This is a genomic window from Leptospira neocaledonica (assembly GCF_002812205.1).
GTDB classification, from domain to species: domain Bacteria; phylum Spirochaetota; class Leptospiria; order Leptospirales; family Leptospiraceae; genus Leptospira_B; species Leptospira_B neocaledonica.
Genome location: NZ_NPEA01000001.1, coordinates 288,358 through 344,546, shown reverse-complemented (window position 1 = coordinate 344,546; position 56,189 = coordinate 288,358). Strand labels below are relative to the sequence as shown.

Genomic DNA, 56,189 nt, shown 5'->3' with positions numbered 1-56,189 from the left:
CAAATCCTAGAACTCGAATCCTCTCTCTTAGAACCACTTTCTCCCAACCCGAATCGAAATTCACTTTCCAAACTTTGGCAAACCTATGGGGAGAAGGTCCGTTCCGAAGAACAATTCCAAGTCCTTCTCCAAAAATCCTGGATTCCTACCTTGCGAGCCATAATCGACGAGGTGTATTCTGAAAAAGGAAAAGAATCCGCAGAAGAATATTTGAGAGTTTTGAATACTGCTCTTCCATTATTGGAAGAACAAGTGCAGATCCGTTCCTCTGAAAAATTATCCGGACTATACGAAAGCCTCGTCTCTAAATACCATTCAAACGGAGAAGCTCCGGAAAGTTTATCTTCTCTTATGATATTTCATTTGGCTTCTCTTCTGGAAAAAGGCACAATTCTGCTTGGAATGAGAAAACGAAAATATGTAAGGGATATTCTTCCCATTTTCAAAAAACAACTGCCGGAAATTCCAAGGTCAGAATGGGGAGAAAATGGAATTCGATCCTGAAATACTCGCCATATTAGAAAAAGTGAAACAAGGAGATTCGGATTCCAGTTTCGGTTACGCTTGGGAAGAAGGAAGAAAACTTTATCTAAAAGGAAGATACTTCGAATTGCATGAGGTATTTGAGTTTCAATGGAAGAAGGAAACCGGAGGAAGAAGGTTACTTTTGCATGGATGGATCCAACTCGCCATTTCCTTGAATAAAGTTTTTGTAAAACCGAATATACGCGGATCCAAAATGCAAGCCGAGAAATCAAAGGAGAAGTTTCTAAAACTCTCTGAAACTGGAGAACTTTCCGCGTTTGGAAAAGACCAAACCATCGATATCATTCACTACTTAGAAAAACTTTTAAGCTTATTTGAAAGTGAAGAAAGTTGGGACCTCGAACGAATTAAAGAACTTTCTTTACCTGAAATGCAAGAAAACGCCAAGGAATTGTTTTCAAGTTCTGTTTTTCCCCGAGAATGACCCTATGGAAGTTTCCGATCCTCAATACAAAAACCAAGAAAGTGGATTTTTCGAATCCGGCGGGTATAAACTTCATTATACAAAAAGAGATAATGGAAAGGGTAGAGCGCTTCTTCTACTTCACGGATTTATGGATTCTTCCCAAACCTTTTTGTTCCAGGAAGAATATTTATCCAAACATTTCGATCTTTATCGTTTCGATTATAGAGGGCATGGGGATTCCGAATGGTTGAGAGAAGGTTTCTACCACTTTATGCTTCCGTTGGTGGATACAAAAACATTCATCCAAAAATTTCTTCCTGAAAAATTTCATATACTTGGTCATTCTATGGGCGGAGGACTTGGTTCCAGGATCGCAGGACTATATCCGGAAAGAGTTCAAAGTCTTATTTGTTTAGAGGGATTCAGTTCTCTCCAAGATCCGGAAAAGGAAAGAAGAAGGTTCCTTGGTTGGTTGGAAAATTGGGAAATAAGTCTCGCAGGAAAAGACAGAAAACGCCAAAAAAATTTTAAATCAGTGGAAGATGCAGCTTCAAGACTTGCCCCCATCTATCCAAGACTTTCTAAAGAAAGACTTTTAAAGATCACCAAAACATTAACAAGACCTGCAGAAGAGGGTGGTTATATGTGGAAGAGCGATCCTTCTTATAAAAATGGTCCTCCGGTATTTTTAAGTCCCCAATTCACCAGACATCTTTGGCAAACAATCTCTTGTAATGTTCTGGTTGTCTATGGCCAAAAAACTCACCTTGCTTTAGATGATAGCAAAGAAGTGTTCTCACATATTAGAAATTTAAAATATATTGAAATAGAAGAAGCGGGCCATAATATGCATCATGATCGTCCGGAACTTCTCGAAACCATACTCGATGAATTCTACGTAACAAATTTGAAGTAAACGAGTTTTGCGTACGAGCAGGTGTCGGATAACGTATTTACTACTCACGCATGTTTAGTACAAAAAATTCTGAGACATAAAAAATTTTCCTGATATTTTTCAAAAAGAACTTGTACTTTTATAGTACCGGAATAGTTTTCCTCCAACGTTTTGTAGTTAGGGGCGAACATGGTAAGCAGCAAATTTAAAGAGCAAATGGAAAGATACGTAAACTACCGAGGCATAGACATCATTCTTCATTTAAAAGATGGTTCTATCATCGAATTGGATAAAAACAGAAGACTCGTAGGCGAAGAGATCGTATATTTTCCTCAAAAAGCGAATCCAAGTAAAATTTCTCTCACCATGATCCAAAAGGCGGATCTGTTCGTCGCCTAACCAAAGACGACGAATCCCTTCCATATGATCAAAACGACACCGGGAAACCCCGGTGTTTGTTTATCAGACCTTAAGCCAAGGTCTGAATTAATTCTTCGATCTCTTTGATTTTGTCGAAATCCTTTTCGGTATAATTTAAGAACACATCGTATTCCACTTCTGAAACACGATCGCACTTGATTACCTTCATTGGAATATCGATGGAACCAGAGAGGCTGATTGTTCCCACTTGGATAGCCAGGTTAGTTCCAGGTTCCCAAGGAATTTCGGTTCTATGCACGATTCCTACGAGCACATTTTCTGCAATCCTCAGCTTAGAACTTTCTAACACCTGAAAGCCTACGTTAAGTGTGGAGGGGATTCTATTGTATTTCATGGCGGTATCCTCCCGGTCTTTATGAAAGAGCTTAGATTAAGTCGCTTACGTTCCGATTAAGATCCTTTTACGATCTTGAAAAAATCGGTAGAAAGAGGCTATTTTCCTATTTAAAGCAATTTCTATACCAGTAACCTTATATTGGGCCCCGGACATAAAGAAAATCGTGCAATGCACTAAAATATTAGGTCTCTTTCCAGTATAGCGAACATATATATAAATTTAACGGAGAAGGGCTCAAATCTTTGGGATATTGAGGGCTAAAATCTTGTGATTTTGTCGAAGCTACTACATGGCAGATTTCGAGGAAACTTACAATATTCTAATATATTGCTAATTTATTAAGCGAATTGGATCTTAAGCGGAGATTCCGATCTTCTGAAATTAAAACAGTTTCAGAAAATCGAAATCATTTCTCCGAGGCAATATAAACTGAAGTTTTTGGTCTGAGTATTAGTAAAGAATTCTGGTCTTGATAGAACCGGGATGTCTTTCTATTCTTTCTTTCAACTCATCTCCTACGCTCATATTGATTACCATGGAGAGATAACCAATTTCAGCGCTAGTTCCTAGATGTTGGGAGCTAATGTTTGCTCCGATCTCAGAAACCATACTGTTGATATCTTTCAAGAATCCTGGCTGATTTTTATGAACATTCAGAATTCTGTACATTCCCTGAGGGATCGGGTTCAATTCTAAATTCGGGAAATTGACAGCAAAAGTAGTGGAGCCGTTGTTTACGAACTTCAAAAGTTTAGAAGCAACTTCCGTCCCGATATTCTTCTGAGCTTCTTCCGTAGAACCACCTATATGAGGAGTCAATATTACGTTTTGCAAATTTTGCAAAGGAGTGATGAATGGATCGCTATTTGATTCAGGCTCTTGTGGAAAAACATCTACTCCGGCGCCCGCGATATGTCCTGCCTTAATCGCCTCGGCCAAAGCTTCCAGATCCACAACTTTTCCTCTGGAAAGATTGATGATATAGGCTCCTTTTTTCGTGGCCTTGATTTCCTTTGCACCGTATAAATTTGTCGTTTCAGGAAGTTCCGGCACGTGGAAGGTAACAAAATCAGAATTAGAAAGCAGTTCTTCGTAAGAATTGAGCGGAGTCGCATTTCCCAAAGGAAGAACGGTTTGTGTATCGTAATAGACCACTTTTAGGCCCATTGCTTCTGCAAGCACGGAGACTTGGCTTCCGATATGGCCGTAACCTACGATTCCCAGAGTTTTTCCCCGAACCTCAAAACAGTTTTTAGAAATTTTATTCCAGATGCCTGCATGAGTATTTCGGATATGGTCCGGAACCCTTCTGGCTAACATTACAATTTCTGCAATTACAAGTTCCGCGACGGAACGAGTATTAGAATAAGGTGCATTGAATACCGGGATCCCTTTTTTCTCCGCTTCCGCCAGATCTACTTGGTTTGTTCCGATACAGAAACAACCCACGGTCATGAGGCGTTTCGCTTTGGCTAAAACGGGTGCAGTCAGATTGGTTTTACTTCGGATCCCCAGAACATGAATGTTCTCGATTTCTTTCGAAAGTTCGTCTTCGCCCAGGGCCTGGGGGAGAAGGCGGACATTAAAACCGTCTTTTTGAAAGAGTTGGAATGCGTCTTGGTGTACATTCTCTAAGAGGAGGACGTTTATCTTTTCTTTCGGGTAGGAAATCATAGTTCTATAGCCATGGAACGTATCCTTGGCTTCTCTGAAAACGGATTTTTTACTTCACCTTTGGGAGATCGTGAGAAGAATGGAATGGAAATCACAAAGGTGAGCGCAATCCAATGATCCGTTCCAATTTTTCATTTTTACAAGTTTCAATCTTGGCCGTTTTTTTTGCCGTTTTCCTGAATTCCTGCTCGGCTAGGGTCCAAGTCCTTCCGGAACCGGTGGTGGAACAGACTCTTTTCAGAAGCGGTCCAATATGCCCCGGAGCAATCTTTTGTAGCCTTGGCAAACCAGGGTCTCTGAATTTTAAAGGAATCCTAGTGAATAAAACAGGGGAGAAGCCAATCTTCTTAGAATATTATATGAGCTCCTTTGAGGAAAGTTTTCCGATCGGGATCTCTATGAAGTTAGATCAAACCTGGCATAACCTCAGAAAAACTTCTACGGATTACGGAGATACTGTTCGTGTAGTTTCTATTCTTCCGGTAGATGTAGCTGACAAATTACTTTCCGCGAAGGAAATTCAGGTCAGCTTTTCTTCCAGAGATAATACCAGCACTTATACGTTAAGTTCTTCCAATTCAGATAGTTTGAAATCTTTACTCAAAGATCTAAAAGAAAAATTGGATTCTCAAGCAAGACTAACGATCACAAATCACTAAAATTATGCCCGAGTAATTTCTCGGGCAGATAATCAATTCGACCCGGAGTCTTGATCATACCGGGTTCCCAAAATGAAACTTATTATTCCGGTCTCATCAGAGGGAATAAGATGGTGTCTCGGATAGAATGAGAATTTGTGAGTAACATCACCAAACGATCTATCCCGATCCCGAGACCTCCCGTAGGTGGCATTCCATATTCAAGTGCTCGGATATAATCCTCGTCCATCATGAATGCCTCATCGTCTCCCGCTTCTCTTTGTTTTACCTGATCTTCGAATCTTTCTTTTTGATCGAACGGATCATTTAACTCGGAAAATGCATTTCCGATTTCTCTTCCTACTATATAAGGCTCGAATCTTTCCACATAACCTGGGTTTTCAGGATTCGATTTTGCTAATGGAGAAAGTTCCTTAGGATAATCCGTAACAAATACCGGTTGGATCAGATTCGGCTCCGCTTTTTCGGAAAATACCTCGTCCGCTACTTTCCAGATAGAAGTACATTTGCTTGCGTCCACTTTTACGGAGCTTGCTTTTTCTTTTGCTTCTTCTAGAGTTTTTACCTGAGAAAAATCGATCCCTGAATATTCTTTGATAATATCCACATACTTTACCCTTCTCCAAGGAGGGCTAAGATCTACTAGATCGTTTCCGTATTTGAGTTTGAGAGTTCCGCAGATTTTTTGAGCAACAGTGGTGATCAGTTTTTCAGTCAGCTCCAACATTTTTCCCATATCACCGTAAGCCATATAAGCTTCCATCATGGTGAATTCAGGATTGTGTTTAGTGGAAATTCCTTCGTTTCTAAAGTTACGGTTCAATTCGAAAACTCTATCTAGCCCGCCTACGATCAGTCGTTTCAGATATAATTCGGGAGCGATCCTTAAGAATAACTGCATATCTAATGTATTATGATGAGTAACGAATGGTCTCGCCGCCGCACCACCAGCGATCGGTTGCATCATAGGAGTTTCCACTTCCAAAAATCCTTCAGAAGTCAGGAAATTACGGATCTCGGATACGATTTTACTGCGAGTGATAAACGTATCTCTGACATGATCGTTTACTACCAAGTCCACATAACGCATTCTGTATCTTTGTTCCACATCAGCGAAAGCATCGTAAATTACTCCGTCCTTTTCTTTTACAACAGGAAGAGGGCGGACACATTTTGCGAGTAGTGTAACCGAAGTAAGATGAAGAGTAGTTTCTCCCTTTTGAGTTTGGAAAAGATAACCTTCTATCCCGATCAGGTCTCCTAAGTCTAAACTTTTGAAAAGAGTGTAGTTCTCTTCTCCCAGATCATCTCTGGTTGCATAAAGTTGGATAACTCCGGACTTGTCTTTTAAGTGAGCGAAACTTGCTTTTCCCATTACACGTTTGGAATGCAAACGTCCACCTAATAGAAACTTTTTCTCTGGGCCTGTAGGAGTTTTAGCAAACATCTCTATCAAAGATGCTGAATCGGAATCAGGGAAGAATCGGATCGGGTAGGGGTCAATACCCTTCTCCTTTAGGTTTTTGATCTTCTCGATTCTTTGTTGGATAAGTTCGTTTGTTTCTTTTAAGTCTTGGGACATTCTAATTTCCTAATAATATCAAATATAAATGTTTCGAGAGTCTTCCTAAGATGGACTCTAGGCTTTTTGGTTTTGTAAACCAATCCCAGGATCCGATCCCTTCGCTTACTTTGGAGACTGCGATATAGATTCCCGCAGGTTCCAAAACGTTTCTATATAATTTTAACAAGGTTGCTGAATCGTATTCTTTTCCCATCAAAAGAAAAGTTTTCCACTGACGATCCAATGCTATCTTTAAGAGTGTTTTTGGGAATTCCTGAGGACCTGCTTCTACCGTATAAACTAAAACTTTGGTCTCATCTACTCCTAAGGATGCCAGATAGGTTTGCAAAGAAGCCGTTGGATCTCCTACAATTCCCAAATCAGAATCTTGATTGGGAGGAGAATACAAAATAACGATCACAGGAGCTAGGCCCTTCTTCCATAAACCAGCCGCTTGTTTAAATTTATCCTTTTTACCAGTTTCAATAGCTTCTAATACAATAGCGTCCGATTTTTTGGGATCCGCTTTTGAAACTAAAAGGTAAGGAGAGGAGAAGAATAAGATCAAAAATAGAATCAATAATCCGAAAAAGCCGTAAGAAACAAGTTTGGCTTTATCTAAAAAATCTTTAACGGAGAGAGCACCCGATGCCATAGTTTTACCGAGGGTTGGTTTTTCAAATGGAGGAAAGGGTTGTAGGTAGGACGAATTGCTCGAGAGGGGACTCGAACCCCTACACCGAACCGGCACAAGCACCTCAAGCTTGCGTGTCTACCAATTCCACCACCCGAGCGGTCGCGATTGACAGACTGGGTGACTAGGCTCCTATGTCAAGGAAATTCAAACAAGGAAGGAATCAGACCAATTCGTACTTTTTCTTCTGCTTTTTATCTTCCGGATCCAAGATGAATCGTTCCGGATGGAACACAATATTCCAATATCTTTTGGAATAAGCTATCACACCAATGCTCAAGACCAAAACCAAAACATAACCTGAATATTCCGGATGAAGGAAGAAATGATTCTCAGGTAAAGTTGGACCGATCAAAGGTAAGGTCATATACCAAAGAACGGCAGCAGCAACAAGACCCACTCCAATCTTACCCCACCAATTCGGTTTTCCTTGGATCCCTCTTTTTAAATATAAGAATCCACCCAACCAAACTCCTAAAGTTTCCCTTAAGATATAAATGATAAGTATCCAAAGAGGGAACTGGTAATAATGAACGATTACTGAAAGTCCGCCGATAGTGACGAACTTATCGCAGATAGGATCCAAGTATTTTCCCAAGACCGATTCTTGGGAGAGTAGGCGAGCTAGAAACCCGTCTAGAAAATCTGTAAGTACTGCAAGAATACAGGTACCAATGGCTAAAAATAAATATTCGCTGCTACGAGGAGACTCGATATGTTTGCGAGTGAATTGTATAAAAAAAGGAAGAAGTAAAACTCTGGAGACGGATAAAAAATTAGAAAGAGTAAACACCCTCTCTTCGAGTAGATCCTTTGGTTTTTTTTCGTGAAGCATCTAAGAAAGCCAGCAGTCGGAAAAACTCCGCTATTGGAAAGGCTATGGAAGGGACTTAAAAATTCATCCCTTTTTCAGATAAACGAATTGACCCCCGAGCTCGCTCAGAAATTATGTTCTTCATAAAAGGAGCTGTAGCTCAGCTGGTTAGAGTGCCTGCCTGTCACGCAGGATGTCGCGGGTTCGAGTCCCGTCAGCTCCGAAATTCCCAACAATCAACTAGACTGTGGCTCGAAGCTTTTGCGAGTAAGCAATTGTAGCGACCCATAGGGAGCGTAAACAATTGCGACGCGAGACAGGATGTCGAAGCGAGCGCAAAAGACGCCGTGGAGCCAAGTTTGCCAGGAAGGCAAACTGCATAACGGCGAGTCCCACCCGTACGTGAAATTTCGCCAGAAATTTCCATACTCCAAATTCACACTTACTGAAGACCAACCTCATAAAGCGATCGAAGATCGCGCACTCGGCCCAAAGCCGAGGAAATACTCTTAGTATAAAATTTTATTCAAGAACGAAAAGCCTCATAAAGCGATCGAAGATCGCGCCGAAGCTCAAATAAACTCTTCCGAGTCCTTCTTAATAATAATTTCTCCGATCTCTTCTAAATCACGCAATGCGGTAAGAACGCTGTTCCTTGCGTCTGTGATCTCTTTCAGGGTCACTTTTCCTCGGATATCCATACTTTCTAAAATATCATTGGCTCTATTTTTAGACATTGCCTCGAAGAAATGAACCTTGATCTGGTCGGAAGCTCCTCTGAGTGCGATTGCGATCAGATCGTCGTCTCCTATTCGATTGATGAGTATTCTCATTTCTTTGGAGTTGAGAAGAAGTACATCTTCGAATGTATATAATTTTTCCCGAACCTGAGAGGCGAGTTCCGGAGATTGTTCTTCTAATTCTTTTAGAATTGTTTCTTCCAAAGATTTATCCATATGATTCAAAATATTTGCGAGAGCTTCCGCTCCTCCCGCTTCGCTGAATTCGGATTTATCTCTTTGTTCGTATTTTTTCTTCAGAACTTTTGCAATCTGACGAATTGCGTCCGGATGAGTTTTGGTAGTATTTGCGAGTCTGAGCGCAACTTTACTCTGTAATTCTTTTGGAAGAAACTTCAGAGTTTCTGCCGCTTTTTTAGGATGTAAAAATGCAAGTGTAACTGCGATCGTTTGGGTATGTTCCGGAGCTAAAAGATGAGCGAGTGTTTGCGGTTCCGCATCGTTTAAGAAGGAAAAATCTTCTTCAGTATCCTTTCTATCCAGTTTTCCTAATATGGTTTCGGACTTTTCTTTGCCCAGGGACTTTTGTAGTAATTCTCTGGCGGTTTCGATTCCACCTCTGGATTCAGCAGCAAGGTCTTTTAGGGAACCTTGGAAATCTAAGAGGACTTCTTCTTTTTCGGATTTGCTGATCGTTTTGATCTTTGCCATTTCCTGGACGATCTCTTCTATCAACTTTTCGTCGAGTTGAGCTAATGCCTTGGCAGCTGCTTCCTTGTCCAAGGATAGAAGTAGCATAGCTGCTTTTTTAACTTTTAAGTCTCTGGTTTTAAGATTGGAATCTTGGTCCACTGCTTCTTCGCCCACAAAGAAATCAGGCAAGTAACCGAAGAGGATGTTCCAGTAAATTTCGAAACACTTCCAACCAACCGGCTCCCACCGCGCCGTCTACCACTCTATGATCACAGGAAAGGCAGACTGAAAGAGTTTTTCCGGGGACAACTGCTCCGTTTTTGATAACGGGTTTAGATACCACATTTCCTACTGCAAGGATTGCGGCCTCCGGTTCGTTGATAACCGCTGCAAAACGATTTATTCCGAACATTCCCAAATTGGAAACAGTGAAGGTTCCGTCTGAAAACTCTTCCGGTTTGAGTTTTCGTTCCCTTGCACGGGAAGCAAGCTCTTTTACCGTTCTACCTATTTCTAAAACAGACCTTTTATCTGCGTTCCTTACATAAGGAGTAATCAGGCCGCCTTCGATAGAAACTGCTACTCCCACATCTACTCTTCCATGTTTCAATATATGATCTTCTCTCCAGGAAGAATTTACTTCCGGGACTTTTAGAAGCGCAAGCGCAGAAGCTCTGACAATAAAATCGTTGATGCTAAGTTTGATCTCTTCTCCCGATTCCTTTAGGTCGGAGTTAAAATTTTCTCTCAAATGTACGAGTGCATCCGCGTCAATTTCCATATCCAAATAGAAATGAGGCTGGTGGGTTTTAGAATGAACCAAACGAGAAGCGATCGTTTTTCTCATTCCAGAGATTGGAAGTTTCTCTTCCTGTATATTCCCTCCAGCAAATGGAGATATTCCGCTCGTTGAAAATGCAGAGATCCCGTTTTCAATATCCCGTTTGATAATCCTTCCGTCCGGTCCGCTTCCTCTGATCTTAGAAAGATCGATTCCGGTTTCCTCGGCCAAACGTTTTGCCAAAGGAGAAGCTTTCACCCTTCCTTCCAGCGCTCCAGGAGAAAGTCCTCTGGAAACAGAGCTCTCTTTGGGTGCAGGGGGCTCTTCTTCAGGCTCTTGGGTTGTCGAAGTGACTACATTTTCCTGCTTCTTAGGGGCTACACTTGGAGTCGGCGCGGTGGCCGGAGCTGGCGCTGGGGTAGAAGCTACCGAGGCAGAAGACCTGGATTTGGCTTCTAAAAGTAGGGAACTGATATCTTCCCCCGCTTTTCCTATAATTGCAACTGGGGCACCTACTGGGAGTTTGGCTCCTTCCTGGGCTATAATTTCCAAAAGTACGCCGGAATCGAATGCTTCCATTTCCATGACCGCTTTGTCGGTTTCGACCTCGGCTAATATTTCCCCGATGGCGACAGAGTCACCCTTCTTCTTTAGCCATTTTACCAAAACACCTTCCGACATTGTCGGAGAAAGTTGGGTCATTTCGGAAATTTTTGCCATCTATTTTTCCTATTTATAATATAATAATATTCAAATATTATGAATTACTTAATCATTTCTCTGACTTTTTTGATTATTTTTTCTTCGCTGGGTAATGATGATTTTTCGAGATTGGCCGCATAGGGCATAGGCACATCTTCCTGTGTAATCCTTTCTACCGGAGAATCCAAATAATCGAATGCTTCTTTTTGGATAAGATAGGCCACTTGTGCGCCGAATCCCGCCACATTCCAGCCTTCTTCCACTATGAGCGCTCTATTTGTTTTTCTGACGGAAGCCAATATCCCTTCCTCGTCTAAAGGTCTTATACTCCTTAGATCTAAAACTTCGACCGAAATTCCTTCTTTTGCGAGTTTTTCTGCAGCAGGAAGAACATACATGAGAGCTCTGGACCAACTGATAATTGTGAGTTGTGTACCTTCTCTCTTGATATCCGATTTGCCCATCGGGATCGAGAATTCTCCTTCCGGGACTTCTCCTTTGGAGCCGTATAATACCTCACTCTCTATAAAGATCGTTGGGTTATTATCTCGGATGGAAGTTTTTAGGAGTCCGTAAGCATCTGAAGGAGTATAAGGAGCGAGCACTTTTAAACCGGGAATATGGGCATACCAACTCTCGAAGGATTGTGAGTGCTGTGCGCCAAGTCTTCCGCCGGCACCTCCTGCTCCTCTGAAAACGATCGGGATCGGAAATTGTCCAGCACTCATATAATTCATTTTTGCAGCCGAGTTGATGATCTGATCGATTGCGACAAGTGAGAAGTTCCAGGTCATAAATTCTATGATCGGCCTAAGTCCTACCATAGCGGCTCCTATCCCAACTCCTGCAAAACCGTTCTCAGAAATAGGGGTGTCTATGATCCTTCTTTCTCCAAACTTAGCGAGCATTCCTTGGGAAACTTTATAAGCTCCTTCGTAATGTCCTACCTCTTCTCCCATGAGAAAGATATTTGGATCCTTCTCCATTTCTTCCGTCATGGCACGATTGAGTGCTTCTCTATAAGTGAGTACTGCCATTATACGTTCTCCGCATAAACATGCTTATACAGCCAGCCAAGAGGCGGTTCTTCACTTTTTTCAGCGAAGTCGACTGATTCCTCTACGGTTTTAAGAATGATTTCGTCCATCTTGGTCAATTCTTCTTGTGCCCAGCCTGCCGAAAGTAGATCCTTTTCCGCTTTGATCAGAGGATCTCCTTGTTTATATTTTTCTAATTCTTCTTTGGTCCTGTATTTTGCAGGGTCTGACATAGAATGGCCTCTGAACCTATATGTGGAAATTTCCATGAGAGTAGGGCCTTCTCCTCTTCTTGCTCTTTCCACGGCGACCCGTACATGTTCTCTGACTTTCCGGACCTCGTCACCTTCTATATGGTCTCTTGCGATATCATAGGCCGCTGCTCTTACGGAAACATCTTTGACGGAGAGTGCTCTATATTCGGGAGTTCCCATTGCGTAATGATTGTTTTCGCAGATCATGACTAGAGGAAGTTTCCAAATTGCGGCTAAATTCATTCCTTCATGGAAGGATCCGATGTTTGCTGCGCCTTCTCCAAAAAAACATAATGTAACTGCGCCGTCTCCGCGGTATTTGGATGCGTATGCAATCCCTGCCGCAAGTGAGATATGCCCGCCTACGATTCCGTGTCCGCCCATGAAGTTTTTATTTTTATCGAAAAAGTGCATGGAGCCGCCGTTTCCGTGGACGATCCCAGTTCTTTTTCCGAATAATTCGGCCATGAGAGCCTTTGGTTCCAATCCTCTGGCGAGTGCATGTCCATGATCCCTATAGGTGGAAACTATATAATCTTTTTGTTCTAAAGCGGAGATTGCTCCCACGCCCACGGCTTCTTGACCGATGTATAAATGGCAGAAGCCGCCGATTTTGCCCATGCTATATGCCTTCGCGGAAGCTTCTTCGAAGCGGCGGATCAAAAGCATTTGTCTGTATAATTCTAATAGATCTTCTGTTTCTTTTTTTGTTTTAGGTTGGCTCATAGTACTTTAGGAAATACGAAAACAATCGCAAAATATCTTCTTAGAACTAGGATATGCAAACTGATTTCGGAAATTTTTTGAAAAATGCAAAGAGATGGAGAAGGGGAGCTCCTTTTTCTAAAAAAATGCTTATGGAAATTTCCAATTCGTTCGAACTTTTAGATGAGCCCAAAAAAGGAAAATTTTTTCCAAAAATTCTCCAAATCCTTTTTCCTTCTTTCTTCAAAAATCATCAAAAACCATCAAAATAGAGCTAAAATTAGCGAAAAACTCCATTTTCGTTAAAATTAATCTAGGCCGGGTGCTTCACCGAAGATATATCTGAAGGAAACCCTGAATTTCTAGGTTTATCCCGGATCTCAGCCTTCATTTAAACATATAGAAAAAAGACCAAAACCAAACCAGCACAGATCCCGGCACGGATGCCGGGCTCATGATCTCAGTTTCAAGGAGGAAACAAATGATCATTAACCATAACTTAGCCGCGATTAACTCCCACCGCGTTCTGAAGTTCCAGAACAACGAAGTGGCGAAAAACATGGAGGCACTTTCTTCCGGTATGCGTATCAACCGCGCCGGGGATGATGCATCCGGTCTAGCCGTTTCCGAGAAAATGAGAACTCAGGTGAAAGGACTTCGCCAAGCGGAGAGAAACACTGAGGACGGCATGTCCCTGATCCAAACAACTGAAGGATATCTGCAGGAAACGAATGATATCATCCAGAGGGTCCGTGTACTTGCAATCCAATCTTCCAACGGTATCTACGGCGCAGAAGACCGCCAAATGATCCAAGTAGAAGTTTCTCAGCTCATAGACGAAATTGATCGCATTTCCTCCCAAGCAGAGTTTAATAAGATGGCATTGCTCCAAGGCGATTTCGCTCGTGGATCAAGAACCGCTTCTATGTGGTTCCACATCGGACCGAACCAGCACCAGAGGGAACGTGTCTATATCGCAACTATGACCGCTAAGGCTCTGAATTTGATCAAGTCTGACGGAACACTTTTGACTCTTTCTACTGCTGAACTTTCAAACGAAGCAATCGGCTTTCTTGACGATGCTTTAATGAAAATCAACAAACAAAGAGCAAATCTTGGAGCTTACTATAACCGTTTAGAGCATGCATCTAAAGGCCTAATGGTAGCTTACGAGAACATCCAAGCTTCAGAGTCGAGAATCAGGGACGCGGATATGGCAGAGGAAACTGTATCGTTCACTAAGAACCAAATCTTGGTTCAGTCCGGTACTGCTATGTTAGCACAAGCTAACGTAAGACCTCAGTCTGTCCTCCAGTTACTTAGGTAATTAGGACTTTCCGGCAGCGGGAGCAGTGATGCTCCCGCACCGGGAACTTTTCTGTAGAACTCCGAAGCCGCTCATGCGGCTATCCTTGTCTACGGACCTAATGAAAAGGTACAGGAAAAACGTCGGGTCTAACATTCTTATTTCCCCAATTTTTTTCCGGTTCCTTTTCCAAGGAGGGATTCCGAGGAAACGAAAACCGGGTTAGTAATAACCTAAAGCTTATTGAACTTAGTGTAAGTGTATATCAGTAACGTTATGCTCTTATGTGTTGATTGAAAAACATCCATTCTCCTCGGGAGAAGATGACCTGTCGGGTGGTCCGACCGGGTCCATCCCGGAGCACCGGACAGGTCATGTCCGCTCGGAGGATAGGGAGATCCTCCGGAAACTCTCTACAAGGAGTGTAGGATGATTATCAATCACAACCTGAGTGCGGTGAATTCTCACCGCTCTCTGAAGTTCAACGAGCTAGCTGTGGATAAAACCATGAAAGCTTTGTCTTCCGGCATGCGGATCAATTCTGCCGGTGACGATGCTTCGGGTTTGGCTGTCTCCGAAAAACTCAGAACGCAGATCAACGGACTGAGGCAAGCGGAGAGAAATACGGAAGACGGGATGAGTTTCATCCAGACTGCGGAAGGATTCCTTCAACAGTCTTCGGATATCATCCAAAGGATCCGGGTTTTGGCCATCCAAACCTCGAATGGGATTTACAGCCCCGAAGACAGACAATTGGTTCAGGTGGAAGTTTCCGCCCTTGTCGACGAAGTGGATCGTATTGCCTCTCAAGCAGAGTTCAATAGATTCAAATTGTTCGAAGGAGACTTCGCTAGAGGTTCCAAAAGAGCTTCTATGTGGTTCCATATGGGACCGAACCAGAATCAAAGGGAAAGGTTCTTCATTGGAACTATGACTTCCCGAGCTTTAAAGCTTACCAAGGCAGATGGTAGACCAATTGCGGTCTCTTCTCCTGGGGAAGCGAATGAAGTGATCGGTTTAGCCGATGCTGCGCTCGGAAAGATCATGAAGCAGAGGGCGGATATGGGAGCTTATTTTAATAGGCTGGAACATTCCGCAAAAGGTCTCATGGCAGCGTATGAAAATATGCAGGCTTCCGAGTCCAGAATTCGTGACGCCGATATGGCGGAGGAGATGGTTGCTCTAACTACTAAACAAATACTCGTGCAGAGTGGTACGGCGATGTTAGTGCAAGCAAATCTTAAACCGAATTCGGTCCTCAAACTTCTCCAAATGTAAGTCTTTGGGAAATGGCACCACCGGGAGTGAAAACTTCCGGTGGTTTTTTTATCTCATGCTTCGAGATCCCCTTATGAATTCGTCCTATTTATTTATTCGTCTAAATTCGTTTTTTCTAAACAAGCTATGCAAAAAAAATGCAGGTAATATTTTATATTCGTGTGGAAAATAATCATCTAGTCATGATTGAATGAATTCGCTTGACTCTTTTCGCTGATTTATGGAAATTCTCGAACATCTTTTCCTTTAGGTAGAATGGAATGTTTCGTAGTTTATTAATCTTTGCTACACTATTAGGCTTAACTTGTGCGACCACTAATTCGGGAAAAAAGCCCGGGCCGGAATCATTTACTTTAGATTGTTCGGATACTAAAAGTCCATATTACTTCTCGGTAATGAAAGGAAAGGGAAATTTTTCGATAACAAGGTTTTTGGAATATTCCATACCCTCCAGTGCTCATGAAAACTTTTTAAGCCAAAATCAAAAAATCTGGGATAAGGCACTCTTTGATTACCGAGCCAGAAAATTTTCCGAAGTAAAAGCTTTATTACAACCTTTTCTTTCCAAGTATGATCAGGATTTAAGTCTTCGGGAACTATACGCCAAATCCTGGTATTGGAGTCTGCAAAATAGAGGAAAGGAAGACAAGCTACTTGCATTCTATTTGGATTTATATAAGCGTATTCAGCATGAAATCGATGTGCAGGATGGAATCCGAAAAAAGGGCGAAGTAGTTATAGTCTTGGGTTTTAACGATGTGGAGTGGAAAATTGCTACAATCTATTTAGACAGAGCGGAGTGGCAAGCTGCTGAATCATACTTGGAGTTATCTCTTTTCGGAGGAACCATGACCACGGACGGAAGCCAAGGCCCTCATCCATCCGTGATCGAAAACTATGCTTACCTTACGGAAACTGCTTATTATCTAAAAGATAAGGACAAGAATCGTTTTTATCTTTGTAAAACTCTACAACTTGATCCTAAAAACACTTACGCCTTTCAGTTTTTACTTCGTTAAATCGGAGTTTTTCTTTTATCCATCCCAATTCGACCCTTAGAATAATTTCCACTAAGGGTCGTCTTATTTTTATATTTAAGTATTGACTTAATTAAGTTTATGCTTAAATATATGTCTATGAACGCTTTAGATGCGATTTCAGATCCGACCAGGCGCAAAATTTTAGAACTTCTATTCGAAGGAGAAATGGGTGCAGGTGAGATTGCTGGGCATTTTGATATAAGTAATGCTGCTATCTCCCAACATTTAAAAGTTCTAAGAGAAACAAATTTGATCCAGGTGAGAGCAGACGGTCAAAGAAGGATCCATTCTCTAGATTATAGAGGCTGGAAGGAAATCCAGGATTGGCTAGATAGAGCAAAATCTTTCTGGGAAAGCAGATTGGACGTTTTGGAAAAGGAATTGAGAGCAAATAAGAAGAAGAAGGAAAGAGGATAATCTGATGAATAGATCGGAAAATAAAACGTATGGTACATTTGTTTCATCGAGCGAGGTTCGTTTTGAACGATTATTGCCCGGCCCGATCGAAACCGTTTGGGAATATCTGACTGACTCAGAGAAGCGCGGTATTTGGCTCGCTAAAGGAAACATGGAGCTGAAGGTAGGAGGAAAAGTTGAATTAAACTTTTTACATTCTTCTCTTTCCGATGAAAAAACCTATCCTGATAGATTCAAGGCTATGGAAAACGGTATTAGCGGATCGGAAACAATAACTGCAATTGATGCTCCTCGTCTTTTAAGTTTTACCTGGCATCCTGATTCGGAAGTACGTTTTGAGTTAGAGGAGAAGGGAGAGGATGTTCTTCTTACTATTCGACATTATAAACTGAATGATGAATTCGGTAAACTGATGGTTTCCACCGGTTGGCATACACATTTGGACATATTGGTTTCCAAATTGTACCAAGAATCGGTTCCTAAATTCTGGCAAACTTTTTCAAAACACGAAGAAGAATACACAAAGCTGATCTCTAAACCGAGTAAGGTTTAAAGAACAAATAAAAAAAGCCGACGAATTTCTCGCCGGCTTTTCTTTTAGATCGATTGTTGAATCGATTATTTATTCGGAGTAAACTCCAAAGTAACCACACCTCTTGCAGCAGACTTAACATTCATCTTTTTAGTAGCTAAGAAAGTAAATCCTCTGTCTTTTTTATAGACTAATTCGTCCATAAACAGTGCGTCTTTTCCAGGGTAGGTAACTTCCCATTCTGAACCGCTTACATTGCTAGTTCTAACATTGATGTCTTTCGCAGCAGTTAATTCTGCCAGATCATCTTTGAACTTAGTGGATTCGTCTGCGTCCAGTCCGGTAAACTTAAGGATGATGGTATTGTTCTCAGTGAGATTGAACCATTCTTCCTTAAGTTGTTTGTTTACTTTTTTGGTTACATCTTCTGCCCAACCAGCAAGTGCTTTTTCTCTGGAAACTTTTTGAGTGATGTCTGCTCCGCGAGCGTCTCCGTTTCCGGATGCTACCACTTTTCCGTCTCCCCAAAGTAGGATCACTTTATAAGGTCCTGTAGCCGCAGTATTGAATAGAGGTCTATCCAATTGTTTTCCACCGATTGCAGTTACAGGTGTTTGGTCTTCTGTTTCAACAGATCCTACAACAAGTACTTCTGCTCCGGAAGATTGAGCTTGGATTAAGATCGCAGCTCCTGCATCTAGAGAGTTTACCACATCAGCATTCAAGCCGGAAGGTTTAACAGTTTTAGAAGCAGTTCCTGGATCCACGATCTTGTTTCCTGCTTTTTTCAATCCTTTGATGACCTCAGCTTCTGCAATATTACCATTGCTTAAAGGAGCAACCGGTGCTCCTCCTACTTTAGAAGGAACTAAAACTACAATTCTTGGATTTCCTACATCAGCAAGTAAACCTTCTACAGCAGTGGAAAGTTTAGATTCTTCGATAGTACAACGAACTGTAAGTTTTAAAATTGGTTGAGTATCAATCTTGCCTTGGTCTTCTGCAACGATGTCGTAAGATTTTACGAATGCATCCGTTTTGGAAAGTAGACTAGAGCCCAAACTTTCTCCATCGGAAGCTTGGCTTTTGTTGGAAATTTCTTCACCAACTACTTTACGTACCGCATTAACCTTTGCGTCTTTAATCGCTCTTTGTTTTGCGTTTGCTATATCTCCGTTATAGATCGGAGCTTCTCCGATCACGGTGATCGTATTTCCTTCTCTAGTGAATTCTTCTTTTTTCTTGCGTCGGGATCCGTCACCCGTAGCGCATGCAAAAGTGAAACCTAAAATCAGTGTGAGAGCGGTAATCCGCAGGATGGGCAGCTTTGCCATATCGCTTCCTTTTTCTCCTTGATGTATTGAATTCTGTCTATTTACTGAACAAATAAGGTATCTTACATGCGGTTCAAAGAAAGAAACAAAAAAAACCTAACTTTATTCATTTTTTTTCTGACAATTTCCTCAGGCTCCTGCGTAGAAGCGTCATCCAGAAGTCATATTTCAAAATCCAAAATTATTCCGGCCGAAGTTTCTTTTTACGAACAAGTACTTCCTAGTCTTGCCGGTAAATCCGTTGTGCTCGTTACAAATCCATCTGGAATAGGAAGACATCCTGAGAAGATCTTGAAAGAGTTTAAGGATAAAAAAGTAAAGATCAAACATTTGATCGGACTCGAACACGGTTTTTTAGGATTGGAAGAAGACTTTAGCAAGTCACCAGTCACGATGGACGAGACTTTTCAACTTCCCATTTATCATATTTATAAGGTAAAAAATTCAGAGATCCCTGCAATACTCAAAGGTGCAGATGCAATTGTATTCGATGTAGTTGATATGGGGATGCGTTGTTATACATACTTAAGTGTTCTTAAACGTTTGATGGATAATTTGCCGGATCCAAACACTAAGTTTATTCTTTTGGATCATCCAAACCCTGCATTATATTTAGGTGCAAGGGGAGAAGGTATACAGAAGAAGTTTTTAAACTTCGCGGGAGAATTTCCATCCCTGTTTTTCACGGGTATGACCTTGGGAGAAGCCGCGGCATTTTATAACGGAGAATATCTGGGTGGAAAAGTAAAACTGGATATCATCTCACCTGAAAATCTAAAAAGAGGATTCGATTGGGATAGAGAAGGAATTCCTTGGTCCACACCTTCTCCGAATTTACCAATGTTGGATTCTGCCAGAAATTATTTAGGCTTAGTATTATTAGAAGGAGTGAATGTTTCCGTCGGAAGGGGGACCCAGGCTCCATTCGTATATTTCGGCGCTCCTTGGATGAATGAACCGGAAGATATTATCTCCGAATTGAACGAGGACAGTAAGGGAGATTATTATTACCAAAGTGTATTTTTTAAACCTGTTTTCGGACCTTTTAAGGGAGAAATATGCAGAGGACTTCGTTTAACAGTCGTAAATCGTAAATACGATCCGATCAGAATGGCCTATAATCTTACTTCCATTATGAAAAAGAAATATAAAGATTTCAAATGGAGACAGTATGCGGACGGATCTCATAATATAGATTTCCTTTGGGGAACGGAAAAATTCAGAGAGTCAGTCGATGCAGGTAAGACATACGAAGAATTTAAGGCTTCTTATGCGGAATCCGAATCTTCTACTAACAGATTGATCCAAAAATATCTGATCTACTAATGTTTTATAATAGGATTTCGAAAGAGATATTATGAGAGTCAGATTCGTTATTATATTCTACCTTTGTTTTTTCTTCTCTCTTTTTGCAGAAAACGAAAGTGGAGAATGGAAAGAATACGGTTTAAAAGAAGTTTTGGGCCGTTTGAAATTTTATGCATTCGCTAAAATTGCCCAAAGTGTGCGCACGGGCGCTTCCTTTGATCAAGAATTGTATGTAAAAGAAACTCCTTGTGATCAGAACTTTCCTAGATTAGAGGGAAATTTCCAATGTGCTTTGCTTAGAGTTTCTACCTTAGAAGATACTTTGACAGATGGCTCTGAACCTAAAACTCCGAGTATTGCCTCTGCTACGAATGGTCTAACTCCGAGTAAAACAATACCTCCCATTCCAGTAAAAGCAAAATGGTATGAGGGAAGAACTCTCGCAGGAAAAGGTGTACTTTCTCTGCCCGGAAAAGAAGGGCAGAGTGATTTAAAATTATTTTATCATACGGATGGAAGACTTAGCCATTATTCCTACGAAGATAAAATAGTTGTTTTTGACTGGAAAGGCCAAGAGTTAAGCACTATTCTAATCGTAAAAGTGGATCCTATATTACGACCGCTCGGTGGTAAGGAATATTTTTTCCCATGAAAGAACTCTCTTCCGGTTTTTTGCGAATGATGGACCACGAAGGTATCGACCCGGTAGAATATATCTGGGTAGTAGCTTCTTATCCTTCTTCCGAATCCGGAAAACAAGAGGCACAATATCTGCCTGCAAATTTTAAGATCGGAAGTCTTGTAGGCAAAAGGGTAAAACTAGAATTTACCGGAAAGATTCGTTGTGTGAATTGTGGAAAAGTCACAAGTAAAAGTTTCAACCAAGGAAGTTGTTTTTCCTGCTTCCAAACTTTAGCTGAAAATGATCTATGTATTCTTCGACCTGAGACCTGTCATTTTCATTTAGGAACTTGTAGGGAACCCGAATGGGGAGAAGGTTACTGCTTCCAAAAGCACACAGTTTATCTTGCAAACACGAGCGGACTAAAAGTGGGAATCACACGTGAAAAACCGGTATCCAATCGCTGGGTGGATCAGGGAGCGCAAGAAGCGATTCCACTTTTAGAAGTTTCATCCAGAAGAGATGCCGGCTTAATAGAAAAACAATTTACCTCTATCATAGATGATAAGACCAAATGGCAGAAGATGGTGACGGAAGATTCCGGCCCCTTCGATTTGATTTCCAAAAAGAAAGAACTTCTGGAAGTATTGGATTCCTGGGATTTAGGAGTTCCATATACAGAATCCGAAGAACAAAAAATCACAAAATTAAGTTATCCTATTTCAGAATACCCCAAAAAATCCAAATCTTTTTCTCCGGATAAGGAAACAGAAATAGATTCCAAATTACTCGGTATCAAAGGGCAGTATCTTTTATTCGAGGATGTTGTCATTAATATCCGAGCTTATGGCGGTTACGAAATCCGTTTATATTCGGAGTGAGTTGTCCTATGAATAAACCTTCTATTCGCAAATATTTCCTGGTCCTATTTTTACTTTTTAGCCTACAAGGCTGCGGCTGGATGGTGGACCTTGTTTTTCCACTTGATGTGGACCGTTTTTTAGGAGAACAATTTTACAAGGAAGCGGTTACCGGGGAAGGCCACGGTAAAATCTACAAAGACAAGTCTTTAGAAAAATATTTACAGTCTGTCGTGGATCGTATCTTAAAATCTAAATCTATCCAATATAAGGATGAATTTAAATATAAGGTAACTATAATAGACGACGATAAGGTCATCAACGCCATCTGCGCTCCCGGCGGATATATATTCGTATATACCGGACTTCTTCATTTTGTAAAGAATGAAGCGACCTTGGCAGGTATACTTTCACATGAGATTGCCCATGCGGAAAGAAGGCATTCTACCAAACAATTATCTACAAATCTTACTTTATACTTTGGATTGTACTTTGTGCTTTCTTATGTTCTGGGGCCTGATTTGGCACAGCATGCTGCAGATATCGCAGGGCTTTCTACAAATCTATTAGGTCTTGCAAATTCACGTTCCATGGAAGAAGAAGCAGATGAATATGGTTTTGGCTATATGAGATCTACTCCGTATTATCCGGGGGCAATCGCGGATTTTTTCAAAGATATTCAAAAAGAGAAGAAGGTAAATCCGGAGTTAAAAGGTGTAGATATCCCTTTGGAAAAATATCTAAGCACTCACCCCTTGGACGAGGACAGAATTTCAGCAAATGAAAGAAGACTGAAAGAAGCGGGAATCGGTGCGCCGAATACAAAATCCTTTTTTAAAGAAAGATACCGCAATAATATAGAAAAATCTTTAGGAAGCCAAGAAGAAGATTGATTCTTTTCGCCGGAGACAATCCGCTCAATCAATCCTGTTACTTCTAAGAGTAGTATAGAAAAGAAAGATTGACTGATTTTGATTCCATTCGGATAACCTTCGCGTTATGAATTGGAAGAAAAAATTAAAAACTTGGGTGAATTCCGGACTCATCAGCCAGACTCAGGCAGAGTCCATTCTCAAATTCGAAGATTCTAAAAAAATTCCTTACGTATTTTATTCCTTTTTAGCCTTGGGGATCGTGGTGATCGGTCTTGGAGTTATCGCCATGGTGGCAGCTAATTGGGAAAAGATCCATTATTCCGTGAAATTGTTCGCGAGTTTTACGATACTTTCTGCGATAGGGATTTCGATTCTATACTCTCAAAGTAAACAGATTTGGAACGATACAATCCGTTATCTTTTAGTGTTACTTCTTTGTGTATTATTTTTTGCGAATATTGGTCTGGTTTCTCAGATCTATCATACACAAGGGAAATTATACCAAGCACTTTTACTTTGGTCAGGGATTACGATCTTACTCGTGATTATGTATCCGGGTAGGGTACTACAACATCTTTGGATCGCGGTATTTAGTACTTCTTTTTTAAGTTGGATAGATAATCATCCGGATATCGGTTGGAAAGAAAGAAGTCATTATTTTTCTCTCTTCTTCTTTTTAGCTTCTTGGGTATTTGCAGGGATTGCGATCTTTACGGAGAGAAGGTTGGAAACTAAAGAGAGTAAAACTTCTATCTTAGTGAATCCTTTTTTACTTTGGGCTTTCGGTTTTTTTATCACGTCCTCTATTTGGGGAAGTTTTGAAACCCATGATATTCCAAATTTCGACCAGGACCCTGAATTTTCCAGAAGATATGATCTTCCGTTCGCATGGTATTGGCCTTTACTTCTTCCAATTGTGTTGATTGGTGTTTCTCAAATTTTCAGAAGCCGTTTTTCTCGCAGAAAAATTATCTTATTTTCCATTTCTGGAATATTCTTAGGATTTCTAAACTATCCTCAGGTATTTCAATGGTATGGAAAATACCCGGCTATGATATTTTTCTTTCTGGCTTGGATTCCGTTTACGTTCTTATTTTTCGAATCCAGAATATGGTTCGATCTATCTTTGTTAATTTTAGGTCTTAGATTTGTATCAGTCTATCTGGAAGTATTCGGAAGTTTACTTGCCACGGGCATTGGTCTTATCATTTCGGGAATATTTATTTTAGGTTTCAGCATTTTCGTATTTAAAATGAGAGAGAAGATCAGAAATGCAGCGAACCAACTCTTCCAAGAAGAGGAGGAATTAGGAATATGAAAAAGTTTAGCATTTCAATCGTTGCAGTGTTTTTACCAATTCTTGTTTTAGCATCGGTCGCCTTAGAAAGGGAATTCGATCTTAGGAACGGAAAAGTTTTGATCCTTCCAATCACGGGATATGATCCAAGAGATTTACTTTCCGGGCAGTATCTTAGATTTCAAATAGATCGTAAATACTCGGATGATATTTGCCAAAAAGGAGATTACGTTTCTTCCGCTGTTGAGTCGGTAGTTGCGACTACGGATGGAAGCAGACTCACTAAAAAAGAAACCTGTGTATGTTTTGATTCCAGAGAACCTTCTGAATATGAAATACGTTTTTATTCCGATTGTAACGAACTCAAAGGCGATACAACTTGTTGGAATTACGTCAAAGGAGAATGTAATTACGGAAGTTTTAATTATCCTTTTCGCAAATACTATATCCCTGAAAAAAGTGCAAAAGAACTTGAGGAAAAATTGAGAGAGCCCGGTGCCAAAATCCAATTGAGGATGGACGAAAACGGAAATGGGCTCATCGAAAAGATCATTTGGCCGGAGGTATCTGCGCAGTAATATCGTTTAGGCTGCAGTAGTCCTTTTCGCTCAGGCCCGCTTCCATCCCGGAGCGATAGATCTCATCCAGTCCGGAACAAAGTGGTAATTTTGTTCCGGATGTTTTTCCTAAAGAAATCGCATGTTTTAGATCTTTGTACATATTCTTCAAAGCAAAATGTGTCTCGTAGTTCCCCGAAAATACGAATGGAAACTTAAACTCCGATATTCCCGACTTAGCAGCGGATTGTTCTAAAATAGATTTCAGGATAGAAGGATTAATACCCTGGTCCTTTGCCAAAGAAAAACCTTCCATATACACTTGGAAGATACCAGCTTGTACCATATTTAGAGCAATTTTTGCTTTCTGTCCATCTCCCACTTCTCCGCAATACACTGTGTTTTTACCGCAGATCTCAAAGAAGAAGGAGATTTCCTTAATTTCTTCTTTGGATTTTGATCCCACCATAAATAGGATTTGTCCGTCTCTTGCCGCGTTTTTTGAGCCTGTCATTGGGGCGTCTAAAAATCGGATATTCCGTTTTTCGAATGTATCTTTTAATTTAAGTGTGAGAGAAGGGGAGGTGGTTCCGACATCGATCACATATTTTGCATTCGTTTCTAAAAGCCCGGAAGAGAATACTGACTCTTCCACTACATGATCTTCAGTTAGGCAGAGTATTATAATTTCAGAATCTTTTACAGTTTCTTTAATATTTCCATAAATGGATGTTTTGTCCGATTTCAGGTCTTGGATCTTTTCAGGAGTACGCGCATATAATTGAAGAGAATGACCCTCTTTAGAGAGATTATTTGCGATCCCTCTACCCATAATTCCTGTACCGATGATTGCAATTTTACGAGAAGACATAGGGAAAGTCTCCCGTAAAGAGCTAGATTTGGCAAGAAAAAGGTTTTAGAAAGAGGAAAGTGCTGCGCGGATAAAGCTTGTAACCGGAGCCTGCTCTCTTGTGTCTTCCAGTCCTTCTCTTAATTCTCGAAGGACGATTTGTGCATCCGTTAATACAGTATTGACGTTTGTATGGAGATCGTCCCGATTAATCAGTCGGCCCAGGGTCCCGTCTCCACTATTAATTTTAGTAGTGATATCAGCCACGTTAGAGAAAGTTTTTCGGATATCCCCTCTGTTTTCGGCAATGAGTTCAGAAAGAGAGACAAGAGGATCCTGCAATACTCTTCCTTTTAAGGAAGTCGCACCTGTTTTATAATCCACTACCTGGAAAGTCCTAGGTGTACCTTTTCCTTCTTCCGTAGACTCTGAAGTTCCCGGATCTATGGAAATTACCCGACCGGAAAGTAAACTTTCGTTACGTATTGCAATATCATAATTTTCGTACAGTCGTACTGCTTCTTTTAGAAGAATAGTGACTTCTACTCTGGTGGCGACTCCCACTTCTCCTGCGGGAAGTACCGCTCCATTCTCGTCTATTTGGATGAGTCTAATATTGGAAACGTATCCGAAGGGCACACCTTGTACAGTGACCTTGTTTCCTACTTTGATCCCTTCCGAGTTTTTGAAATTGATCTTAAGGAATTCACCCCGTTTTTGAACGGGTCCTCCTTCAGTCATCACGGTAAAGTAACCGACCACGACTAAGGCAACGGAAAAGATAGCACCTACTAAAAGATAACGAAAGGATTTCATTTAGGATCCAAAACTCTTACTTTATATATCGGACTTTTTATCCAGAATATTCTCTTAGGACCCAGGTTTCAATTCTTAGTTTCCAGAATCATAGGTCCCTTTGTATGCCCGTTAATAAACTGACGGATGAATTCGTTAGGAGAATTCTGCACTTCTTCCGGGGTCCCGGTAAATAGGACCTGTCCCCCGTAAAAAAATGAAATACGGTCGGCTATCATATAAGCGCTGGACATATCATGAGTGACCACTACCTGAGCAGCTCCGGTTTCCTTTTGGATACGTATGATCAGTTCGTTGATCACGTTCGACATAACCGGGTCTAGACCGGATGTTGGCTCATCATATAAAATGATTTCAGGACTGGAAGCGATTGCTCTTGCAAGTCCTGCTCTTTTTTTCATACCGCCTGAGATATCGTTCGGATAATTATCCTTCGCAACTGTCATATCCACTAACCTGAGTTTTTCGGCGACGATACGTTGGATCTCTTCTTCGGGAAATAATTTATGCTCTCGTAGGGGAAGGGCAACATTATCGAAAACAGTCATCCAGTTAATCAAAGCTCCGGATTGGAATAAAACTCCCATTTTAGAACGGATCCTTTCTCTTTCCGGAATTTCAGCACCAGAGATTTTTTCTCCAAAGATCTTACATTCTCCCGCATCCGGATCGAGTAGACCAGTGATATGTTTTAGAGTGACAGACTTTCCAGTTCCGGAAGGTCCAAGCACAACCAGGGTTTCTCCTTTTTTTACTTGGAGATTCATACCTTTTAGGATCTTTCTCTGTCCGAAAGCCTTGTGCAGATTGATGAGTTCTATTGCGTATTCTTCCATGACTTATTGCCTGTAAAAGATCGCTGTGATCACATAACCGAAAAAGATAACCATCAAAAAAGAAGTTACCACGGATTCTCTTGTTGCCCTACCGACACCTATCGCGCCACCGTAAGTTCTCAAACCATGCGAACAGGAAATTGCGGAGATGATCAGACCGAATACATAACCCTTGAATAAACCTGTATACAAATCTTTGAGACCAGGAATAGAAGTGATCCTTTCATTTACATCTTGGAAATAAACGATATATTCTATCCCTAATTGGAAATGCCCTACGATCGCTCCACCTAAAATTCCTAATATACTGGAATATACACAAAGGACCGGAACCATTAAAGAAAAGCCTAATACTCTTGGAAATACTAGAAATCGTACCGGATCAATAGACATCACTTCGAGTGCATCAATTTCTTCTGAAACTTTCATCGTACCGATTTCTGCGGCGATTGCAGAACCGATAGACGCAGCTAAGATAAGTGCTGTCATGAAGGGAGACATTTCACGAGTGAGGGTGATCGTTAGAAGAAGCCCGATTTGACCTTCTGCCCCGAAATCTTTTAAACCTAAACCGGTGTTTAAGGTAAGAAGCATTCCCGTAAAAACGGCAACCACCGAAACCACAAATAAACTTCCAACACCTGCGATAAACATTTGGTCTAAAATTTCTTTCCGTTTTTCGACGGCAAATCTTAGATTTAAAAAAGTTTCCGCAATCAGAACGATCGTATAACCTGCGGCATATAGAGTATCGTTCGCTTTTTCTTTAAAGGAATCCAACATTTTGATTAGAGCCTAATCCACCAAAAAATCTGCACTGTGGTCTTATCCTTATTTCTTTCTAATCCGAATAGACCGTATAAAAATTGATAAGAAGTTTTTTCCGGAGTGGAGCTGTATTCCACGAGCAAAGGCACATGGATATGCAGTTCTTCTTCATTCCATCTCTGGGTATAAAGTCTCATTAAAAAAGAGAGCCTTTTTTCTCCGTTGGACAATTTTTGATACTCAACAATGGACCAGACTGGATCCCAGATCCTTTCCACAAGTTCGGATTTTATCGGAAATAAAGAAAGGAAATTCCAAGTCAGGTTACCTTCTCTGTCTTCATGCCAACGGAAGAATGGCCAAAGTTTATAATAATTGTCTTCTCTTCCCCATTGAACGTACGTCCTGTTGGTCCTCCACCAAAATGGGATAAAATACGTCTCGGAAGATTTGAGATGATGACTGTCAGTGCTTAAGCGAAAATAAAACGGAGTGAAAAATCGGGTTTCCTTATATGCAAATCTGTAATAACCATAAAAAGGAAATAAAATTAACTTTCTGTAATCTTCGTCGTCGTTTTGGCCATATTGAAAAAGAAAGAATAGAACGTTCAGATCTTTTTCATGAGTCCTTTTATCATACCCGTAAGAAAACAAAGAACCTAAAACAGGGAACCAAAGAAAAGCCCTGGCCTTCATATTTCCGAACTCGGAATCTTTGGAAAGGTAGAAGGGCCAAAACATTTTATAAGTAAAAGGTTCTCTTTTGTCTTCGTTGATACTTCCCCATTGGATAAATGGCCAAAGCACAGAATAACGTTCGTATTTTCCCTTATGAATCTTATGAGAATAAAAAGGTAAGATCCGGAGGTCACTTCTTACCTCGGAACCTCCCCACATGACTAAAGGCCATAAGATTCCATGCGCGTTATAGTTCTTATACTTCCAATTGGAATAAAGAGGGAAGAGTGTAAAGTTCAGTTCCGAATAACTAGCCTTTCCTCGTAACCTGCCGAATAGAGGAAAAAATCCAAAATAGGATTCTCTTGCGGTTTCTCCTTTTCCCCAAATGAGCAGTGGGGAAAGAGTGTCTTCGTCCCAACCTAGATCATCATGGTAGGTTTCCGTTCCGCTAAAGAAGAATAAAAAACTCCAGACCCTCCAATAGTCTGTTTTTTCAGAATAATAGATCGGGAATAAAACTGTATCGTATCTATAATTGGATTTGGTTTCTTTATAGGTGGAGAAAAAAGGTCTGAAGATTCGTTCTTCTTCTCCCAATCTTTTTTCGGATTGGTATAAAAACCAAAATTGATTGTATTCGGAAGGATAAGGAGAAACCGGTTTAAAAGGGTATTCCGAAAATAGGCTTTCCGTACAAACTAGGAAGAAAAGGATCAGTACTAGATTCTTATTTATCATTCTTCCCGGGAAATCCTAAAAGCAACAGGGGATTAGATCATTGAAAATTGCAGTTTTATTCGGCGGAACTTCTACAGAACACGAAATTTCCCTGCGCACAGGCACTTTCATAAGTAAAACTTTGTCTTCCATGGGACATTCGGTCAAACCCATTCTGATTTCCAGAGAAGGCAGATGGGTGATCCCTAAAGAATATCGACCCGAGTTTCCGGAAGGAAATTCCAAAAATCCGGAAGAGTATTTAAAAGAATTCGAAGAACTTCATTCAACCAGCGCAGGAGCGTTTTCCTCTCTGGATTGTGATGTAGCATTTTTAGGATTACATGGAACTAGCGGAGAAGACGGTTCCGTCCAAGGTTTCTTGAAAGTGCTCGGAATTCCGTTTACAGGTTCGGACGTCAAAGCATCCGCATTAGCAATGGACAAGATCAGAGCAAATCGATTATTCCAACTCTCAGGAATGTCCGTTGCTCCTTTTTGGGAATTAAGAAAGAGAGACTATTCTGAAAATCCGACTTTGGTCGAAAATTCTGGATTAGAATATCCACTTTTTCTAAAACCTGTAGAAGGCGGCTCTAGTTTTCATACATTTAGGATAGAAGGACCGGAAGATCTGCGCAAAAGACTACCTGAATTCTTTGATGCAGAAGAACATGCAATCTTACAAAAATTCTTAAAAGGAACAGAAGTTTCCTGCGGAGTCTGGGAAAAGAAAGAAGGTTCCAAAAGAATATTGGAGGCACTTCCTCCTACAGAGATCATTCCAGGTGGAGAATTTTTCGATGTAGAATCCAAATACAAACCTGGACTTTCCCAAGAGATTACTCCTGCTCGTTTGCCTGAAAAAATTATCTCCAAGATCCAAGAACAATCTGTTCTCGCTCACAAAACACTTGGATGTGAAGGTTATTCTAGAACGGATTTTATAATAGTAGGAGAAACTCCGTTCGTTCTGGAAACAAACACGTTACCCGGAATGACTGAGACTAGTCTGATTCCTCAACAAGCAAAAGCTGCTGGAATTCCAATCCAAACATTGTACCAGTCGTTGATCGACCAAGCATTGGAAAGAGCAGGGAGAGAGGCACAGAGTTTAGCGAGTCACTGAGTTAAATTCTCACAGAGGCACAAAGCCTCAGAGGGTGTTGTTGGAACTCCTACATTCCACTCTCCGTGTCTCTGTGTGAGAAAATCTCGGCGGCTCTTGCCCGCTCTGCGTCTTATCTAATCTGGAATAGCGCGAGTTTCGCAAAAAAGTTCGGACTGAATTTCACCTGTTTTAGATCGGTAAAGAATGCTCTGTCTTCCACAGTGAAACCCCGAATATCACAGAACTCCTGGAAATCCAAAACGGAAAGAAAATGTAAATTCGGAGTATTGAACCATCGATACGGAAGAAGGTCCGTTACAGGAGTTTTTCCTTGGAATAGGATACGAAAGCGGACTTCCCAGTATCCAAAATTTGGGAAAACGATGATCACACGTTTACCGATCCTTAAACATTCCTTAATAATATCGCCGGGATGCCTGGTCTCTTGGATGGTCTGGTTTAAGATCACATAATCAAAACGTTTGTCTTCATGATGACTTAAACCTTCGTCTATGTCTCCGTGGTGAACATATACACCTTTGCGGATACATTCTACGATTGCATCTTCGTCTTTCTCAATCCCTTGGCCTCGAATCCCTTTTTGTTTCAAAAGATAGAGAAGGTCTCCATTACCACAACCAAGGTCTAAAACTCTAGAACCTGGCGAGATCACATCCAGAATATAAGCGAAGTCCGGTCTTTCTCTTAGAGTAGTACTACTTAAGATTTTAGAATCTATCATTCGTTCACCGGCATATTTAGAAAACCTCGGATTACATCTTCTTGTCTTTGGTTGGGAAGAAGAAAACTATCATGACCTTCGTTCGTAGTCAACTCCACATAAAAGACCCTTTTATCAGAAGCTTCTAAACTTTTAACGATCTCTCTCGATTGAGAAGGAGGGTAGAGCCAGTCAGAACTATAGGAGACTACTAAAAACCTACATTGAGCAGGACTTAATGCCTTGGTAAGTTCTTGTCCTTTACCTAAGCTAAAATGATCCAGAGCCTTGGTCACATAGATATAAGAATTCGCATCGAAACGATCTACGAAACTTTCTCCTTGATAAATGAGATAACTTCCTACTGCAAAGTCCGAGTCCGAGTTTAAGAGGTTTCCCCTAGGTGGATTCCTGCCGAATTTTTCTCTCATCTTATGATCAGAAAGATAAGTGATATGACCCATCATCCGAGCGAGTGCAAGACCTTTTCTAGGAGTCGCATTGTCCTCATACAATCCGTTATTCCAGTTTGGATCGGAGAGGATTGCCTGTCTTCCCACTTCGTTAAAAGCGATCTGCATTGCAGAATGTTCGGCAGATGAAGCTAAGATAATACAGTTCTCTAAGGCATCCGGATAAGAAATGCTCCATTGTAATGCCTGCATTCCCCCCATAGAACCGCCAGCTACACAGAGTAATCTTTGGATTCCAAAAGATTCTACTAAAAGTTTTTGGGCAGCCACCATGTCCTTGATGGAAACGAAAGGGAAACTGGAGCCGTAAGGTTTACCGCTAACTGGGTTGATGCTCATAGGTCCGGAAGAACCCTTACATCCACCGATCACATTGGAAGATATTACAAAATATTGATCCGTATCGAATGCTTCTCCTGGACCGATATACTCGTCCCACCAACCGGGACGTTTATCTGCATCAGAATGAAAACCTGCCGCATGAGCATCTCCGGAAAGTGCATGGCAGATCAGGATTGCATTGTCTTTATTGAGGGAAAGTTTGCCGTAAGTTTCATAAGCCACTACGGTAGGGGAAAGAACAGAGCCGTTGTCCAGGCGTAGATCTCCCAGCACTGCGGTTTTTGGTTCTACTATGCCGACGGATTGATTCGATCCCATGATTTAAGTTCCAAATAACTAAGCCACTTTCCTTTTTCAGACGATCCTAAACAAGTTTAGGAAAGCAAAAAGAGAAAGTGGCTGATTTTTAGACGATTTTTTGAACGGAGTCGGAAGTCACACCTTTTTCAATGCTTCGTCCAGGTCCGTAATAATATCGTCTATATGCTCCAGACCTACGGAGAGTCTGATAAACTCAGGAGTCACACCCGCCGCCAATTGTTCTTCAGGACTTAACTGTTGGTGAGTTGTGGAAGCCGGATGGATCGCTAAGGATTTTGCATCTCCTACGTTAGCAAGCAAGGAGAATAATTCCAAACCGTCTATCAACTTCTTCGCTTCAGGAATTCCACCTTTCACTCCGAATCCGATGATCGCTCCAAACAATCCTCTGGTATGGTATTTTTTAGCCAGAGTATAGTTTTTATCGGTAGGTAGACCGGGATAGTTCACCCAGGAAACCTTAGGATGTTTAGAAAGATACTCAGCCACCTTTTGTGCATTTTGAGAATGTTGAGTGATCCTCAATGGAAGAGTTTCAATACCTTGTAGAATATTAAACGCGTTAAAAGGAGAAATTGCAGGTCCCAAATCTCTTAAACCTTGGACACGAGCCTTGATGATGAATGCAATATTCACTCCACCAAAAGGTTCAAATTTCCCGAAAACATCCCAGAATTTCAGTCCATGATAACTTGGATCAGGCTCGGTAAAATTCTTAAATTTACCATTCCCCCAATTGAATTTACCTGAATCCACGATAATCCCACCGATGGAAGTTCCGTGACCTCCCAAAAACTTGGTAAGTGAATGAACTACCACGTCTGCACCAAAATCGATAGGGCGGATCAGATAAGGAGAAGGTAGGGTATTGTCGATTACAAGAGGAACTCCCGCATCGTGAGCCACTTTGGCAACCGCTTCAATGTCAAGAGTATCCAACTTAGGATTTCCTAAGGTTTCTGCGAAGATTGCTCTCGTCTTGTCATTGATCGCTTTTTTGAAATTTTCAGGATTGGACTGGTCCACAAAATGAACTTTGATCCCTAATTTAGGAAAAGTATAGTGAAGAAGGTTATAAGTTCCTCCATACAGGGAAGAAGATGCTACGATCTCCTGTCCAGTTTCTACTATATTCAAAAGTGCTAATGTTTCCGCGGACTGACCCGAAGCAGTCGCAAGTGCCGCAACTCCACCTTCTAATGCTGCAACTCTTTGCTCTAAAACATCAGTGGTTGGATTACCAATCCTGGTATAAATATTACCGAATTCCTGGAGACCGAATAGTCTCGCTGCATGATCTGTGTCCTTAAAAACATAGGACGTAGTTTGATAAATAGGGACTGCCCTGGATGTGGTCGTAGGATCCGGGGCTTGTCCTCCGTGAAGAACGATTGTTTCTGGTTTATAGTTTCTTGCCATCGCTTAGGCTCCTTTTTACTGAATGTAGAAATTTATTCTACAATGTCCATCTAAAATTTAATAAATAGGATGAAATAATCGTTATAGCGGATATGGTTCAAATGGAGAGGAAATTTAAATTTATTTCTAAAATTCATCCCTTAAGAAATGAAATCTTGGGGATTTTGGAAAATATTTTCTAAAATACGAGAAATGTTCCTGTTTTATTGGTTTTTCAACGCAAGGTTCTGGTAGAATCGGTAAGTCATTTAGATTCCACGTATTTGATACGATACTAGTGGTACTATTTTTGGATGAATTGAAATACGGTCCGGGGAGAAATTCCGGCTCAAATATGAAATTAAACTTTTTGAATTTATTTAGAAGATCTCTCATACTTCCGGGAATTCTACTTCTCACCTTTTATCTAGTACCTGGAGAAGAACTTGAGGCGCAACTCTGGATGCCCCCTGGCAGACAATATATGCAACCTCCTGATCCGTTTACATTCGATGCGGGGGTGAACAAGTTTAATAACGATTATTATCTATATCTTGCTCCTACCTTAAATTTGAATTTTGGGGGAGAATTCGGACTATCACTCACTGCTCCGATGAACTTTCTTGCGTACGATCAGGATCCTAAAGATCCAACCTTAAAAGTAGGAAGCATCCGTAAGATAGACTACGACCAAAAAAGTGATTATCTCAGGCTTATCAATAATATCTGGTACGGGACCTACGGGCTTTATAAACCGGGGGAGACAACCTTCTCTTTTTATGCTGGAAAACTTTTTGATGGGTATATAGGTCACGGAACGATCGTAAACCGTTATGTGAACAACCAAAGGATAGACATTTATAATGTGGGTCTGATGGCTGATTTTAATAACGATTATGGGGGAGTACAGGTATTCACAAACTCAGTTTACACTCATGAGATAGGTGCGGCAAGAGGATATGTTCGTCCATTTGCGATCGCATTCAAATTATTTGATCTATTTACAGGAAGATCCCAGTTGTTCGGGATGTTGCAGCTCGGACAAGGGAATGTAATGGATGAAGCCGGTAGAAAAAAAGTCTATGAAGAAGCTGGAGTAGATCCGGAAGACAGAGAGAAATATAGGGCCTTAGTAGAAGATCAAAAGACTCACCAGATGAGAGAAGAAATGATCCCTATCGAGAAAAAGCCTGAATCTCGTAAGGAAAAGCTAAAAGAGTTTTTTAATCAGGATAATTTTGCTAATAGATTCTCGATCGGATATACTACGGCATTCGACACAAAGGCTCCGACCCAACTTGCATTCGATACTACAGGCCGTTTACGTTTGGATTCCAATAATAATCCATTGGTAGAGCAGTCCGAAAAATTAGTCATCCAAGGTATGGACGCAGAATACAAACTCATCAGCACAAAGTATATAGAAATCACCCCATACTATGACGTAAACACGATCAAACTGCTGAATTCCAAAGGAACTCATACGGGAGCTATGTTTCGCTTTGGTGGAAAAGATATTTATGCTAAGATTAAACCTGAATACAGGAATATGGACGCAAATTATATTCCGATGTATTTCGATAGCTTTTACGAGATAGAAAGATACCAGTCGAATATAAATTCTCAACTACCAATGACAAAATTGGAAGCTGCTAAGCTCATGGATCCGGATGCGGCTAGACTGAAAGGATATTTCACTTCAGTAGTATTGAATTTTTACAGGATTTCAGTAGAAGCTAACTATGAGAATTATTCAGGACCGAATAACTCCAGGCTTTTCTTAGGATTGTATTTTCCGATCGGCTCCTTCTTCATGATTTCCGGATATTATACACGTAAAAACTTTGATCAGAACAAAGATGCATTCAAGGTAGATGATAATTCGGTCGGTGCGATAGAAGCCGCTCTGAATCTAGGATTTATTTCGATTAGAGTGCAGGATATCCGAAGATGGGTCTACGATAGCACATCGAATAGTTTCGTTGCCCAAGACGAGCAAAAGGTTTTATTCTCTAACTCTTTGTCCTTCTAATCTAAGCGAGGGTTCATGAGTTTTCCCATTGGGATAAAAAGAAGGACACTGCCTGTTCCGATCTCAAAACGGAAGAAGAAAGCCTTATCCCTGGAATATTTGATTTTCTGAATATTTCCAGTTCTGCTTTTGTCCAACCAGGTTCCGGTCCTACCAAGATAGAATATTCTTTTTCTGACATACGGTTAAACTTCTGGATGGATTTTCCTTTTTTATCCAAATAGAAAAAATTTCGGGAAGAAGAAGTTACTATTTCCGAAATGGACTGCTTCTTCTCAAAACTTGTTTTTTTGCCCGGAGGAATAAACCCGAGTTCTATATCTGGAAGAAAAATATTACCACCTTGTTCCATTCCTAAAATCAGTTTTTCCCTACGATTCTCCTCTTTCCAAACAGGGGAGGTGAGATATTCGGTTCTAGAAAGAGTAGCAAGTCTGAATTCCAGAGAATGTATTCCCCAGACGCCTGCAAGTTCCAGGATTTTCTCCACGGTAGGTGGTCTTTGTACGGAGACGATTAGATGAATAGCAGGACTTCTTCTTTTAGGTTGGAGAATGGGGATGTAAGATCCAAAAATTTCTTCAGAGGAAACTTGTAGAATTTTAAAGATCCCTAAACTAGTATTTAGGAGACCTGCTTTGATCTTATCACCTTTTTTCTTTTGCAGAATTTTCAGAATATGATTGATCCGATCCTTATTCAAGATCTTGAATTCCCCAGAATCTGCTTTCTGAGAGGGATCCAAAATAAGATAGTTCATAAAAGTTTAAATTTCTACTTGGGGAGCTTTATCGTCTTCTTCGTCGTGCGGGGTCGGAACGGAAGGCTCCTGTGTCTCAGGAGAATTCCAATTCGGAACGGAGTCATTCCAGCTTTGGGAAGAAAAGAAACAGGCTCTTGCGATCCCGATTAGGATCAGAATAAATAGAATATATTTTGCGAGTAGCGGACCAAATCCTGTACGATTTGGATCATTATAATTTTCGAATGATTGGGGACGATCACCAGGGTTTTGCCAACCGTAGGATTTGTTTTTTCCGAATTTGGATTTGATGGATTCGAATTTGTTTTCTAAGAATTGAAAAAATCCCCGTAATGAACGGGGACTCTGCGCTTTGGAGTCTCCTCCGGGGAGATCGTATCTTCCGCCTCTAAAACTGGCCGGGTCTTCCGGATCAAAAACGAAAGAATGATAACATCTAGGACACCGAACTGTCAGTTTTCCCAAATCTAAGGGAATCCTGAGTTCGGTGCCGCAGGAAGAACAAGGAAGAATATACCGCACTTAGCTTAGTATTTCAGGGATTCCTTGAGCGTGTTTACGTTCTCTTTGTAGTTCTCATTACCCAATTGGTCGTTATAATCGAAAATTTTGGTAAATAATCTGTCGAACGAATCCAAATGTTTAATGTAGAACGTCTTTTTGAAAGAGTTACGGATAGGGTGGGTCTTAGTATTTTCTACGTTAGCAAGAACGTATTTACCAACACCTTTTTCGCTAGGAGTTTCCGGACGATTCCACTCAGGATAACTGTTCTTTTGGTAGAAAAGTTCGATCTTGTCGTTATGTCCTGGTTGATCGTTCGGAGCCCTGTCGATGATCTCGGAAACCGATTTATCTTCGATCAGGAAGTTATTCTTATAAACTCTGCTGATAATTTTGCTGATCTTACGAGGAGGTTCCATTCTAGGATCAGGATCGTTGGTGTTCGGTCCTTCGAAATAGATTTCCATATATTTGGAAAGTCCACCTTGAACAACTTTACCTTGGCCTCTTTCCTCGTCCTTAATGAAATCGTAAACTTCTACACGGATGCAGTTGTTTGCTTGATCCTCTTGTGCGTTACTGTTGGAAGGAACACATTCATCATTGTTTGCTTTTCCTTTAAACAGAACTGTACGGAATGGAAGAATACGTACTTTCATTTTCATGAGTACTGTATGACGTTTCAGTCTTTCGTTTAGAGCTGTAACTCTTTGATCCAGACCTTTTTCCGTATCAAGGATAGCTGCGCCTACTTGAGCGTCTTCCTTCTTTTGGGCTTGGTTGTCTTGAGCGTTGAGTATGCCTGCGATTGAAAAAATTGCCAGGCAAAATGCGATTTTGCGTTTCATTGTACCCTATTTCCTTGGTCTCTTCTGCGTTTGGATTTCCCGAAAGTCGAGAATACCCTGTCTCTAGTATCGGTAAAATAGACTCCCGATTAAATCGAAGACTTACATTTTCGCACCGAAAACGTTTATTTTCCTGATTTTGAACTCGTTTCCAAATACAGTTCATAGGGGGGAGGAGTCGGTTTCAATCCTTTTTCGATCAGATTGGCCGCCCATCTCCTTTCCACAAAATCGCAAAAATCCCTTAAATCCCGGCCCGAATGCGATCCCAATCGTTGTGAAATTGTTAAACGCTCGGAATCCTGTAAATGTTTAGCATAATTTCCTAATATCGCAGCTCTTTCTTTTTCGTTAGGTAGGGGGAAGAATACGGATCGGTCAAATCTGGAAACCAAGGCCTTGTCCAGGTCCTGTTTTCTATTCGTTGCGCCCAGGGTGATCGATTTTTGTCCCCCTTCGAAGCCATCCAGTTTTCGTAATAATACGGATAGAATATTACGGGTGGCCTCGAATAGGCCGTCGTCCCTGGATCCGGCCAAGGAATCTATCTCATCTAAAAACAAAAGGCAAGAAGGGAATAGGGATGCCACGTCAAAGACATAAGCCATGTTCTGGGCGCTTTCCCCATAATATTTACTTAAAATGGATTCCACCGGTACATAGATAAGTGGGATCTCCGTCATACAAGAAATCACCTTTGCCATGGTAGTTTTTCCGACCCCCGGTTCTCCTTCTAAAAGAATTGCCCTTGGTTTTGTTCTTCCTGGGAATTTTCGGGTGAGTTTGGAAAGTTCTTCTAAGGTTTCAGGAGATTTAAGAGGAAGTATAATGGATTCTAAAATTTGCCTTTTGACATCTTCGTAACCTGCAATGGTCTCGAATGTCATCCAGTCTCCCTTCTTCTTGGCTTCGATTGGATCGAATACATCTATCCCAAGTCGGAGGAGCAATTCTTTCGGGTTCTGGACAGACTCTTGTTTGGAAAGTCTGAGATATTTGAATAAATCGATTGCGGAAAAAATTTCCTCTCTATGGAAATCTCCTTTTTTAGTGATCTCTATCTTACTTTGGTTTCTTCCCGAATAGAAACGGAACTTTGCATTGTCTAGAATATTTTTGGTTTCGAATAAATTCTCATTTAATGCCTGGAGGCAGACATACCCAGGCTCGAATGTATGGATCCGAAGATTTTCGATATGATTCCGAACGATCTGGATACAATCTAATAGTTGGCTTTTGTCTGCGCCTGGGATGGGAAATTCTATCCTAAGATCCTTTTTGTCTGGTACAAACGCAGGAAGTTCGGTATCCTTGACACCTAAACCTTTTAGCTCCGAATAAAGTAGGTTTTTTGCCTGGGTGAAATCCAGGATATTTCCGGAATTTCGGGGGACTGGAGTGGTCAAATCTTCAGGTTTCATTCTTTCTTACCTAGAATTTCTCTTGTATAATCTTTCGGTTCTGTCGAAGAATTTAGAAAGAACCTTTGGAGGCAAGTCCTAATGGGTGAAGGCTCCCTTTCACAAGACGATATAGACGCATTACTAACCGGGTCCAGTCCGGGAGGTGGGGGCGGCGGCTCTGCAGATTTTAATCTGAGCGGAGAATTAGATTCTCTATTAGGAGATTCCGGTGGGGCAGGTGCTTCTACTTCTCCAGCATCCGGGGGTGCTCCCTCCTTTGCAGATATTGCTGCGGCTTTGGGACCTTCTTCCACTCCTGCACCTCCGAAAGCAAGTACTCGTTCTAGTTCCGTTTCTTCCAACACTGCAAATTTAAATCTATTACTAGATGTAAATGTGGCTCTCACTGTGGAATTAGGTAGAACCAATATGTACATTAAAGATGTTCTAGGTCTGAACGAAGGTGCTGTGGTAGAATTAGACAATGCTGTCGGAGAAGATTTAGATATTTTAGCAAACGGCAAATTGGTTGGAAAGGGAAAACTGGTTTTATTGGATGATTATTACGGAATTCGAATTACCGAAATAGTAGATCCTTCCAGAAGAATGATCTAAATAGAATGTTCGTATCCGGAAGATTTCCGGATACGATCTCTTACTTTTAACCTTTTTTGTCTTCGCCGTTTCCTAAAACGGATTTCATCACCGATTTGAAATTCGAAAGATTTAAAGGAAGAACTAGTTCTGTTCCTTCCTGTCCTAATTTTTCTACTTCTTTAATAAATCTCTGAGCAATCCTAAGTTTTACTGCTTCTTTTCCACCTTTGGTTTTAATGGAAGCTGCTAATAGCTCGATCCCTTTTGCGGTAGCCACCGCGATGGATTCAATTTCGGAAGCAAGACCCTCCGCCTCATTGATTCTTTTTTGTTTTTCCCCTTCGGATTTATTGATGGCTTCTTCTTTAATTCCTAAGGAACGATTGATCCTTGCGTCTCTATCTCCTTCGGAGAGAGAAATTTGTGCCTTCTTGGTGATCTGTGCTTTTTTCTCTCTTTCCATCGCTTCGATAATGGATTTAGGAGGAGCAATATTTACGATCTCATAGCGATTTACTCGGACTCCCCAAGGTTCTGCAGCCTGGTCCAAAACTTCTAGGATCTTACTATTAATCACTTCCCTGGTTTCGAAAGTGGTGTCCATGTCCATGGTTCCTATAATAGCACGCATGGTTGTTTGGACTAGCTGAGTAACTGCAAAACGATAATCGTCGATCCCGTAACTGGCTTTTTGAGGGTCTATAACTCTTAAGTAAAGGATCCCATCCATTTCCACTTTCACATTGTCTTTGGTAATACAAGTTTGGGGAGGGACATCGATTGCCTGTTCTTTTAAGGTATGGTAATATGCGTCGTCGTCAATAAAAGGAATGAGTATATGAAATCCTGCATGAAGGGTTCTATTATATCTTCCTAATCTTTCTACGATAATACATTCCTGAGCAGATACGATCCTAACCGAACGATAGAGTTTATAAGAAATATAGAAGGCGAATCCGGCCCAAAATATCCATAAAAATAGATCTATAATCATTTTAGTTTCCTATTCCTTCCCCGAATCTAAGCCCGGAAATTTATTCGTTACTTTGGACAACCCTTCGAAAACTCCGACTACATTTGCCATCTCGATAGGAAGAACTGTAGTTTTTGCTTTTTGTAAAATTTCACCTAAACCGGAAAGATAATCTTCTGTGATTTGCAAATTGACTGCTTCTGTTCCACCTTCGGTTCCGCTGGCTTCTGCGATCATTTGGATCCCTCTGGCCTTAGCTTTTGCAATAAATTCGATCTCTTTTGCTTTACCTTCGGCTTCGTTTACTTTTTTGATCTTTTCCCCTTCGGAAAGATTGATTGCTTCCTGTCTTTCTCCCATGGAACGATTGATTCGAGCCAGTTTTTCTCCTTCCGAGATTGTGATCTCAGCACGTTTAACTCGTTCCGCTTTTACCTGTTCTTCCATTTCATGCAGGATTTCTTTAGGTGGGGAAATATTCTTGATCTCGTAACGAGTTACCTTGATTCCCCATGGGTCGGTCGCCTCGTCCAAGGCTCGAACCACATTCGCATTAATATCGTCTCTTTCTGAGAATGTATGGTCTAATACCAATTTTCCAATTTCGGAACGAAGAGTGGTTTGTGCTAATTGTATAGTCGCCATTCTGAAATTTTCAATTTCGTAGGATGCTTTGTAAGGGTCCATCACGCGAATATATAAAATTCCATCCACAAGAATGGACACATTGTCCTTAGTAATACAGGTTTGCGGGGGAATATCGATTGCGATCTCTTTTAAGTTCTGCTTGTATCGAATCTGGTCTATGATCGGAATTAAAAAATGAAATCCTGCATTGAGAGCACCTCTGAACACTCCCAATCTTTCCACTACAAAACTATAGTTTTGGGGGACCACGATACAGGTTTTCATGATCAAATAAATGATCCCGATAAACACTATTGTAAAAAATAAAGAAAACATTTCTTTAGTTTCACTCCTTATTCATTATGATTAAATTTCCGGAAGTTCCAAGGGTTCCACCACGAAGGTTAAATTTTCCCTTTCTAAAATTCTAACTCTTTTGCCAGCTTCTATTCTTTTGGATTTGCTGATCGCGTCCCATTCTGTTCCTTGGAATACGACTCTTCCACCTTTTCTTTCTACCAGTACATCTTTAGAAACGAGTACGATCCTGCCAGGTCCTTCTTCCGGATTTAAAATGGCTTTTTCCGAAGCGGAAGGAAAAAATTTTCGCAAGAAACTTGCTCCCAGCCAAATGAGTATTCCTGACAAGATTCCCCAGGCCAAAATCTGGGTCCAAAATTTCATTTCTATAAAATAAGAAACCGCACCAATAATACTAGCAGAAAGGCCCAAAAAGAAAACGAAGGTGCCTGGGATAAAAAGTTCGGCCACCATGAGAATGATCCCGGAGGCGATCCAAAGGTAAGAAAGGTTATGTCCGTCTTGTAAAAAGTCCATGGTTTTTAGGTTGAAGAAAGGGGAAAAATTCTATTTTCAAAAACATTCCCGTCCATATTCTTAGCGGGAGTGATGAGAAAAATTTGGATTCGTCTGGGAATTGGGCTACTAGTCGTATTCCTTGCTCTTCAGTTAATCCCCGTACAACCTCCGTTAGGAAAGAATACTAATGAAATCAAAACGGAAGAACGCGTCAAAAAGATTTTTCGAAAGTCTTGTTATGACTGCCATTCGGATTTAGTACAATGGCCTTGGTATTCCAAGGTTTTTCCAGTTTCTTTATATATCTCTCATCATATTGAAGAAGGCCGAGAAGAATTGAATTTTTCGGAATGGGAAACCTTAAAACCGGAAAAAAAGGCGGATCTGGCCGAAGAAATATTAGAAGAAGTAGAAGAAGGTCATATGCCTCCCAAGGATTATATTTTCCTACATTCCAATTCTAAACTGGATCAGGAAGAAATAGAAATTCTAAAGGACTGGCTCCAAACATTTGCGGAAAATCAATAAGGTATCGAAATCATTTTAATGAAAACACCTGAGGACAAGAGTGCTAAACTTTGGGGAGGAAGATTTAAAGAAAAAGCTTCTTCCATCATGGAAAGAATAGGAGAATCTATTTCTTTTGACCAAAAATTATATAAGGAAGATCTAGAGGGAAGTAGGGCACATGCCAAGATGCTTGCGAAGATGGGCATCTTAAACTCTACAGAATTAAAAGACATACTAGACGGATTAAATCAGGTAGAAGAGGAAATCGAATCCGGAAACTTCAAATTTAGTTCCGAGCTGGAAGACATTCACATGCATGTGGAATCCAGGCTTACGGAACTGAAAGGAGAAGTAGGAAAAAAATTACATACTGCCAGATCCAGAAACGACCAAGTCGCCCAAGACACGAGACTTTATGTAAGAAATAGGATCCAAGAAATTTTACTCCGTTTGGATTCTCTGAGAGAAGCACTCTACGAACAAGCCTCTAAAAATATAGATACAATCATTCCGGGATACACTCATTTACAAGTGGCACAACCGATCCGTGCGTCTCATTTTCTATTGGCTTATTTTTGGATGTTCACTCGGGATTTGGAATTTTTCGAATTCGCTAGTAAGACTTCGAATATTCTGGTGTTGGGTTCCGGTGCTATGGCTGGAGTGAATTACCAAAACGACAGAGAGTTTTTAGCTTCCGAATTAAAAGCGGATTCTATTTCTCCAAATAGTATGGATGGTGTTTCGAATCGGGATCATCTTCTTCAGTTTTTATTTGCCGCCGTTCAAACAATGTCCCATGCTTCTCGTTTTTGCGAGGATATCGTTCTATATTCTTCCCAGGAATTCGGTCTTGTAAAACTGCCTGATTCATTGACTACCGGGTCTTCTATCATGCCTCAGAAAAAAAATCCGGATATTGCTGAGCTTATCCGTGGGAAGTCCGCAAGGGTGGCGGGTAACTTAAATCATCTCATTGGGCTCTTAAAGGGATTGCCTCTTACCTACAATCGTGATTTACAAGAAGACAAGTTAGCTGTTTTTGATGCTGTGGAAACCGTTCTTTTAAGTTTGGAAGGTTTGGAAGCAATGGTATCCGAAATACAATTCAGACCAGAAAGGGGAGAAAGATCCCTGAAGGAAGGATTTGCCACTGCGACCGACTTGGCCGACTTCCTGGTGGGAGAAAAAAAAGTCCCGTTTAGAACAGCACATGAACTGGTCGGGAGACTTGTCTCTGAATGTGTGGAACGAAAAGAGAATTTATTCACAATCTCAGAAGAGGTTCGAAAAGGAATTTCTCCGTATTTTACAGGAGAAGAATATTCCAAGGCGGTGAGTTTGGAACTTTCTACAGACAAAAAATCGAGTTACGGTGGAACTTCCAAATCTAGACAATTAGAACAATTGGAACTCGCGAAACAATCTATCAAATCAATCCAAAGGAATACGAAATGAATTATCTGAATGTAAAATCGAAATCTAAGATCGGAATTATAGGATCTTTAGCATGGTTTACGATTTTATTATTTTCGTTTGCCTGTAAGGCAAATCCATATGCGGAACAAAGATATGTTCCGGAAGCATATAGCCCTGTCGAAGTGGTCGTCAAAAAAGAGGAAAAAACTCGTTTCCCTCTTCCTGAAAAACCGGCTATTTATGCACTTATCCAAACCACTCAAGGAGATATGCTTTTCGAATTATTCGATAAGGATGCTTCTAAAACTGTCCAAAACTTCATCGACCTAGCCCAAGGAGAGAAAGAATTCACTCTTCGAAATGGCCAACCTCAAAAAAGACCGTTCTATGATGGATTAACTTTCCATAGAGTGATCGAAGGTTTTATGATCCAAGGTGGATGTCCTTATGGAGACGGATCCGGGACCCCTGGATACAGATTCGCTGATGAGATCAATGCTGCGAGTTTAGGTCTGGATCAGGCTAAGATCGGTCAGTCCCAGTTTTATACAGGTTACTTGTACAGATACATTGGTGGTGAACTTGGTATCAGAAGCCAGAGAGAAGCTGACGAGAGAAGGGAAGAACTAGAAAGCAATTTAGAGAAAGCTAAAAATCTTTCCGTCATGGAAATCCTATATAGACTAGGCTATCGTTATAATAATGTAGTCAAAAGTAAAAAGGCGATCAAGGGAGCCTTGGCAATGGCAAACGCAGGGCCGAATACAAACGGTTCTCAATTTTTCATCAACCAAGTAGATACTCCTCATTTGGACGGATTGCATACTGTATTCGGGCAGATCGTCCAAGGTGCCGAGGTAGTAGATAAGATCATCGCTTCCGGAAACGGTAAGACTACCATCCGCAAAGTTTCTATTTACGATAAGAGGACAAAGTAATGAGTACTTCCCTGGACCAAAATCCACTTTTTCTTTCGGTGGCCCGAGAGATACAAGGTGCCGGATCCACGGGAAGAATATTAGAAAAACTTTCCGGATTGCAGGTGGATGATTCCAAAGGCCAAGAAATGTTCTCCGAGATCCGGAATAAAAAAGACACTGCTTGGGATTTTCGTTCCGTAGTGTCTCTCGTGCGCCTGATCCAACAAAATAGACAGTCAGTCAGCCATTCTTATGAAGAAGCAATGGCACGTTATAGCAAGGTAAACAACCTAACTGCAAAACGAAAGGCAAACGAGGAAGAAGTAAGACTCAAACAAACTCTTACGGATTATATCCTAAAAATAGAATCTAATTTCGAAAGAAACGACAGGGCAGACGAGTCCATCGTAAAGGAGATTACCCGATTTTTCGATAGTTTGGAATCTGCAGAAAAACTCTCCGAATCCAATATAGCTAGTTTGAATCTTTCTCCTAAATCCGTGGCTCAGATCGGGCCCATTTTGGAAAAATACGAGGAATGTTACCAAGAATATAGTAAGCTCAAACCTGTACTTGGTCGACTGATCCGAATTGCTGACTATATTATTGAAGACGCAGAAGGCTAAAGCTTTTCAGTTTCCTACATAATTTCCCGTATTTTTTAGTAGGTTTTGTCTCTTTTTGCCGAAATCTAAAATATAGCGCTATTGGCAACTAGGTCCGAAGTATCGGAACTAGGGACCAGGACTGAAATTTTAGAATGAAACGAATTCTGACCATACTGATTCTCCTAAGTGCATTCAGCCTTGGATCTTATCCAAACAGAAATGCAAGGGGAGAAGTTTCCGAAAATTATATCCAAGCCCAAGGGATCGTGGATATCAAACTTCCTAAAATGCAGTTTCGTGAAAAGGAAGCTATCTCTGCTGTACTTTCGGTTCGAAACACTGGAAATGAGGTCCTTCGGATCTTTCCATATGGAAAAGACCTTCGTTCTTTCCAAGTAATTGTAAGAGATGAAGACGGTAGAACAGTCACAAGAATCGAAGAAGAAAGAAGACAGGATCCTGTTTTAAGAAGAAGGAATAAAGTCGAGAACCTGGTAGGGGATGAAGTAAAAGAAATCATTCTACACAAGGACGAGACCTTCTCCAAAGAGATCCGAATTGATCATCTATACGAGTTAGAGCCAGGTAAAAAATATTTCGTAACCGCTTATTTCTATCCTAATATTTCAGAATACGGGGACCATTTCGTAAGATCCGAAAGCCATCCTTATTTCAGCGTAGAAGAACGCAAAAAAGATTGGGTGCTTCCCGGGGTTCCTTACCAAGATCCTGCGACCGACGGCCTCGAACCTGAAGAAGTGATCCATCTATTCTTAGGTGCTGAAAAGAAGAAAAACTGGAAACTCCATTTTAAATGGATCCATTTCCCGGAATACATACAAGCTTATGACAGATTTGCAAGGGATTGGCAACAATCGGAAGAAGCCGAAAAGGATTTTGTTCTAGAAGAATTCCGAAATTATCTAGCGGAAAACAGATCTGGTGTGTTACAATACTATAAGATCTTGGGAACGGAAAAGGTAAATTCTAATCTTTCCAAAGTGCGAGTTGCAGTGGAAAGAAGAGTGAACAAAGTCCCCGTTCGATATGAATACGAATTTACTTTGAGAAGAATGCCGGAAGAAACCGGAATGTTTTGGAAAGTAGCTAATTTACTAGCGAAGGTAAGAAAATGACCGAGATATTATCCCAAGACGAGATAGACGCATTATTAAACGCGATCTCCAGCGGAGAGGTGGCGGAGGATGAGTATTCTTCCGTAGGGGAACAGAAAAAGGTCAAAATTTACGACTTCAAACGTCCCGACAAATTTTCAAAAGACCAGATCCGTACTCTCCAGATGATGCACGAGACATTCGCTCGTTTGGCAACAACCGGACTTTCTGCTCAGCTCCGAGCCTTAGTTCATGTTCACGTGGCTGCTGTGGATCAGTTAACGTACGAAGAATTCATTCGTTCTATTCCGAATCCGACCACACTTGCGGTCATCAATATGGACCCGCTTAGAGGTTCTGCAATTTTAGAAATAGATCCTTCTATTTCCTTCACGATCATCGACCGTCTATTCGGTGGTAAAGGAGAGACTGCCAAGATCTCTCGAGAACTTTCCGAGATTGAGATGAGCGTAATGGAAGGGATTATCGTTCGTATCTTAGGAAACATGAGAGAAGCCTGGTCCACAGTGATCGACCTTCGACCTCGTTTGGGGAATATAGAAACGAATCCTCAGTTCGCTCAGGTTGTACCTCCGAATGACATGGTGGTTTTGATTAACTTAGAGACTAAGATCGGAGAGGTAGAAGGTCTTACCAACCTTTGTATTCCTTATATCACGATCGAGCCTATCATTAATAAGCTGTCCGCTCAGTACTGGTATTCTTCCATCCGTAAAGGTGAGTTGGATGAGAACAGAGCAATTATCCAAGAACGTTTGGATCAGGTGCAAATCCCTGTGATCGCAGAAGTGGGTTCCGTGGATATTTCCATTCTGGATTTTATGAATTTAACCGTAGGCGATGTTGTAAAATTAGAAAACACCACTACTAGATCGGACATGCTTGTAAAAGTAGGGGAACGCAAAAAGTTCAAATGCCTTCCTGGACGCGTGGGAAATAGACTCGCTATCCAGATCGGAGATAGAGTAGAAGACATTCCAGATGAATTACTTGGTTCTACTAGATCTGAGCAAGAATACTGATCTAAAAATTTCAAATGGAACTCTTAATTAAGATAAGAGTTTGATCATGGTATAAAAAAAGCAGGAGTTTTATCCCGCTTTTGTTTTTTAGAGAATAAGGAAATCGGGAAACGATTACTTTCTCCAGTGAATACATTCACCGGGACATTCATCCATCTCTTTCTGAACTGTTTTCCAATCTTCTTCAGGGATTTGAGCTTGGTTTACATTCTCTCCTCCGATATGAGTTTCGGAAGTATCGTTATCGTCCATTTGAAAGTACTTAGGTAGATTGTCTGCACACTGGTTGCAAGAAGTACAGTTGTCCTTGTCTACATAGGCTATTTTGGTCATTCTGTCACTCCTTTGGAACTTAATAGTTCGTCTATTTGGCGGTCTAGGGCTACAATTTCGAGACAGGGGCTATGGCGCAATACCTTTTCCATTCAGATTCCCCCATTGATTGCCAGTCTCAGCGGGATTTGAGCCTTTCTAGGAATTAGACAGGATGCTTCCCGAATAATTAAATAAACCCGAGTAAAAATGTGGACGGAAATTTCTTTCATCGATATTCTTCCCAAACCTATTTCAAGGGAGAATCAGAACTAAATGAAACGGATTGCCATAACCTTCTTTCTGGCCCTCAGCATTGTATTTGTAGATTGTAAGAAAGCCAAAGAAGATCTCCAAGGTGGAGTGATCACATTCACCAAAGGAACAGTAAAAATTTTCGATAATGCCGGGAAAGAAAAAGCAGTATCTATTGATACTTTCCTTCTACCGGAAGATAAGATAGAAACAGGAAAAGATTCTTATGCGGACCTTCAGTTGACTGAGGGAGTTTTAGTTAGGATCAAAGAAAACACAAGCCTTACTTTAAAGAAAATTTTTATAGATTCCGCAAACGGAGAAACCTTCGCAGATTTGGGGCTGACCAAGGGGAAAATTTTTACCAAGGTTGCGGGTAAGCTAACCAAAACTTCCAAGTTTACCGTTTCTACTCCTACAGTTGTAGCTTCCGTTAGAGGAACCGAGTTCATTGTAGAAGAATCCGGTAAAGGAACAAGCACAAGAGTTTCTGATGGATCGGTTGAAGTAGCAGACGCAGATAATCCTGAAAGCCAAGCGATTGCAGATGCAGGAGAAAACGTAAGCTCTAACGGAGATACATTCAAAGAACAACCTTTAACAGAAGATGAAACGCAAGAATTAAAAGATGATTCTGCGACTATCCAATCCATTACGGAAGAACAAAGAGCTCGTATCCAAGAGATCCTGAAAGATTTCCAGGAAAATAAAGCTCGGATCCTCCAAGGACTAGAAGAGCAAAAACAAAGAAATAGAGAACTGATTGAAGGCGCAAAAGAAGAAAATCGTAAACTTCTAGAAGAAGCTAAGAGTGCCGGAAAAGAAGAAAAAGAAGCCATCCAAAAGGCAGGCAAAGAAGAGAAAGAAAAAGTAAAATCTTCTATGGACGATGCCAAGAAGGAATTGGAAAACCAGCGTAAGTCTTTAAAAGACCAAGCAGCTCCTAAATAATTCAGATTTCCATTCTGGAAAAATAAAGGGCCGTTTCCGGAAGGGAGCGGCTTTTTTTATTCTTCTTCTTTGGAACGGAGTTTATACCAGAGAATTGTAGTGGTAAAAAGTAAGGTGAATGCATTTGCAAGAATGATCGGAAAATCATTCTTTAGGACCCCGTAACAAAGCCAGAAAAATACTCCCACGGAAAGAACCAGATACATATTCCTGGAAATATCCCTGGTCCTTTTTTCTAGGATCACTTTAATAAGCTGGGGAAGAAATGCCAGAGTGGTCAAAGTACAAGCTATAAATCCAAGTAAAGAAATCGGATCCATCATTTGCTTGTGTACTCTCTTGTGACTATTGTTTTGATCCCACCTCTTAGGTTATAATCTCCCTTAACCTTGATATATTTCGGATCTACAGATTGGATCAGATCTTCTAAGATATGATTTACCACGTTCTCATGAAAAATTCCCAGGTTTCGGTAGGCGAGAATGTACTCTTTTAGAGACTTTAATTCTATACATTTTGCTTTCGGTATATAGCTGATCTCTATCACTCCAAAATCAGGCAGTCCGGTTTTAGGACAAACTGCGGTGAACTCTGGAATGGTAAAATCGATTGTGTAATCCTTACCTTCGTACACATTGGCGAAAGATTCTATCTCGGGAAGTTTCAGACTGGGGATATGGTCCTGTCTTCCCTCATAAGCGGAAATTCCGATCGACTCTTGTTGATGGCTCATGATTCCCTCTTTAATAAAACCAGAGTTTTCCGGACTTTATCTCTGGGAATCTTTTTCCATCTCACTTTTAAAAGGAAACGTTAAGGATATCTTGGAATGAAGCACCAAAATGTAATTGGGATCGTGGATTTTGGAGGGCAGTACGCCCATTTGATCGCATCCAGAATTCGTCGTTTGGGGGCATATTCCGAAATTTTAGGCAATGACGAGCCTATCGAAACGTATTCCAAACTTTCAGGCATCATTCTTTCCGGAGGACCGGAAAGTGTATATGAACCGGATTCCCCTTCTTTACCTGTCGAAGTTCTAAAACTAGGAATTCCTGTTTTAGGGATCTGCTATGGCCACCAACTTATGATGAAACTTTTAGGTGGAGAAGTGAAAAAAGCGGGCATTGCTGAATACGGAAGAGCCGCTTTAGATTTTATTGATACATCCAAAACCCAATTACTACAAGGTTTTGCCGGTGGGGAAGTTGTATGGATGAGCCATGGAGACGAGGTGACTCGTTTGCCATCCGGTTTTACTCGCACTGCATCCAGCCAAGACTGCGAATACGCAGTGGTTGAAAATCCGACCCAAAAATGGTTCGGGATACAACTCCACCCGGAAGTGACTCATACGGAAAAAGGATCCGTTCTTTTAGAGAACTTTGTAAAAATTTCAGGGGCAGAAGGCACCTGGGATCTAAAACAATTTTTAGACCTAAAAGAGGCAGAATTACATTCTATCATTCCGCCTGACAAAAAAATCTTCTTACTCGTTTCCGGAGGAGTCGATTCCACTGTTTCCTACCTTCTTCTTTCCAGAGCTTTAGGAAAAGACAGAGTGAAGGGAGTCCTGATCGATACTGGATTTATGAGAAAGGACGAAGTAGCAAGTCTACAGGAAAAACTTTCTCCGCAAGGTATTCAGTTACATGTTCACGATTCTTCCGAACTTTTCTATTCCGCTCTAAAAGGTAAAAAAGATCCGGAAGAAAAGCGTAAAATTGTAGGAAATCTATTCTTACAAGCCCAAGCAGATTGTGCGAAAAGTTTAGGACTGAATGCAGACGAATGGTTACTCGGACAAGGAACCATTTATCCGGACACAATAGAAAGTGGCGGAACAAAACATTCTCATACAATCAAGACCCACCATAATCGGGTAGAAGCCATCCAAAAATTAATGGAAGAAGGCAAGGTAGTCGAGCCTATCAAGGACTTATATAAAGATGAGGTCAGGGAACTCGGGAATTACCTAGGACTTCCTAAAGAATGGACCGGAAGACATCCTTTTCCTGGACCGGGACTCGTGGTCCGAATGATAGCCCAAGAAAAACCGATCGAAGAATCCGTCCAAAAAAAGCTAGATGAACTGGTACGAACGGAAACTTCTCTAGAAGCAAAACTTCTTCCTGTGGCTTCTGTGGGTGTAAAAGGAGACCAAAGATCTTACGCGCATTGTGCTGCGATCTCGGGTGAAAAAAACTGGGACGAATTGGATAAAATTTCCACTGCTATCACAAACCAAATTTCTTCCGTAAATCGAGTTGTTTTATTTTTAGGAAAGTCTACGGACTTCAAAAAAGCAAATTTCAAATTCCAAGAAATCGATTTGGACAAAAAAGATTCGGATATTTTGAGAGAAGCAGATGCAGCGGTAGAGAAGGTCCTACAAAAAAGGAAAATCTACGACCAGATCTGGCAAATGCCTGTGGTACTTCTTCCTTTGGGCTCCGAATCTGGAAAAAGAAGTATTGTTCTTAGACCTGTGGATTCTCAGGAAGCAATGACCGCTAGTTTCTTCCGACTGGAAAAAGATGTTTTAGACGAGTTGGTCTCAGAAGTTTTAAAAGTTCCGGGGATAGAGTATCTGTTTTTCGATCTGACAAATAAACCTCCCGGCACGATAGAGTGGGAATAAATTCCACTCGAGTCAGAGCTTAATCAGAAAGATTAAGCTCTGAATTTTGGGATCTGGAATTTTCTCTCTTTCCAAATCAAATCCCAATTTTCAGGATTTTCTCTCCATTCTAACTCCGGATCCAAGAGTATTTCAGAGGAGATTCTTCCCCAGATTTCTTTTTGGAAAGGGTGGAGTAGATTTCCAAAAGAATCGAATTTTAAATTTTCCGGTTGGAATAAGATGCCTTTTTCTCCTCCATAATAGAGTTTATCTTCTATTCTATTTTTAAACAAAATCGGGTAATGTTCCGTTTGTACAAAATTCATTTCTTTCCCACAAGGTGAGATATAGGAATATTCCGGATATTTGCCGGTCCGATTTTTTTCTAGATGAGTGAAAAAGAAGTCTAAAAACTTTTTATCCGTTAGCTCGGAGTTCTCGTGGAAAAGTCTAGCATTCGAGTCGATTCGATAGAAATAGATCCTCAAAGTCTTTCCTCCACTTTTCTATTGACACCTTGCAGGTACACAAAATCATACCTCATATCGGCGTCGTGGCCAAGTGGTAAGGCATGGCTCTGCAAAAGCTTGATCCCCGGTTCGAATCCGGGCGACGCCTGGCAGAGTCTCTAAAACGCCTGGATGGTGGAATCGGTAGACACCCAGGACTTAAAATCCTGTGAGTTCACGCTCGTGCGGGTTCAAGTCCCGCTCCAGGTACCAACTTTACTCTAATCTAAAATCGCAAAGATCTCCTAAGTCTAAGACAGGCAGATCCATTGCGTTTTCCGGATTGGAACCTCCAAAACGGATCTTAAAACTCCTAAAAAATACGATATCCGGAAAGATCGTAATTTTAGAAAGCCCCAAGGTCTCTTTCCAAACGAAGGAATTCCAACCAGGTTTTAGACCCATCTCGCGAATTCCCAAATCGAACTTTCGATGAGACCAATAAAGTTTGTCTTCATCAAAGGATTCTTCTGAAAATACCGTGACGCTGGTTTGAGTCGGTGGATTTTTCCATTCGGGAGAAATATAGATCCCGAAAGAATAATTTTCTTCTCTCAGTTTTGCAGGATTCGGATATCTATGGGTGAGACAACCTTCTACAGAAAACTCCGAATTTCCTTCTGATGCAGGGACCGAAATAGTTTCTGAAATTCTTTTTTTTCTTTCCTCTGTCTGGTTTCTAAAAGGAAGGATTCTTCTTTCTATTTTTTTAGCAAGAAAGGAAGAAGAAGCAAAAACCTGTCTTCCATAAGCGAGTTCGGCCGGAATAGAAAGTCTCCAGATCCAAAAGGATGTGTTTAATAAAAATGTAAGAATTAAGAAGATTGTAGAGGCTTTAGAAAATTTAGAAGAAGTTTCCTTCTCTCTTCCCCATAAAATTCCAGCCAAGGCAAAGAAGGGAAGTGCGACCTCGTCATCCAAAAGATAACATTGGAAAAATCCCGCTACCCAGATAAATCCAACACCAACCAAAGGGAAATTCCCATCCTCTAAAGCGGACGAAGCAATTTTTCTAAATAAAAGATAGAAGAATCCAATCCATAAAATTCCGGAAAACCATCCGCCTACGATCGCAAATTCTAAAATATCATTATGAGCATGTTTGTTCGGAGTGATATACAACTCATACCAAAGTTGTTCGTTCTTTTGGATGAAAGTTTTGGATACTTCGGAGCTAGCTTCCTTAAATCTTCCTCCTCCTGTTCCTAAGATTGGATTTTTCGCAAGCAGGGGAAGGCTAAGCTTATAGATCCAGTATCTTTGATTTTCAGGCGTTTGGATCTCTGTGAGTTGTGCAAGAGTTCTTTGTAATAACCAATTTTTTTGGTAAAAGAATCGAACCGTTCCTCCAAGTCCGATTAAAAGTAAAATTACGATCGAAACTCTTGCGATAGTAATTCTTGGAAGTTTGCCATAGAAGTCCTTCCATTTACTTAGAATAAAATAAACGGTTACTGCAAGAACTCCTAACCATGCTGATTTACTTTGGTTGAGTAGAAATACCCATAACGCAAACAAGAGAAGGACACCGAATCCAATTATACGTTTTAGATCCTTCTCCTTTATTTTTCGTAAAAGTAGAAGAGCAAGCCCAGGAATATAAAAAGAAATTAATCCACCATAGGTCAAATGAGTGTTCATTAACCCGATCGGAAGGTAAGTCTCTAATCCGAAAAGTGGTCCTGCAGGATGTTGTCTTCTATCTCCTGGCGCAGGCGTAAAACCGTTTGAGATAAATTTTCCGAGTCTATACTCACTGAATACGGAAGCAATCCCAGTAATCAAAATGAGTAAAAAAGAGATCCACAGATATTTATAGATCAGCCTTCTATTCTTTTCCTCTGAAGAATGTACTGCGGCTATCGGAAAGAGGATGGAAAGCCAGAAATCTCCCGCCTCGGATTGCCTTGTAAATGTTTTCCAAAAATTGGAATATTCTTCCCAGTGAGCCAAAGATGAAATGAATACTAAAGCATAAGCTCCTAAAATAAAGGCCCAAGGAAAAAGGTAGGTTTTGGCATTTTGGAAATTCTCCTTAGGGGAGAATATAAAACAGAAAATGCTTAAGCCCGCCAGGACTTGAGACGCGGAAACAGAAAGAGGAAATGCTAGTAAGAATAATAATAAGGAATAGAATGAGATCTTCCCGGAAGTCTCAGAAATATCAGAAAAGAAGCCAGGTTTCACAGGTCCCCAGACTTTCCTTTTCCTCTCAGATTTCCAGAAAAAACCGCTGACAAAGAAGGAAAACCTCCTATTTTAGGAATTCATTCGCTTCGGCGATATTCACTTATGGCAGAATCCGTTAAAACCAAGGAATCTTCTTCCCCTAAAAAAAAGAAATCTAAAGCGAAGGCGCCTCAGAGCAGAAACGAGGTCCGGGAAAGATTTTTAAAAAAACTATCAGTCGCTATTATTACTTATAATGAAGAAGCAAATATCGGAGACTGTATCAAGTCCTGCAGGGATATCGCAGACGAGATCATCGTTTTAGATTCTAATAGCACGGACAAGACCAAGGAAATCAGCGAGTCCTTTCCAGAAGTGCGTTTTTCTTCCCAGAACTTTAAAGGGCATGTGGAACAGAAGAATGACGCGATTTCTCTCTGTAAGAATGACTGGATCCTGTCTCTGGATGCTGACGAACGACTTAGCGAGGAATTAAGAGATTCTCTTCGAGCGTTTTTAGAAAGTCCGGAAGATCCATCTTTGAATGGACTCAAAGCTTCTAGGCTTACCTTTCATATGGGGAGGTTTATCCGTTTTTCAGGATGGTATCCCCAAACTAAGTACAGGATTATTCGCAAGTCCAAGTCAAAATGGACAGGAGAAAATCCTCATGATTATTTGGTGGTAGAAGGAAAAGGCAAAAAGATCAAAGGGGATATCCTACATTATAGTTTTGCCGATCTTGCACAACAAGTAGATACGATCAATAAATTCTCTTCTATCGTTTCCTGGACTCGTTGGAAGAAGAATAAAAAATTCTCTCTGGTTCGCACGATTATCAAACCGTTCGGAAAATTTGTAGAGATCTATCTTTTTAAACTTGGGTTCTTGGATGGATTTCCCGGATTTACGATCGCTATCTCTTCTGCATATTCCACTTTTCTAAAAGAAGCAAAGGTCTACGAAATGGGGAAAAAATTGATCGAACGGCCATCTAATCTTCGAAAAGATTACGGGAAATAAAATGGCCAAGGGCAAACAAAAATTAGGTTTTTGGAATAAACTCTTTTTCTGGAGAAAGAAAAAGACGATCTCTACAGGATCTGAAAAGGAAGTAGTTAGAGATAGCAGAGGTTATACCTGGGAATTAAAAGACCTGAGAGAAAAAGCGGACCGCTTTTTTGTGACCCGTAAAAAACCTTCCGGTACTATTTTCGAAAATCCATCTTTAAAGCTGACCAAAAACAATCGTAATCTATTCCGTTTAGAAGGTAAGGAAAAATCCGGCAGAGAATATTCTTTAGTTGTCTCCACCGGGAACTACCTAACGGAGCAGGGCGGAAAGATCAGTGGAGTGATTTTTTTAGGAGAAGCCGACTTAAACCGTTTATTGAGCGCGGACCATAAAAGTCTAAAGAGTATCTTATCTGGGATCAATACTCCGAATTGGGACGAGGAATCTTGGGCGGTTCTGCAAGAGGAGCCGGACTTAAAACGTTCTTCTGAATCTTGGAAAGAAATTTTGAATTGGGATCCGATCTGGAAGCAACAGATATTGATCAATCTCAGGCCCAGCACGATCGCAGTATTATTGATATTTTTAGGAAAAGAATTCGAAGATATTTTTCAGGCAAATTCTTCTGAAAGAGTAAAACAGATCGTTTCTAAAGAATTGTATTTTTTAAATGTGAGCGGGAACAGGAATTCTCCGCATTCCGAAAATTTGACACTGTATGAATTTGATTCCGCCAAAAAGGAATTCGAGTCGGTACTTTCCAAAATTCG

59 protein-coding genes and 4 tRNA genes (2 of these 63 only partly in view) are annotated in these 56,189 nt (G+C 40.8%); 32 read left to right on the top strand and 31 right to left on the bottom strand.

From position 1 onward, the window contains the following. The 4 genes from CH365_RS01640 to CH365_RS01625 form a co-directional block, all read left to right on the top strand. Nucleotides 1-504, top strand: partial view of an aldo/keto reductase gene (locus tag CH365_RS01640; RefSeq protein ID WP_100767017.1) — the 3' portion only. The gene continues 975 nt to the left of window position 1, outside the view; 504 of the gene's 1,479 nt are visible here — the last part of the coding sequence; its start codon lies off the left edge, out of view; it ends in the stop codon at nt 502-504. Next, nucleotides 488-970, top strand: a complete 483-nt coding sequence (locus CH365_RS01635) for a DUF309 domain-containing protein (protein ID WP_100766855.1) — start codon at nt 488-490, stop codon at nt 968-970. Before CH365_RS01640 ends, CH365_RS01635 begins: the two co-directional genes overlap by 17 nt. A 4-nt stretch (nt 971-974) precedes the next feature. After that, nucleotides 975-1,868: an alpha/beta fold hydrolase gene (locus CH365_RS01630; RefSeq protein ID WP_100766854.1), complete on the top strand. Its 894-nt coding sequence runs from the start codon at nt 975-977 to the stop codon at nt 1,866-1,868. Nucleotides 1,869-2,036: 168 nt separating this feature from the next. Then, the gene (locus CH365_RS01625) at nt 2,037-2,246 is read left to right on the top strand and encodes a hypothetical protein (RefSeq protein WP_008590531.1); all 210 of its coding nucleotides are present in this window, start codon (nt 2,037-2,039) and stop codon (nt 2,244-2,246) included. 70 nt (nt 2,247-2,316) lie between these two features. On the opposite strand, the gene CH365_RS01620 is transcribed toward CH365_RS01625, so the two are convergent. Together CH365_RS01620 and serA are read right to left on the bottom strand one after the other, a co-directional pair. After that, nucleotides 2,317-2,622, bottom strand: a complete 306-nt coding sequence (locus CH365_RS01620) for a PilZ domain-containing protein (protein ID WP_165782556.1) — start codon at nt 2,620-2,622, stop codon at nt 2,317-2,319. Between the two features lie 453 nt (nt 2,623-3,075). Beyond that, the gene (gene serA, locus CH365_RS01610; protein WP_100766853.1) at nt 3,076-4,299 is read right to left on the bottom strand and encodes a phosphoglycerate dehydrogenase; all 1,224 of its coding nucleotides are present in this window, start codon (nt 4,297-4,299) and stop codon (nt 3,076-3,078) included. A gap of 317 nt (nt 4,300-4,616) precedes the next feature. Between serA and CH365_RS20080 the strand changes: the two genes are divergently transcribed. Further along, on the top strand, nt 4,617-4,958 hold the full coding sequence (locus tag CH365_RS20080) for a hypothetical protein (protein ID WP_244282934.1): 342 nt from the start codon (nt 4,617-4,619) through the stop codon (nt 4,956-4,958). 82 nt (nt 4,959-5,040) lie between these two features. Here CH365_RS20080 and lysS read toward each other — a convergent pair whose 3' ends face one another. The 4 genes from lysS to CH365_RS01585 all read right to left on the bottom strand — a co-directional run bounded on the left by lysS (nt 5,041) and on the right by CH365_RS01585 (nt 8,051). Next, on the bottom strand, nt 5,041-6,540 hold the full coding sequence (lysS, locus tag CH365_RS01600; RefSeq protein WP_100766851.1) for a lysine--tRNA ligase: 1,500 nt from the start codon (nt 6,538-6,540) through the stop codon (nt 5,041-5,043). Nucleotide 6,541: 1 nt separating this feature from the next. Beyond that, nucleotides 6,542-7,177 (bottom strand): hypothetical protein, encoded by a 636-nt coding sequence (locus CH365_RS01595; RefSeq protein WP_100766850.1) that lies wholly within the window; start codon nt 7,175-7,177, stop codon nt 6,542-6,544. Nucleotides 7,178-7,233: 56 nt separating this feature from the next. Further along, nucleotides 7,234-7,316 (bottom strand) — tRNA-Leu (locus CH365_RS01590). Between the two features lie 63 nt (nt 7,317-7,379). Continuing rightward, complete coding sequence (locus tag CH365_RS01585) at nt 7,380-8,051, bottom strand: CDP-alcohol phosphatidyltransferase family protein (protein WP_100766849.1); 672 nt, start codon at nt 8,049-8,051, stop codon at nt 7,380-7,382. 128 nt (nt 8,052-8,179) lie between these two features. On the opposite strand from CH365_RS01585, the gene CH365_RS01580 reads away from it, so the two are divergent. Continuing rightward, nucleotides 8,180-8,253: transfer RNA gene (locus CH365_RS01580), tRNA-Asp, on the top strand. 349 nt (nt 8,254-8,602) lie between these two features. On the opposite strand, the gene fliG is transcribed toward CH365_RS01580, so the two are convergent. From fliG to pdhA, 4 genes are read right to left on the bottom strand one after another with little or no spacing between them, the layout of a single operon-like run. After that, nucleotides 8,603-9,622 (bottom strand): flagellar motor switch protein FliG, encoded by a 1,020-nt coding sequence (gene fliG, locus CH365_RS01570; RefSeq protein WP_165782562.1) that lies wholly within the window; start codon nt 9,620-9,622, stop codon nt 8,603-8,605. A 22-nt stretch (nt 9,623-9,644) separates the two neighbouring features. Continuing rightward, nucleotides 9,645-10,964 (bottom strand): pyruvate dehydrogenase complex dihydrolipoamide acetyltransferase, encoded by a 1,320-nt coding sequence (locus CH365_RS01565; protein WP_100766846.1) that lies wholly within the window; start codon nt 10,962-10,964, stop codon nt 9,645-9,647. 44 nt (nt 10,965-11,008) lie between these two features. Further along, the gene (locus CH365_RS01560; RefSeq protein ID WP_100766845.1) at nt 11,009-11,983 is read right to left on the bottom strand and encodes a pyruvate dehydrogenase complex E1 component subunit beta; all 975 of its coding nucleotides are present in this window, start codon (nt 11,981-11,983) and stop codon (nt 11,009-11,011) included. Beyond that, on the bottom strand, nt 11,983-12,963 hold the full coding sequence (gene pdhA, locus CH365_RS01555) for a pyruvate dehydrogenase (acetyl-transferring) E1 component subunit alpha (RefSeq protein ID WP_100766844.1): 981 nt from the start codon (nt 12,961-12,963) through the stop codon (nt 11,983-11,985). Before pdhA ends, CH365_RS01560 begins: the two co-directional genes overlap by 1 nt. 460 nt (nt 12,964-13,423) lie before the next feature. On the opposite strand from pdhA, the gene CH365_RS01545 reads away from it, so the two are divergent. From CH365_RS01545 to CH365_RS01525, 5 genes are all read left to right on the top strand, one after another. After that, nucleotides 13,424-14,269 carry a flagellin N-terminal helical domain-containing protein gene (locus CH365_RS01545; RefSeq protein WP_100706044.1) on the top strand — a complete coding sequence of 282 codons (846 nt, stop codon included), beginning with the start codon at nt 13,424-13,426 and terminating at the stop codon, nt 14,267-14,269. A 408-nt stretch (nt 14,270-14,677) separates the two neighbouring features. Beyond that, on the top strand, nt 14,678-15,526 hold the full coding sequence (locus CH365_RS01540) for a flagellin N-terminal helical domain-containing protein (protein WP_008590488.1): 849 nt from the start codon (nt 14,678-14,680) through the stop codon (nt 15,524-15,526). A gap of 260 nt (nt 15,527-15,786) precedes the next feature. Beyond that, nucleotides 15,787-16,545, top strand: coding sequence for a hypothetical protein (locus CH365_RS01535; RefSeq protein ID WP_100766842.1), 759 nt, complete (start codon nt 15,787-15,789; stop codon nt 16,543-16,545). A gap of 117 nt (nt 16,546-16,662) precedes the next feature. Beyond that, on the top strand, nt 16,663-16,983 hold the full coding sequence (locus CH365_RS01530; protein ID WP_100766841.1) for an ArsR/SmtB family transcription factor: 321 nt from the start codon (nt 16,663-16,665) through the stop codon (nt 16,981-16,983). Nucleotides 16,984-16,987: 4 nt separating this feature from the next. Beyond that, nucleotides 16,988-17,536, top strand: coding sequence for an SRPBCC family protein (locus CH365_RS01525; protein WP_244282933.1), 549 nt, complete (start codon nt 16,988-16,990; stop codon nt 17,534-17,536). Nucleotides 17,537-17,601: 65 nt separating this feature from the next. Here the strand turns inward: CH365_RS01525 and CH365_RS01520 are convergent, their stop codons facing one another. Beyond that, nucleotides 17,602-18,849 carry a lipoprotein LipL46 gene (locus CH365_RS01520; RefSeq protein ID WP_100766839.1) on the bottom strand — a complete coding sequence of 416 codons (1,248 nt, stop codon included), beginning with the start codon at nt 18,847-18,849 and terminating at the stop codon, nt 17,602-17,604. 66 nt (nt 18,850-18,915) lie between these two features. Between CH365_RS01520 and CH365_RS01515 the strand changes: the two genes are divergently transcribed. From CH365_RS01515 to CH365_RS01490, 6 genes are all read left to right on the top strand, one after another. Beyond that, nucleotides 18,916-20,175 (top strand): exo-beta-N-acetylmuramidase NamZ family protein, encoded by a 1,260-nt coding sequence (locus CH365_RS01515; RefSeq protein ID WP_100766838.1) that lies wholly within the window; start codon nt 18,916-18,918, stop codon nt 20,173-20,175. Between the two features lie 31 nt (nt 20,176-20,206). Then, nucleotides 20,207-20,809 carry an LIC_11883 family protein gene (locus CH365_RS01510; RefSeq protein ID WP_100766837.1) on the top strand — a complete coding sequence of 201 codons (603 nt, stop codon included), beginning with the start codon at nt 20,207-20,209 and terminating at the stop codon, nt 20,807-20,809. Next, nucleotides 20,806-21,660, top strand: a complete 855-nt coding sequence (locus CH365_RS01505; RefSeq protein WP_100766836.1) for a DUF2797 domain-containing protein — start codon at nt 20,806-20,808, stop codon at nt 21,658-21,660. Before CH365_RS01510 ends, CH365_RS01505 begins: the two co-directional genes overlap by 4 nt. Before the next feature lie 8 nt (nt 21,661-21,668). Next, nucleotides 21,669-22,532: a M48 family metalloprotease gene (locus tag CH365_RS01500; RefSeq protein WP_100766835.1), complete on the top strand. Its 864-nt coding sequence runs from the start codon at nt 21,669-21,671 to the stop codon at nt 22,530-22,532. 106 nt (nt 22,533-22,638) lie between these two features. Beyond that, nucleotides 22,639-23,832 carry a DUF2157 domain-containing protein gene (locus CH365_RS01495; protein WP_100766834.1) on the top strand — a complete coding sequence of 398 codons (1,194 nt, stop codon included), beginning with the start codon at nt 22,639-22,641 and terminating at the stop codon, nt 23,830-23,832. Continuing rightward, nucleotides 23,829-24,389 carry a GDYXXLXY domain-containing protein gene (locus CH365_RS01490; RefSeq protein WP_100766833.1) on the top strand — a complete coding sequence of 187 codons (561 nt, stop codon included), beginning with the start codon at nt 23,829-23,831 and terminating at the stop codon, nt 24,387-24,389. The genes CH365_RS01495 and CH365_RS01490 overlap by 4 nt, the downstream gene beginning before the upstream one ends. Here the strand turns inward: CH365_RS01490 and CH365_RS01485 are convergent. The 5 genes from CH365_RS01485 to CH365_RS01465 all read right to left on the bottom strand — a co-directional run bounded on the left by CH365_RS01485 (nt 24,361) and on the right by CH365_RS01465 (nt 29,059). Next, entirely contained in the window at nt 24,361-25,239 is an 879-nt protein-coding gene (locus CH365_RS01485) for an NAD(P)-dependent oxidoreductase (RefSeq protein ID WP_100766832.1), read from the bottom strand. The two genes, CH365_RS01490 and CH365_RS01485, sit on opposite strands and share 29 nt — an antisense overlap. 45 nt (nt 25,240-25,284) lie before the next feature. Beyond that, nucleotides 25,285-26,034, bottom strand: coding sequence for a mammalian cell entry protein Mce (gene mce, locus CH365_RS01480; RefSeq protein ID WP_100766831.1), 750 nt, complete (start codon nt 26,032-26,034; stop codon nt 25,285-25,287). Nucleotides 26,035-26,102: 68 nt separating this feature from the next. After that, entirely contained in the window at nt 26,103-26,870 is a 768-nt protein-coding gene (locus tag CH365_RS01475) for an ABC transporter ATP-binding protein (protein ID WP_100766830.1), read from the bottom strand. A 3-nt stretch (nt 26,871-26,873) separates the two neighbouring features. Beyond that, the gene (locus CH365_RS01470; protein ID WP_100766829.1) at nt 26,874-27,653 is read right to left on the bottom strand and encodes an MlaE family ABC transporter permease; all 780 of its coding nucleotides are present in this window, start codon (nt 27,651-27,653) and stop codon (nt 26,874-26,876) included. 5 nt (nt 27,654-27,658) lie between these two features. Continuing rightward, nucleotides 27,659-29,059 carry a hypothetical protein gene (locus CH365_RS01465; protein ID WP_100766828.1) on the bottom strand — a complete coding sequence of 467 codons (1,401 nt, stop codon included), beginning with the start codon at nt 29,057-29,059 and terminating at the stop codon, nt 27,659-27,661. Between the two features lie 40 nt (nt 29,060-29,099). Here CH365_RS01465 and CH365_RS01460 point away from each other — a divergent pair, with 40 nt between their 5' ends. Further along, nucleotides 29,100-30,167: a D-alanine--D-alanine ligase gene (locus CH365_RS01460; protein ID WP_100766827.1), complete on the top strand. Its 1,068-nt coding sequence runs from the start codon at nt 29,100-29,102 to the stop codon at nt 30,165-30,167. Between the two features lie 112 nt (nt 30,168-30,279). Here CH365_RS01460 and metW read toward each other — a convergent pair whose 3' ends face one another. The 3 genes from metW to CH365_RS01445 all read right to left on the bottom strand — a co-directional run bounded on the left by metW (nt 30,280) and on the right by CH365_RS01445 (nt 33,425). Continuing rightward, nucleotides 30,280-30,891 (bottom strand): methionine biosynthesis protein MetW, encoded by a 612-nt coding sequence (gene metW, locus CH365_RS01455; protein WP_100766826.1) that lies wholly within the window; start codon nt 30,889-30,891, stop codon nt 30,280-30,282. Beyond that, the gene (gene metX, locus CH365_RS01450; protein WP_100766825.1) at nt 30,888-32,003 is read right to left on the bottom strand and encodes a homoserine O-acetyltransferase MetX; all 1,116 of its coding nucleotides are present in this window, start codon (nt 32,001-32,003) and stop codon (nt 30,888-30,890) included. Before metX ends, metW begins: the two co-directional genes overlap by 4 nt. Nucleotides 32,004-32,120: 117 nt before the next feature. After that, the gene (locus tag CH365_RS01445) at nt 32,121-33,425 is read right to left on the bottom strand and encodes an O-acetylhomoserine aminocarboxypropyltransferase/cysteine synthase family protein (protein WP_100766824.1); all 1,305 of its coding nucleotides are present in this window, start codon (nt 33,423-33,425) and stop codon (nt 32,121-32,123) included. Between the two features lie 334 nt (nt 33,426-33,759). Between CH365_RS01445 and impL63 the strand changes: the two genes are divergently transcribed. After that, on the top strand, nt 33,760-35,436 hold the full coding sequence (gene impL63 / locus CH365_RS01440) for a cytoplasmic membrane protein ImpL63 (RefSeq protein WP_100767015.1): 1,677 nt from the start codon (nt 33,760-33,762) through the stop codon (nt 35,434-35,436). A 13-nt stretch (nt 35,437-35,449) separates the two neighbouring features. Here impL63 and CH365_RS01435 read toward each other — a convergent pair whose 3' ends face one another. The 4 genes from CH365_RS01435 to CH365_RS01420 all read right to left on the bottom strand — a co-directional run bounded on the left by CH365_RS01435 (nt 35,450) and on the right by CH365_RS01420 (nt 38,972). Beyond that, entirely contained in the window at nt 35,450-36,196 is a 747-nt protein-coding gene (locus CH365_RS01435; RefSeq protein ID WP_100766823.1) for an RsmE family RNA methyltransferase, read from the bottom strand. A gap of 6 nt (nt 36,197-36,202) precedes the next feature. Next, the gene (locus CH365_RS01430) at nt 36,203-36,721 is read right to left on the bottom strand and encodes a zinc ribbon domain-containing protein (protein ID WP_425268527.1); all 519 of its coding nucleotides are present in this window, start codon (nt 36,719-36,721) and stop codon (nt 36,203-36,205) included. 5 nt (nt 36,722-36,726) lie between these two features. Beyond that, nucleotides 36,727-37,551 carry a flagellar-coiling protein FcpB gene (fcpB, locus tag CH365_RS01425; RefSeq protein ID WP_100766822.1) on the bottom strand — a complete coding sequence of 275 codons (825 nt, stop codon included), beginning with the start codon at nt 37,549-37,551 and terminating at the stop codon, nt 36,727-36,729. A gap of 125 nt (nt 37,552-37,676) precedes the next feature. Beyond that, nucleotides 37,677-38,972: an AAA family ATPase gene (locus tag CH365_RS01420; RefSeq protein ID WP_100766821.1), complete on the bottom strand. Its 1,296-nt coding sequence runs from the start codon at nt 38,970-38,972 to the stop codon at nt 37,677-37,679. 81 nt (nt 38,973-39,053) lie between these two features. Between CH365_RS01420 and fliN the strand changes: the two genes are divergently transcribed. Further along, the gene (fliN, locus tag CH365_RS01415) at nt 39,054-39,569 is read left to right on the top strand and encodes a flagellar motor switch protein FliN (RefSeq protein ID WP_100766820.1); all 516 of its coding nucleotides are present in this window, start codon (nt 39,054-39,056) and stop codon (nt 39,567-39,569) included. Between the two features lie 46 nt (nt 39,570-39,615). Here the strand turns inward: fliN and CH365_RS01410 are convergent, their stop codons facing one another. Genes CH365_RS01410 through CH365_RS01400 form a run of 3 tightly spaced genes read right to left on the bottom strand, consistent with a single transcriptional unit; the run spans nt 39,616 to nt 41,988 of the window. Further along, nucleotides 39,616-40,545 (bottom strand): SPFH domain-containing protein, encoded by a 930-nt coding sequence (locus CH365_RS01410; RefSeq protein WP_100766819.1) that lies wholly within the window; start codon nt 40,543-40,545, stop codon nt 39,616-39,618. 9 nt (nt 40,546-40,554) lie between these two features. Further along, nucleotides 40,555-41,487, bottom strand: a complete 933-nt coding sequence (locus tag CH365_RS01405; RefSeq protein ID WP_100766818.1) for an SPFH domain-containing protein — start codon at nt 41,485-41,487, stop codon at nt 40,555-40,557. A gap of 30 nt (nt 41,488-41,517) precedes the next feature. After that, complete coding sequence (locus CH365_RS01400) at nt 41,518-41,988, bottom strand: NfeD family protein (protein WP_100766817.1); 471 nt, start codon at nt 41,986-41,988, stop codon at nt 41,518-41,520. A gap of 72 nt (nt 41,989-42,060) precedes the next feature. On the opposite strand from CH365_RS01400, the gene CH365_RS01395 reads away from it, so the two are divergent. The 6 genes from CH365_RS01395 to fliM all read left to right on the top strand — a co-directional run bounded on the left by CH365_RS01395 (nt 42,061) and on the right by fliM (nt 47,585). Then, nucleotides 42,061-42,498 carry a heme-binding domain-containing protein gene (locus CH365_RS01395; RefSeq protein WP_100766816.1) on the top strand — a complete coding sequence of 146 codons (438 nt, stop codon included), beginning with the start codon at nt 42,061-42,063 and terminating at the stop codon, nt 42,496-42,498. Nucleotides 42,499-42,516: 18 nt separating this feature from the next. Beyond that, on the top strand, nt 42,517-43,938 hold the full coding sequence (gene argH, locus CH365_RS01390; protein ID WP_100766815.1) for an argininosuccinate lyase: 1,422 nt from the start codon (nt 42,517-42,519) through the stop codon (nt 43,936-43,938). Further along, entirely contained in the window at nt 43,935-44,837 is a 903-nt protein-coding gene (locus CH365_RS01385; protein ID WP_100766814.1) for a peptidylprolyl isomerase, read from the top strand. Before argH ends, CH365_RS01385 begins: the two co-directional genes overlap by 4 nt. Further along, complete coding sequence (locus CH365_RS01380; RefSeq protein ID WP_100766813.1) at nt 44,837-45,445, top strand: hypothetical protein; 609 nt, start codon at nt 44,837-44,839, stop codon at nt 45,443-45,445. Before CH365_RS01385 ends, CH365_RS01380 begins: the two co-directional genes overlap by 1 nt. A 134-nt stretch (nt 45,446-45,579) precedes the next feature. Then, a complete protein-coding gene (locus CH365_RS01375) occupies nt 45,580-46,563 on the top strand; it encodes a hypothetical protein (protein ID WP_100766812.1) in 984 nt (327 codons plus the stop codon). Beyond that, nucleotides 46,560-47,585, top strand: coding sequence for a flagellar motor switch protein FliM (gene fliM / locus CH365_RS01370; protein WP_020768525.1), 1,026 nt, complete (start codon nt 46,560-46,562; stop codon nt 47,583-47,585). The genes CH365_RS01375 and fliM overlap by 4 nt, the downstream gene beginning before the upstream one ends. Nucleotides 47,586-47,699: 114 nt before the next feature. On the opposite strand, the gene CH365_RS01365 is transcribed toward fliM, so the two are convergent. After that, nucleotides 47,700-47,918 (bottom strand): ferredoxin, encoded by a 219-nt coding sequence (locus CH365_RS01365; protein WP_100766811.1) that lies wholly within the window; start codon nt 47,916-47,918, stop codon nt 47,700-47,702. 255 nt (nt 47,919-48,173) lie between these two features. Between CH365_RS01365 and lsa33 the strand changes: the two genes are divergently transcribed. After that, the gene (lsa33, locus tag CH365_RS01360) at nt 48,174-49,103 is read left to right on the top strand and encodes a surface adhesin Lsa33 (RefSeq protein WP_100766810.1); all 930 of its coding nucleotides are present in this window, start codon (nt 48,174-48,176) and stop codon (nt 49,101-49,103) included. Between the two features lie 56 nt (nt 49,104-49,159). Here lsa33 and CH365_RS01355 read toward each other — a convergent pair whose 3' ends face one another. Continuing rightward, entirely contained in the window at nt 49,160-49,423 is a 264-nt protein-coding gene (locus tag CH365_RS01355) for a SemiSWEET transporter (protein WP_165782560.1), read from the bottom strand. Further along, the gene (queF, locus tag CH365_RS01350) at nt 49,423-49,836 is read right to left on the bottom strand and encodes a preQ(1) synthase (RefSeq protein WP_100710043.1); all 414 of its coding nucleotides are present in this window, start codon (nt 49,834-49,836) and stop codon (nt 49,423-49,425) included. Before queF ends, CH365_RS01355 begins: the two co-directional genes overlap by 1 nt. Before the next feature lie 96 nt (nt 49,837-49,932). Here queF and guaA point away from each other — a divergent pair, with 96 nt between their 5' ends. Then, complete coding sequence (gene guaA / locus CH365_RS01345) at nt 49,933-51,744, top strand: glutamine-hydrolyzing GMP synthase (protein WP_100766808.1); 1,812 nt, start codon at nt 49,933-49,935, stop codon at nt 51,742-51,744. A 32-nt stretch (nt 51,745-51,776) separates the two neighbouring features. Here guaA and CH365_RS01340 read toward each other — a convergent pair whose 3' ends face one another. After that, entirely contained in the window at nt 51,777-52,214 is a 438-nt protein-coding gene (locus CH365_RS01340) for a DUF4505 family protein (protein ID WP_100766807.1), read from the bottom strand. Nucleotides 52,215-52,273: 59 nt separating this feature from the next. On the opposite strand from CH365_RS01340, the gene CH365_RS01335 reads away from it, so the two are divergent. Both CH365_RS01335 and CH365_RS01330 read left to right on the top strand, forming a co-directional pair. Continuing rightward, nucleotides 52,274-52,344, top strand: a tRNA-Cys gene (locus CH365_RS01335). Between the two features lie 17 nt (nt 52,345-52,361). Next, nucleotides 52,362-52,448, top strand: a tRNA-Leu gene (locus CH365_RS01330). A gap of 3 nt (nt 52,449-52,451) precedes the next feature. Here the strand turns inward: CH365_RS01330 and CH365_RS01325 are convergent. After that, a complete protein-coding gene (locus CH365_RS01325) occupies nt 52,452-54,422 on the bottom strand; it encodes an O-antigen ligase family protein (RefSeq protein ID WP_100766806.1) in 1,971 nt (656 codons plus the stop codon). 105 nt (nt 54,423-54,527) lie between these two features. Between CH365_RS01325 and CH365_RS01320 the strand changes: the two genes are divergently transcribed. Next, on the top strand, nt 54,528-55,427 hold the full coding sequence (locus CH365_RS01320) for a glycosyltransferase family 2 protein (protein WP_100766805.1): 900 nt from the start codon (nt 54,528-54,530) through the stop codon (nt 55,425-55,427). Between the two features lies 1 nt (nt 55,428). Next, nucleotides 55,429-56,189, top strand: partial view of an LBBP_01157 family protein gene (locus tag CH365_RS01315; protein WP_100766804.1) — the 5' portion only. It continues 19 nt past the right edge of the window; 761 of the gene's 780 nt are visible here — the first part of the coding sequence; the start codon lies at nt 55,429-55,431; its stop codon lies beyond the right edge, outside the window.

Bases quoted from the DNA above. Each gene is read 5' to 3' on its own strand.
- CH365_RS01630 (WP_100766854.1), top strand. From the start codon at position 975: ATGGAAGTTTCCGATCCTCAATACAAAAACCAAGAAAGTGGATTTTTC.
- CH365_RS01560 (WP_100766845.1), bottom strand. From the start codon at position 11,983: ATGGCAGTACTCACTTATAGAGAAGCACTCAATCGTGCCATGACGGAA.
- CH365_RS01400 (WP_100766817.1), bottom strand. From the start codon at position 41,988: ATGGACTTTTTACAAGACGGACATAACCTTTCTTACCTTTGGATCGCC.
- CH365_RS01620 (WP_165782556.1), bottom strand. From the start codon at position 2,622: ATGAAATACAATAGAATCCCCTCCACACTTAACGTAGGCTTTCAGGTG.
- lysS (WP_100766851.1), bottom strand. From the start codon at position 6,540: ATGTCCCAAGACTTAAAAGAAACAAACGAACTTATCCAACAAAGAATC.
- CH365_RS01435 (WP_100766823.1), bottom strand. From the start codon at position 36,196: ATGAACTATCTTATTTTGGATCCCTCTCAGAAAGCAGATTCTGGGGAA.
- CH365_RS01490 (WP_100766833.1), top strand. From the start codon at position 23,829: ATGAAAAAGTTTAGCATTTCAATCGTTGCAGTGTTTTTACCAATTCTT.
- pdhA (WP_100766844.1), bottom strand. From the start codon at position 12,963: ATGAGCCAACCTAAAACAAAAAAAGAAACAGAAGATCTATTAGAATTA.
- CH365_RS01395 (WP_100766816.1), top strand. From the start codon at position 42,061: ATGAGAAAAATTTGGATTCGTCTGGGAATTGGGCTACTAGTCGTATTC.
- CH365_RS01585 (WP_100766849.1), bottom strand. From the start codon at position 8,051: ATGCTTCACGAAAAAAAACCAAAGGATCTACTCGAAGAGAGGGTGTTT.
- metW (WP_100766826.1), bottom strand. From the start codon at position 30,891: ATGATAGATTCTAAAATCTTAAGTAGTACTACTCTAAGAGAAAGACCG.
- impL63 (WP_100767015.1), top strand. From the start codon at position 33,760: ATGAAATTAAACTTTTTGAATTTATTTAGAAGATCTCTCATACTTCCG.
- CH365_RS01320 (WP_100766805.1), top strand. From the start codon at position 54,528: ATGGCAGAATCCGTTAAAACCAAGGAATCTTCTTCCCCTAAAAAAAAG.
- CH365_RS01495 (WP_100766834.1), top strand. From the start codon at position 22,639: ATGAATTGGAAGAAAAAATTAAAAACTTGGGTGAATTCCGGACTCATC.
- CH365_RS01565 (WP_100766846.1), bottom strand. From the start codon at position 10,964: ATGGCAAAAATTTCCGAAATGACCCAACTTTCTCCGACAATGTCGGAA.
- CH365_RS01505 (WP_100766836.1), top strand. From the start codon at position 20,806: ATGAAAGAACTCTCTTCCGGTTTTTTGCGAATGATGGACCACGAAGGT.
- CH365_RS01530 (WP_100766841.1), top strand. From the start codon at position 16,663: ATGAACGCTTTAGATGCGATTTCAGATCCGACCAGGCGCAAAATTTTA.
- CH365_RS01520 (WP_100766839.1), bottom strand. From the start codon at position 18,849: ATGGCAAAGCTGCCCATCCTGCGGATTACCGCTCTCACACTGATTTTA.
- CH365_RS01470 (WP_100766829.1), bottom strand. From the start codon at position 27,653: ATGTTGGATTCCTTTAAAGAAAAAGCGAACGATACTCTATATGCCGCA.
- CH365_RS01445 (WP_100766824.1), bottom strand. From the start codon at position 33,425: ATGGCAAGAAACTATAAACCAGAAACAATCGTTCTTCACGGAGGACAA.
- CH365_RS01595 (WP_100766850.1), bottom strand. From the start codon at position 7,177: ATGGCATCGGGTGCTCTCTCCGTTAAAGATTTTTTAGATAAAGCCAAA.
- fliM (WP_020768525.1), top strand. From the start codon at position 46,560: ATGACCGAGATATTATCCCAAGACGAGATAGACGCATTATTAAACGCG.
- CH365_RS01525 (WP_244282933.1), top strand. From the start codon at position 16,988: ATGAATAGATCGGAAAATAAAACGTATGGTACATTTGTTTCATCGAGC.
- CH365_RS01540 (WP_008590488.1), top strand. From the start codon at position 14,678: ATGATTATCAATCACAACCTGAGTGCGGTGAATTCTCACCGCTCTCTG.
- CH365_RS01625 (WP_008590531.1), top strand. From the start codon at position 2,037: ATGGTAAGCAGCAAATTTAAAGAGCAAATGGAAAGATACGTAAACTAC.
- CH365_RS01500 (WP_100766835.1), top strand. From the start codon at position 21,669: ATGAATAAACCTTCTATTCGCAAATATTTCCTGGTCCTATTTTTACTT.
- CH365_RS01420 (WP_100766821.1), bottom strand. From the start codon at position 38,972: ATGAAACCTGAAGATTTGACCACTCCAGTCCCCCGAAATTCCGGAAAT.
- CH365_RS01465 (WP_100766828.1), bottom strand. From the start codon at position 29,059: ATGATAAATAAGAATCTAGTACTGATCCTTTTCTTCCTAGTTTGTACG.
- CH365_RS01410 (WP_100766819.1), bottom strand. From the start codon at position 40,545: ATGATTATAGATCTATTTTTATGGATATTTTGGGCCGGATTCGCCTTC.
- CH365_RS01545 (WP_100706044.1), top strand. From the start codon at position 13,424: ATGATCATTAACCATAACTTAGCCGCGATTAACTCCCACCGCGTTCTG.
- CH365_RS01365 (WP_100766811.1), bottom strand. From the start codon at position 47,918: ATGACCAAAATAGCCTATGTAGACAAGGACAACTGTACTTCTTGCAAC.
- mce (WP_100766831.1), bottom strand. From the start codon at position 26,034: ATGAAATCCTTTCGTTATCTTTTAGTAGGTGCTATCTTTTCCGTTGCC.
- argH (WP_100766815.1), top strand. From the start codon at position 42,517: ATGAAAACACCTGAGGACAAGAGTGCTAAACTTTGGGGAGGAAGATTT.
- fliN (WP_100766820.1), top strand. From the start codon at position 39,054: ATGGGTGAAGGCTCCCTTTCACAAGACGATATAGACGCATTACTAACC.
- CH365_RS01355 (WP_165782560.1), bottom strand. From the start codon at position 49,423: ATGGATCCGATTTCTTTACTTGGATTTATAGCTTGTACTTTGACCACT.
- serA (WP_100766853.1), bottom strand. From the start codon at position 4,299: ATGATTTCCTACCCGAAAGAAAAGATAAACGTCCTCCTCTTAGAGAAT.
- lsa33 (WP_100766810.1), top strand. From the start codon at position 48,174: ATGAAACGGATTGCCATAACCTTCTTTCTGGCCCTCAGCATTGTATTT.
- CH365_RS01535 (WP_100766842.1), top strand. From the start codon at position 15,787: ATGTTTCGTAGTTTATTAATCTTTGCTACACTATTAGGCTTAACTTGT.
- queF (WP_100710043.1), bottom strand. From the start codon at position 49,836: ATGAGCCATCAACAAGAGTCGATCGGAATTTCCGCTTATGAGGGAAGA.
- CH365_RS01515 (WP_100766838.1), top strand. From the start codon at position 18,916: ATGCGGTTCAAAGAAAGAAACAAAAAAAACCTAACTTTATTCATTTTT.
- CH365_RS01385 (WP_100766814.1), top strand. From the start codon at position 43,935: ATGAATTATCTGAATGTAAAATCGAAATCTAAGATCGGAATTATAGGA.
- metX (WP_100766825.1), bottom strand. From the start codon at position 32,003: ATGGGATCGAATCAATCCGTCGGCATAGTAGAACCAAAAACCGCAGTG.
- CH365_RS01510 (WP_100766837.1), top strand. From the start codon at position 20,207: ATGAGAGTCAGATTCGTTATTATATTCTACCTTTGTTTTTTCTTCTCT.
- CH365_RS01375 (WP_100766812.1), top strand. From the start codon at position 45,580: ATGAAACGAATTCTGACCATACTGATTCTCCTAAGTGCATTCAGCCTT.
- CH365_RS01380 (WP_100766813.1), top strand. From the start codon at position 44,837: ATGAGTACTTCCCTGGACCAAAATCCACTTTTTCTTTCGGTGGCCCGA.
- CH365_RS01405 (WP_100766818.1), bottom strand. From the start codon at position 41,487: ATGTTTTCTTTATTTTTTACAATAGTGTTTATCGGGATCATTTATTTG.
- guaA (WP_100766808.1), top strand. From the start codon at position 49,933: ATGAAGCACCAAAATGTAATTGGGATCGTGGATTTTGGAGGGCAGTAC.
- fcpB (WP_100766822.1), bottom strand. From the start codon at position 37,551: ATGAAACGCAAAATCGCATTTTGCCTGGCAATTTTTTCAATCGCAGGC.
- CH365_RS01475 (WP_100766830.1), bottom strand. From the start codon at position 26,870: ATGGAAGAATACGCAATAGAACTCATCAATCTGCACAAGGCTTTCGGA.
- CH365_RS01635 (WP_100766855.1), top strand. From the start codon at position 488: ATGGAATTCGATCCTGAAATACTCGCCATATTAGAAAAAGTGAAACAA.
- CH365_RS01485 (WP_100766832.1), bottom strand. From the start codon at position 25,239: ATGTCTTCTCGTAAAATTGCAATCATCGGTACAGGAATTATGGGTAGA.